Consider the following 52,538-nt stretch of genomic DNA (forward strand, 5'->3'; position numbering starts at 1 on the left):
TTAACTTATTTAACTGTTTTTTCTTGCACAAATATTTGCGCAGGTCTTAGAATTCTGCGTTTCAATAAAGATTTAAACTCTGTGGAACTCTGTGTTACTCTGTGGTGAAATACCGTATAGAAGTGAATAAAAAATTCCCCCTTTACTGGCCACGCCTGGTCAGAAGGGGGAAACACAAACAAACAATAATATTAAGAAACTGGCGTGATTCACATCAGACCAACTCCCTGTTTCCCTTTCGGGAAAATACAGTACTGAGATTGAATAACAGTACTATATGCCTTCAAAAAACTATTAATTCTGTTGTTGTGTCATTTTTATTCATAGTTACTTATTCGGTGATTTCACTCCACGGATAAGGATACTTTTCCAGATTTGCCAGTGTATCTACAATCTCTTGTTCTTCCGCTGTTAACTCTCTTTTCCCCCAACTGTCTATTATGTCATGAGCTTCTGCTGCCAGTTCGTCATCAAATACTTCACCATAACAATAGGTCAGTAGTTGACATTTCAAAAGAGAAGGAGAGAGTTTTTCCAATACTTTCCATGAGCGGTTCAGAATTGTTTGCTTTCGGGCTTCTATATCATTGGTATAGATAAGAGCGTTATATCCCATTAACAAAACGAGGCAAAGGAGTGCTTCTTCTTCGTCCGTAGAGGCTTGAGCTGTGAACAAAGCATTTGCTTTTTGCAGTACTTCTTTGCTCTGTTGGCAGAGTGAATCTGCATATATAAGTGAATCATCTACACCCAGATATAACAGTTCGTGGGCTAAATGTTTTAATTCCTGAATTTGAGTTGTTAGCATATGATTATTGAATTTAAATTAGTAGCATTTAAAAGAGTGATTTTGTTATTTATCTCTTATTGTAGAGTATTTACTTTATTGCATACGATGGTAATGCCTAATTTAGACAAGCCTGTTGTCCATTCATCTTCATTTGAATTGAAATACTCACTGTAGTGCATTATTTTGGTATCTTCTATTCCGGAAAAAGCATATGCGTACAGATCTCTTCTTAGTAACATTCTACTATAATTCAGGGCATCATCCCCGTTGTATCCAAAGAAAGAATAGAGATTCATCATGAGCTTACAACCTTTTTCTTTGAGCCGTACAAAGTCCTCTGTTCCCCAATAAATACATCGTTCCGGTTGCATGACTACAGGGATATAACCTGCATTTAAAATAGAGTCAAGCACTTCCCAGAACTTATCATTTTTTAGCAGGGGATGAACATCAATAAGCAATTCTTTGTGTCCGTCAATGGTTAATAGTTTTTCAGTATCCAGCATCTTTTCAAAAGCATTATCCAAGCGATATCTGGCAGAAAGTTTTAGTTCAATGCTTCCTTTATACTGATTTTTTAAACTATTGAATACTTTCTCGAGATTCTTTGTTGTGTTCTCAGGATTCTCTTTTTTCACAGGTGGAACACATGTCACCTGCTTTATTCCTATATCTTCCAGATAGTTCAACAGTTCCATTGATTTGTCCGGAGATAAGGCCCAGGCATCTGTACCTGGTAAGATGTAGGGCTGAAAGTCAGTATAAATCATTAATCTTTCTTTTAATGTAGGTACAGTTTCCTTTTTTATTCAAGAAGGTTATTGTTGTCTATTAATGTCTTTACTAATTGTTGCTGTGAGCGTGATAACCGTATTCGTGAAAGGGCATCCACATAAATTTCCAGATGGTGAAGATCAGAACCTGCAAAGTCGTAAAAACCTGCTTTTAATAATACTTGAGACCGTTGTAATACTCTTTTGCCATATGTACCTGCCAATGACATCAGATTTAACTGGAACTTACAACCATTTTTCTTTAGTGCAACCAGTTCCTCTTCGCGCATATACAAATATCGTTCCGGATGTGCTATAATGGGTTTATAGCCACTTACCTGTAACTCATAAAGCATGTGACGGAGGTCAGGAGGTGCCGATAAATAGGAGGTCTCCACTAATACATGGTGATCACCCAGAGTCAGCAATCCCTCTTCCGTCTGTTTCTTAAATCCTGTGTCCAGCATATACTCGCCGGCCAACCGGAGCTCAACAGGAGATTTACTCTTTTTACAAAACTCTTCGAAACGCTTTTGAAGAAAGTCGGGATGGTTTTCAATGATATCTTCCATAATATGAGGTGTGAGAAAGATTCTTCTGACACCTATTTCATGCAGGTATTCAATGGCAGCAAGGGATTCTTCTACAGAAGCCATCCCGTCATCTACTCCGGGAAGGAGATGGGCATGGACGTCTGTCATGCCCTTTAAGAGTCCCGATTTTAAAATATTTGTTTCTGATGAAAGCCAGGAAAACATAGAGTAGTTTTTGATTATTTATTAAAAAGATTGGAGATACGTTTTTTCAAACGCTTTGTCAAACTTTTGTTTTTGCTTTTTCGTCCTTCATCATTTCCATATCCATAGCCGTATCCATAACCGTACCCATATCCATAACCATAGCCTTTACGGTCATAATTGACTCCGTTAAGTACGATGGCTATATTACGTAATTTATCCAGTTCGTACATTCGTTCCAGATTCGGAAGCTGGCGATGATCCATCACTCCGGCACGTACTACATAGATGGTTAGGTCTACTACTCGATTGATAATTGAAGCATCGGCTACGATGTCTACCGGTACGTTGTCCAGAATTACATAGTCATAGTGTTTTTTTAACTCTGTAACCATACGGTCAAAACGTTCGCTCAGAAGAAGTTCGGCAGGATTGGGAGGGACAGGACCGGCAAAGATGATATCGAGATTTTTATATTTATCATTTGTGATGATAATATCTTCGATTTTATCTGTTTTTCCCGATAAATAATTGGTAAGTCCCATACGAGCCGGAATATCAGTGAAAATATTGCTCAAAGTACCTTTACGGATATCCACATCGACCAGGATAACCTTCTTATTCATTTGGGCGATACTCATAGCCAGATTACATGAGATAAATGTTTTCCCGGCTCCGGGATTAGAGGATGTCAGCATTACTACCTGAAGGTTTTCAGTTTTCACACGCATGAAGTCCATATTAGTCCGGATAATACGGAATGCCTCGGATATTGGGCTACGGCTATTCTCGTGAACAATGATAGGAGATTCTTTTCTGTCTTTCTCACTACATTGGGGAATATCACCCAGAATGGGTACACTTAGAGCATCTTCCAGATCTTTACGGGTACGCACTTTGGTATCCAATGTGCTTTGTAACCAGAAGAATACCAAAGGAATGGCACCCCCTATCAGAACAGTAGCAAATAAGATTATCATTGTTCTGGGAGCTACAGGTTTGCTACTACCCGATGCCGGATCGATAATACGTGCATTACTTTCTGTGATAGCCTGTGTTAAAGCATTCTCTTCACGTTTGTTCAGCAAATAGAGATAAAGCTCTTCTTTAATTTTTTGTTGGCGTTCTACCGTTAGTACATATTTTTGTTGAGCAGGCACAGCTTCAATACGTTTCTGGGTTTGCTCTTCATGTTCCCGGTTATTCTTTAATTTGATGTTCAATCCAACGATTAAGTTGTCCACAGAACGGATAATCGTCTGTTTCATTGCGGCCAGAGAATTGTTCAGGTCGATAACAATGGGGTTCTTGCTACTACTGCCTGAAACCAATTTATCACGTTTAAGCAACATTTCATTGTACTCACTGATTTGAGATTCCACACTGTTGTCAGAAATACCGGTATTGGCAGGGATTAGGTCTGCGTTTTTTTGAGGATCTACTAAATAATCTTTAATATATTTGGCAATACTTAGTTGATTTTCGAGGCTAAGTCCTTCCTGGCGATAAAGGCTTGTGTTTGCCAGATACATACCTGTTTCTGACGTGATATCGGTCAGTTGATTTTCACGTTTGAATGCTTCAATGTTGGCATCCACTCCACCGAGTTCACGTTCGATAATTATCAGACGTTCATTGATGAAATTTGAAGTGTTCACTGCTATCTGATTTTTATCATTAATAGCGTCTTCATTATAAATGGCAATTGCCATATTGATTACGTCTTCTGCACGTGCTATTGAGACATCTTTTAAAGTAAGATTAATGATTGTGGCAGTTTTGCTGGCAAGGGACACTTCCATACTACTTTGATAAGCATCTACAACCCTTTCCATGTTGGATTTAGTGACTGAGATGGGTTTCTCGTAAAAAATTTCTGAATAATATAAAGTTGGCATTACGACCATTGCACCAACTGGAGTTTGTATTGTATCATGTAAGTTTACTTCCAGTACTTCGTTTGAAGTGATTTCTCCATCTCCAACACTCATTTGTAGATCAGATAGCCTGATTTTGGTTGAATCTATGGGAGTTACTGTTACAAGGATTGATTGTCTCTCTTCTGCTTCAGGGAAAGAAAGTATTATTGGAGAGTGTGTATAAAGTTCTTTATTCCTTAATCCCTCCTTTATTTTATAGCTAATATCCAGATGCAAACGACGTGCAACTTCTTCCATTAAATGTCGGGATTGAAATATAAGTACCTCATTGTCAACATTTCGTTTTCCTCCGAAAAGTCCTAAATCTGCAAAGGCAGAAGATTCACTTATCCCACCTCCTTTTGAATCATCACGTATTAAAACGGTAGCTTTACGACTATATACTTTGGATGTCGATTGTATGTAGAAAAAGGCGATGCCAATACAAAGAATAATGGAAAGTGCAAACCAATATCGATTACTCCATATTAGTTGTAGAATATCGGCAATACTTATTTCTTCTTCCTGTTTGGAATTTTTGGAAGTCTTTGATTCTTTATTTATATTTTGTTCAGTACTCATCTTATGTATCTTTTTATTTAAACATGGTCACTAAAAGGGAGGTGATAGAGGCAAGTACAGATACGCCTGATAACCATACACCAACGGAATTATTGGAGTTGATGCGACTTTGACCGGTTTTTGCATTATTCGGTTCTACATATACAATGTCATTTTGTTGCAAGTAATAGCAAGGTGATTGAAAAATATCGGATGAACGTAAGTCATGATATAAAATACTGCGTTTGCCATCTTTTTCGCGGATAACAGCTACACGGTCGCGACGGCCATAAATAGTCAAATCACCAGCCATACTTAATGCTTCAAGTAGTGTTATTCTATCTCCGGAAATATCAAATGTTCCCGGACGTCCAACTTCACCTATAACAGAAACTTTAAAATTCAGGAACTGAACGGTTACGATAGGATCTTTTATTAATTCTTCTTCAATTAATTTCTTTTTTATCAGTTCAGTTACTTGCATACGGGTTAACCCTTCTACATGTATTTCTCCTAAAATAGGGAAGTCTATGTTGCCATCCTGATTGACAAGATAACCAACTAATCGCTGTTGACCAATATTCTGGTTGCCTATCTGATAACTTATTAATGGCATATTGAAAGGTAGGGCCAATTCAGGATCTTTACTATTCACTATAATAGCTAACAAGTCATCTTTGTGGATGATTACTTCATAACTTTTATTGATAGGCTCTTCTTTGATAAGAGAAATGTCTTGCAGATAGAGTACTTCTTTTGGTGCAGAACAGGCTACAAATAGGATAACCATACACGCCGATAAATAATTTAATATTTTAATTTTCATTTTAATAGAGGTTTATATATAAAAGAGCATAAGTTTATTTTCCAATGCAGTAATACTCAAATCCAAGTTCCTGCAAATCTTTCTTATCATAAATATTACGGCCATCTATAATGATGGGACGCTTCATTGTTTTTTTTAGGACTCCCCAACTGGGTAAGCGGAACTGTTTCCATTCTGTTAATAGCAATAGCGCATCGGCATTCAAGGCCGCATCGTACATATCAGTGGCGTATATTACTACATTTCCAATGCGACGACGGCACTCATCCATAGCGGCAGGATCATAAACCTGTACTTTACATCCGGCTTCTAATAGCAGATTGATGGTTAATAATGCTGTAGCTTCTCGCATATCGTCTGTTTCGGGTTTGAAGGCTAATCCCCAAATAGCAACCGTTTTACCTTCTAAATCACCGTTATAGTACTTATTTAGTTTTTTGAAAAGAATCTCTTTTTGTGCTTCATTTACTTCTTCTACAGCTTTCAATACTTGCATAGGATAATCATTTTTTTCAGCAGTCTTTATCAATGCTTTTACATCTTTTGGGAAACAAGAACCGCCATATCCACAGCCGGGGTAAAGAAATTTATTACCTATGCGACTATCAGCTCCAATACCTTTGCGTACCATATTTACGTCGGCACCTACCAGTTCGCATAAATTTGCAATATCGTTCATGAAACTGATGCGTGTAGCCAACATTGAGTTGGCTGCGTACTTTATCATTTCAGCACTGGGGATGTCTGTAAAGATTACACGGAAGTTATTTAAGAGAAAAGGCCTATACAATTTAGTCATCAATTCTTTGGCTTTGTCCGACTCTACTCCTACTACAACTCTATCTGGACTCATAAAATCCTTGATGGCAGCTCCTTCTTTTAGAAATTCGGGATTGGAAGCTACGTCAAAAGGTATATCTACACCACGTTTATCTAATTCTTCTTGAATAACTGCTTTCACTTTTTGAGCGGTACCTACCGGGACAGTTGATTTAGTGATCAATACAAGATATTTATTCATATTTCTTCCCACCGAACGTGCTACTTCCAGTACATAAGTTAAATCTGCACTACCATCTTCATCGGGAGGTGTACCTACTGCACTGAATACTAACTCTACATCATTCAGGCAGGTAGTAATATCTGTTGTAAACCGTAAACGTCCTTCCTGACAATTACGAAGAACCATTTTATCTAAACCGGGCTCATAAATAGGTATTTGCCCATGAAGTAAAGCATTTATTTTTTCTTTATTGACATCCACGCATGTCACATTTACCCCCATTTCAGCAAAGCACGTTCCTGACACAAGTCCCACATATCCGGTTCCTACAATTGCAATATTCATAATTTTATTGATGTTATAAGTTTATAATATATAGACGAATCTTTTTTAAAAAATAGCTTGGCAAAAAGCCGAATAGGAATGCAATATATGCTCGAATAGATGAATACTTTAATATTTGTTTGTAAATAGCTATATTATATTTTACGAGCGCAAATTTATTATGAGATATAGAATTTGAATGAATTCTGTAAATAGCCAATGGCTCTTTCATACCATATGCAATTTTACATTTTTTCATAATTTTCAACCAAAGTCCCCAGTCTTGCCTTTTCCGAATATCCGGTAAATATATTTTTCCGAATTCAAATGAATCATAAATAGCAGTTAGGCAACCTATCCCATCATCCCATTTTAATGATTTATAGTGAATTTTATGGTTGCAAACTACTATTCCGGTAGTTAAGTCGTTTTCGTCGCAAACCATATAAGAAGTATATGAAAGTGCGCATTGCTTTTCTATCATAAAAGCCAATTGCTTCTCTAATTTCTCCCCATACCACCTGTCATCACTATCACAAAAAGCGATAAAACGCCCTTGGGACATCTTGATTGAATGATTACGTGCTACACCTGCACCTGAATTTTTTTCCAATCGAAAAAATTTAATACGCTTGTCTTTTTGAGCATAGCTTTCAATGATTTTACAAGAATTATCAGTCGAACAATCATCTGTAATTAATAACTCCCAGTTAGTATAAGTCTGTAGTAATATAGACTCTATCGTCTTTGCTATAAATTTTGAAGAATTATACGATGGAGTTATTATGGATACTAATCCATAATCAGTCATAGATATTAATTTTAAAAAGTATTGTGATCACAATTTCATAAGGTAAATAGCTCTCTTACCTGTTCTTGGAGAATCCCAGCAAAGGTATTTTCCTGAATAAGAGACACGTGGATGTAAGTCACAGGCTATATGACATTTAAAATCTTTTGTTTGATATTTTTTAGGAGAATACAGACTTGCCAACAAGTCAACTTGCCCTGTTGGGATATCAACTTTTAGTAGGTTGGCCATTCTATACCTATTTGGATATGTATCTGTAACAAAAGTAGTATTTGTGATGAAACTTTGGTGCCCATCTGAATTTAAGATATTGGCTGAAACCGTTTGATAGTTATTGATATCATTCATATCAAATAATACATGACAGCTTTTACCATTAATGATGCATGATGCAATAATCTGGTTAGAAGTATTCCAAACATAATGAGAACCAGACATTTGTGAAGGAAGAATTATCAACTGATTGGTCTGAAAATCGTAAATCACAATACGTGTCCAGCGTTTCATTACGTCTCCTCCTTTGTCAATCCAGCGATGTAAGAATGAGACATATCGGCCATCAGGAGAGAACTCAGAATGGGTTACATAATGTAAAAAATCTGTCTTATATTCTTCAGAAACTGTTTCTGCCAATTTATTAATAGAGATTATTAATTGCTTTGTGTTTGTTTTTAAATCTACAATGAAAAGGCCTGTTTTATCGGGTATATCCTGTTCTATATATCCCTCGTCATTGTAAGGATAGCCATATCCGGGCATGCATCTTTCCAAACGTTCATAACTGAAAGAAGTGGCTTTCATGCTTTCTGTATGTACTGCATCAATAGGGAAGTTGATAATTTGTTCCTGCTTTGTAGTAATATTAATAATTTTCGATACAAGTTTATCACCTATTCCCGTATTAAAGATGATGTTATTATTGCCTAACCATTGTAACCTGCATCCCTTATGGTAATTCCAGGCGTAGGTTATACCCAACGGATGAAATTCTTCAATTCTTCCATCGCATAGATCAAAATAACCGACTTCTAACCCCTCATTAGATGCAGGCATTCTCAGATCGAACGAAATATGGTTAGCCAATAACATCGTATCGTCAATAGAAACTGGTGATATATCATGAAAGCCGAAAAAGTAATTCTCTTTATATTTATATGGATGTATTGTAAATTCTTTCTTTCGGGGTAACATATCAAAAGTAGTCTGATATATGTTCCGGACAAATTGCTTAACTCCCGGGTTTTTTCTTACTAAGTTATAAACAAATGATTCGATATTATTCATAGAATGTTTTTCTTATATAAGTTATTGCTTCATGGTTATAGCGATAATAAGCACGTTTCTTTATGCTTCCCGTAGAAGTGTGTTCTATATCCCAAATTTTGATTGAAGGTATATATAGAACTTTCAAATTTTGTTTTTGCATTAACTCTGCAAAGTATATTTCCTCTCCGAATAGAAAAATAGGATATTTTAATTGGCGATAATTAGAAAAGAATTTTTTAGTAAGTAATATAAACGACCCATGACCTGCATATATCGTTTTTCCCGCTGGTATAGTCGCTTGTATTTTTTTTCTTTTATAAAGTGTAGCTAAGTATATTTTATTAACAATTGGATATTTGTACATTATTTGAAGCATTTTTATGCGTTTCAATGAATATCTGTTCAATATTTTAGGATTTTTATCCCGTTTCTCTAATTTTGAATAGATTGAAGGAGCAATCCAGCCGGTATCATCAGGTAGTTTTTGTTCTAATAAACTACTGAAAAAGCATTTGTCTATTGCAAGATCAACATTGGATATGACAACAAAATCATATTGAGTTATGTCATCAATATGATTAATTATTGTGGCTGCTCCTCCCAAATATCCCAAATTATCCAATGGATATAATATTATGTTGATATCCTTATATCTGGAAAAATCAACTTTTTGTTTTTGTGTAGAATGATCTGCAACATGTATTTCAACCTGCAAATTTTGTATATTACAATGCAATAATGAATTTTCAATCGAATCTATAAACCTGATTAAATAATCATAGGTATTATAGTTTACACATGTAATTAAAATTTTTTTCATTGTTTTTTGTCTAAAACTTCTTTTATCGCTTCTAAATATTCGTATCCATGCTTTTCATCTGGCTCTAAATAAGTTCCTTCAGCCCATTCGTTCCATGCATTTATAAATAGATAATCTGTTTGATAAATTCGTTTTCCTATATCGATTTTTTCTATTAAATAATTTTTGAATTCCTGTTTAGTGGGTGAGGTAATATAAATGGCAGAAAGGCCTCTCCGTGCTGTATTATCCCATCCTATAAAAACTCCGGGATAGGTACCTTTCGGTGATAAATTTTGGAGAGATTTCTTTACTTCATCTTTAAAGAGTATTTTTTTGTTTTCAGGAAGTTGCAATTTGAAGAGAGAATTAATGCCTCTGATTAAATATCGTCTTATTCTATGATAATACAATTGTGAAATATTTTTTGCTCCGGTAGGCTCAAATTCTACTTTGGCAGCAAAAGGCAATTCTCTTTTTTCAGGTAACCATTTCTTTAATGTTTCAACAAAATGGATTCCTTGGAATCCATTTTGTTTTGCCAACTCCTGCCAATATTCCATCATTTCTTGACATTGATCAATTGAGGCACTTTTATAAATCAGAAACATGGGTTTACCTTCTTCTTTAATATACCTGTTATCCTTGAAAAAAGGTAATAAATAGTCAAAATGTAGTTTCCAGTCTTCTTTACCTCCATATGATTGAGGCATAAGTACCTGCTTGTTTTTTCCATCCCATGTTCTGGCCCATGGTTCATTGGCCCATGAAAAACAATAGTTTAATCCTATTTCAGGATGTGCTAATAAATTTTTGGCAGGTTTTTCTAACAACAGCTTTCCTCCAAACCAATAGTGATAAAGGCAGAAACCATATACACCATATTTATTAGCTAAGTCTGCTTGCCATTTTAGTGTTTCTATATCACTGAGGTCATAGTAGTTATTATTTAATGGAACTCTTGGCTGATATTGTCCCTTGTGGTGGGGCACTGCTTTTCTCACATTAGTCCATTCTGTAAATCCTTTTCCCCACCATTCATCATTTTCGGGAATTGCGTGGAATTGTGGCAAATAAAATGCTAATATTTTTGTCTTTCTATTCATTATTCAATGTGTGCTTATTATTTTGAGGTTTTGTATATTGATGATTCTTTTCGGATGAGAGTACAAATTTTTATATGCTTGATATTGGAAGTAAATATTAATGTTCGGTATTCTTCACTATTTCCCTGTAATAATCATATACTGTTTTTGTATAATCCTCTATGGTATATAGAGCTAATACTGTTTCTTTTGCTAAATCTATAATGGGAAAATAAGATTCGATTCCATTTGTTGCTATATCTTTCATGTGATTTTCTAATTCTTTTTGCGTGTTGAATCGCAATGCTATTTCTTTTTTATGGCGGTCAAGACCATTATCAAATTGTTCCTTTGTACCACTTGTGTTTCGCCCTATAACTAAGCAACCATTAAACATGGCTTCTGCAGTGATAAAACCAAAACCTTCCCAGTATGAGGGAACAATTAATGCCATAGCATCTTTCATCAAACTGTAGATATCTTTACGCATTCCTAAAAAAACAACTTGTGATGCAATATTCATTTTTTCAACTAACCCTATTGTTTCATTATAATATGCAGTATTTTTAGTATCTCCTGCAATCCATAATTGAATATTTGTGCCTGATTGTTGTTGGCTAAATTTTCCATAGGCGGTTATTACATCTTTGATTCCTTTATTTTCTTCTATACGTCCTGCAAATAAAAAATATTTTTTTTTCTCTTTTTTATACTGTTCTGTACTACGTGACAATACTCCATCATAAATTACCGTACTATGTGTGGTTAGATTGTAGAAATCTTGGATTCCTTTGGTTATGCAAATGAGATGATTGATGTTAGAGTTTAATTCTTTTTTAAAGGTCTTTTTATTTGGAAAAACGTGGAGATTCAAACCTGTATCTATATATTCACGTATATGCCAAACATGAGGGATATTCATTCTTTTTGCTGTTTTGTAACCAATGTTTATGACACTTACGTTTGTGTGAATAATGTCGGGACGATATGCCGTGGCGATTTTATAAAGATCTTGGCATGATTTCCAATTAGCTAATAGGAGTCTTACTAAGCGGGGGATATATAAAACTATATTTTTTAAACTGTTTAAAGAAGGATAGGCGTTCAATTTATACATTAATGCCTTTACTGGAATTTTTCTTTTTACCAATTCTTGATATATTCCCTGTTTGTTGGGACAAATAACCATGAAATCTGTATTCACTTCTTTCAGGTATAATATAAGATTCATAAAAGATTTGGTACTTCCCGAATAAATAGAAGTATCGTGTAGTATATACAAAATTTTCATTCTTCTTTATTTTGGTATTTATTCTTGAGTCTTGTATTTAGATTGTAGATAAGAAGTTCCTAAAATAACAGATAGAAAGACACACCACCACGTTGGATATGCATTCTGATACAGTAATGAATATAGTATAAGTGTCAATCCGGCAGTCTCTCTTTCTCTTATATTTAAAATAGTGAAAGTATAGAATAGTAATACCAGGCATACACCGATGATTCCATGGCTGACAATATATTTTTTGTAACCGGAGTTTCCACCATAGGCGTATTGATTCCATTCAATTCCTGTCCATTTATCCGGAGAGTCAATGACTTGATTATATATGTTATCAAAATGAGAGTTAGTACGGTTATCGCCGGCAATCACTCCATTTGTATATTCGAGACGATTGAGGATAGCTGTTTCAATCACATTATTTGAGAAGATAGAATTGACTAAGAATATACTTCCTGCTACGATTGTTGTGATAAATACAAAACGTTGTATTTTCTCCTTATTGATGGAGAGTGATGAAAAGGTAAAAAATAGAAAACCAAGGCACAATAATACATATCCAGCTAAAGAAAGAGTGAAGAGTTGCACCAGAATAAGTATTAATACATATTTGTTTTTTATATTATACCTGTTGATAAATGATAGGATAGCCAACCCCATTGTAAGATGTCCTGGCTCTAAAAATATACTTTGAAAACGCGTATAAGAGAAAAAACGAATTGTAGGTACAACAAATGTATAGTAATTATCAAAAATGTAACCTTCATGTAGTGCTTCTTTATAAGCGTAGATTTCGTGATATTGCGGTATATTAAACAAAAACATAACGTAACAAAGAAATGATATACCTAATAAGATGGCAAACCATTTGGTTATGTAATTAACGAGCTCAATTTTATAGTTACCTTTTAGGCATATGATTGAGGACATAGCTATAAATGTTAGTCCACTATTCATTTTTCCAAAAAAATTAGAATTGAGAGATTCCCATGCTATCATCAGAAACAAGAAAAACAGAGAAACCAGATATTTACTTTTTAGGATGTAATATTTGTTATGAAAAACAGTGTGTATTACGATAACGGCGAAAGTTACACTTGTAATAATTATAGGTTTTATGCTCCATGTAAACCACGGATACATGGAGTATATATATAGAAAAAATATTGTAAACTTGTATATATTGTGTGTTTGTGATTTCATGAAAGCCCTACCTTTAAATATTTTTTTGAGTCACTAATTGCAAGCTGCAGTCTTTCTCTTATTGAGGAATAGTCAAGATAGGAGTTATCTAAATTGGAGCTATCTTTTAATAATCTATTTTCTATTCCGAGTATTTCTAACAATGATTTTACTCTTCCCGAATTATTACCCATTCCTAATGCGTAAAACTGTTTTTCAAATATGATAGAAAAGGCTGTTCCGTGAAATGAAGTTGTTACTACAAAATCAGCGTTCTTTATCAGTGAGATAAACTCAATTGCGTCAGCTGTTTGAATGTATCGCTTACCCATTTTGAGTGGATACACTTTTCCTGTGATTTCTACTATATCACAGTGTAATTCTTGTTTTAATTTATTGACTAATTTATCAGCATCTGTCGATTTTAGCAGATTGTAATACAGTATATATTTTTTTCTGTGTATAGGAGTACAAATTTTATCCCATTGTTCTTTTGATAATAAAAAAACTGGATCTAAGACTACTGCTATCTCTTTTTCAGTTAATGAAGTGATTGCATTTTTTAAATTTGATTCACGTACCGATATGTATTTGAAATTTTTTAAAAAAGACTTTATTGTTTGTTCTTCTTTATTATTGATATCTATGACACCCATACTGGGAGCATAAGTTATCTTTTTTATTGAATGATCTACAAATTCTCCCCAATAAACAGGGTCAAACCCTTTATAATTAGGTAACTTGGAATTCCACCAAATTTGATCACTACCATAAATTATACAATCTAAGTATAGTGTTTTTAAACTTTCGGGTGATTCATAACGTGGCAGAATAGAAATATTAAAGTAATAATAGAATAATGAATTCATTTTCTTCTTCCGCTTACTTGCTCTATAATACCCTAACAGGCATAAGAAAGGATATATAATATTTCTTTTAAAGGAATGATTTCGCCAATTTGGAGTAAATAATTTATATATGTTTTCATGAGCACGTGGCCAATAATCAATGATACTTACATCATATCCTTGTGATATTAGATGTGTCTTTAATGCGTATGCTTGCAGGAAAGCACCATAATTGATAGCTCGATGAAAAGTTAATATTCCTATCTTTTCTTTATTGGTCATTTTATATAAAGTGTTATTTAGATATCTTATTTTGATTTACTTTTAATTCTATTTCTAAATTGTCATCCTCCATGTGATATACTTTTTTCATAAGAGCTATATAACTGTTGAAATGTATATCTGCATTATCATCTTTCCAAATGAAACAATTCATATTATAGTCGGAAATGTATTTGCTTAACTTTTTACGTCTGTATATTGTGAGAATGAGCTTTTTAGTGAATTTGTGTTTCTGATAATCTGAAGGATGATTAATTATAGTATAGATTTTTAGTATAGATCGTACGATTAAGTTTTTAGTTGATTTTCTATAGCCGGAGATTGTTCCGCAAATACTGCCTAAATTATTAAGGGGGCCTTCTTGAGTTGTATTTCTTATTTTTTTATTTTCTATAGCTTTGTCTATTAGCTGTTGTGGATGTTCTGTTTGATTACGTTTAAGAAACACTTTCAAAATCACTCCCCTTAGTTCTTTTCTCTTTAATGCAGAAGAACGTTGAGTATATTTCAAATCATTTAAAAAAATATCCTTTATATGGCCGTCTTCTTGCAAGAATGTAGCTTTAATGAAGATATCAGATATATAACTACCGAAACAACTACTATTGTTGTATACAGCTGACGCGATTGTACCTGGTAAACCAATGAATCCTTCATATCCAATGAATCCTTGTTTTATACACTGATTGGCTAATTTTGCAACAGGAGTTCCGGGTTCACATTCTATTTCTGTGTTATGTACGATGTAATTCGTAAGATGAACCGTTGTAATTACAATAAAGGGATGATAGTCATTATAGAAATATAGGTTGGATGTATGCCCAACAATCTCAAAATGGATTTGATGTTTATAGCAGTAAATGCAAATCGAAGATAGCTTGTTTTCTGTATTAGGGAGAATCCAAAAATTAGTAACTCCTCCACGTTTAATCCAAGTTTTCTTTTTTAAAGAAACAGATTCCTCAAAGTCTATTTGTTGCTCTAAGAGGTAATCTTTAAAATTTTGCAAATTATTCATTTGGGAGAAAATTGGGATTTTATCTTTTTTAAAAGAACACTCTGTATCATTTTTTGCTCTATTTGTGTAATTCCAACAAAATATATCGAAAGAATACAAGTGATAATAGATGTGATAATGATAATAATTAAACGTAAAAGCCCTGGTGGCAATAAAAATGATTCTGTTATTGGTATGAGAAAAGATAGAACTGTTACTTTAGAAATTAAGGAAATAACATTTCTCAAATAACCTTTGATTGACATATGAAATAGTTCTCTGCTGAAAAAAACTCTGAATATTTGAGAGAAAACGGCTATAATAATTGAAATAATCATAGTGATTTGAGGAGGATATGATAGTTTTAAAAATAAATAAGAGATTGGTAAATTTAACAGCAGTAAACCTCCTGTACAGATTTGATACCATTTCATTTTTCCGGTAGCCTGGATAGCGCTCATTAATGGATAACTAACAGATTCGATAATAGCAGTAATGATGACTAAACGAGTGAATAAAATAGTATATTCAGGAATTTCTTTTAGCCATAATTTTAGTATATAAGGGGTTTCTAATAATAATGGAATTGCAAAAAATAATATTAAGTAATAACAGAATCTGGACGAACGAAAAATTAATATCATAAAGTTTTCTTTTTCTCCGGTCGCATATTGTTTTGTGATTTGTGGGCGTACTGCCTGAAAAAAGTTATTTATGAATTGATTAATTGCGTTATTGACTTGAAATGCAATAGCTCGCGCTGCGTTTATTGTGGGATTGAAAAATAAATTTAATAGGAGGTTGATTCCTTGGCTTCTTAATACAGCAGATAAAGCTCCAAATAAATTCCAGCCACAATAACTGATTAGCTCATAGAACATATTTTTATTCCAGTAAAAAGTAATTTTTGTTTCACTGAATTTTCTATTACAATAAAGAATATAAAACGAAGATATAAAAAAACTAACAGAGCAGGTTAGTACAGAATATAATTTCAGTTTGTCAAAGGTGAATACAGTTAGTATGTAAACTATCGCTAACTTTAATAGGACTTCCACAATGCTGGCATATGCATAGATATTCATTTGCTCTCGTGCTATTATTACAGAATTGTATGGGATTACAACCATTTGAATCATAAATGATAGGACTGAGAACTGGAAGACCCACTCGGCGGCAGACATTCGATTTAATGGGATAATCATTTTGGAATGTAAAAACCATAAACCGATTGTTTCCGCTAAAAATAATACAACAATTGCAATAATTAAATAGCACCAAAGAGTAAGGTTGAAATAATTATTTAATTTTGTAAAGTCTTTCTTCCCTAACTCAAAAGCAAAAAAACGTTGCGAAGCACTTACCATAACTCCTGTGAGAAATGAAAACATAGTAACTACTCCTCCTACTACGTTATTTATTCCATAATCTTCTACTCCTAAAATATTTAATACGGCCCGGACAGTGTAAAGATTCACAGCCATCACAAGTAGCATTCGTATGTATAGGAATAACGTGTTTTTAGCTATTCTTATATTGGCTGTGGAAGGCATGGTATGTTTGTTGGTATATGGATATTTTTTAATTAATGAATTCCTGCTTTCTGTTCATAATTGAATTTATCCAATCCTGGTTTTCTAAATACCATTTTACCGTTTTTTCAATTCCCTCTTCAAATTGTAAACTTGGTTCCCAACCCAGCTCATTTTTTAATTTGGTAGAATCGATGGCATAACGAAGGTCATGTCCTTTGCGATCGGTAACATACGTAATCAGGTCAAGTGAATGTCCTTTGGGATTTCCCAGTAAGCGATCTACGGTTTCGATGATAACCTTGATGATGTCTATGTTTTTCCACTCATTAAATCCGCCAATATTATAAGTTTCGGCAATTTCTCCTTGATGGAAAATGATATCGATAGCACGTGCATGATCTACCACATACAGCCAGTCGCGTACATTTTCACCTTTACCATATACTGGCAATGGTTTTCTGCAACGAATGTTATTGATGAATAGTGGAATTAGTTTTTCCGGAAATTGATACGGACCGTAATTGTTACTACAGTTGGTTACAATTGTCGGCATACCATATGTGTCGTGAAAAGCACGTACGAAATGATCCGATGAAGCTTTTGACGCTGAATAGGGTGAATGTGGATCGTATTTTGTTGTTTCGGTAAAGAATGTACCGTCAAACTCTAATGTTCCATATACCTCATCGGTTGATATGTGGTAAAAACGTTTGCTCTGGTAGCCATTTTCAGAATTTTCCCATAATAACTTGGCAGCTTGTAGTAAGGAGAGGGTTCCCATTACGTTGGTTCTTGCGAAAGTAAACGGGTCTTTAATACTTCTGTCTACATGGCTTTCGGCTGCCAAATGAATAACTCCGTCTATCTGGTATTGGTTGAACAATTCCATTATCCTGTCGAAGTCGCAGATATCTGCTTTCACGAATGTATAGTTTGGAGCGTTTTCGATGTCCTTCAAATTCGCTAAATTGCCGGCATAGGTCAGTTTGTCGAGGTTGATGATATGATAATCAGGATACTTATTTACGAACAAACGTACTACATGGCTACCAATAAATCCGGCTCCGCCGGTAATCATTATATTTCTTTTGAATGTCATGGTGTTATGCTTCTAATTCGTTAATACATTTGATAAATAGATTGGATATCGCATGTCTGGCTTTTAATGGAACTATTCTTTTAGTAAAGTCATGTTTAATACAGTTCTTCGTCGTAGTTAAAGAGCCATTCGCTATCTTTCAAGCAGGAATGGGCTTTGTCTTTTTCTGAGAGAACCACATCGTTTGCCGGTATTCTCCAATTGATTCCCAAAGCGGGATCATTCCATGCCAGAGCACCTTCGCTTTGTGGTGAGTAAAAGTTGTCACACTTATACTGGAAAATAACCTCTTCGCTTAATACACTAAACCCATGTGCAAACCCACGGGGTATAAAAAACTGGCGATGGTTTTCTTCCGTCAGTTCCACAGCCACATGCTGTCCGAAAGTAGGGGAACCTTTGCGGATATCTACGGCAACATCCAGTACTGCACCTTTTATCACACGCACCAGTTTGCTCTGTGCAAAAGGAGGTTTCTGATAATGCAACCCACGGATCACACCATAACCGGATTTGGATTCATTATCCTGAACAAACGTCGTTTTACAGACCTTTTCTTCAAATTCTCTCTGATTGAAAGATTCGAAAAAGTAACCACGCTCATCTTTAAAAAGACGTGGCTCGATAATGATTACGCCTTCTATGGAAGTCTTTATTATATTCATAATTTGATAGGAAAAGTATATGCTTTAAAAGAGAAATATAAAGGTGTACATTTTTGTGTGACAGGAGTGTACATTATTACACTGCAAAAGTGTACACTCTTGTTATACAAAAATGTATACTTTTATATCGGCTGATAATCAGTGCTTTAACTCGTCTATTACTTTCTGTAAATATTGTCCGTACTGATTCTTCAGCATCGGCTTTGCCAGTTCCTGCATTTTATCTGCCGTTATCCAGCCTTGACGTAGTGCAATACCTTCCAGGCAGGCAACCTTTAAACCCTGACGCTTCTCTATCACTTCGATAAAGGTACTGGCTTCCGAAAGGGAATCATGTGTACCTGTATCCAGCCATGCAAAACCTCGGCCCAGCAACTGGACTTTCAGCTCTTCGTCATTCAGAAATTCCTGATTCACGGTGGTTATTTCTAACTCCCCACGGGCAGATGGTTTGATATTTTTGGCCACCTCAACCACTTTATTTGGATAAAAATAGAGTCCGACTACGGCATAGTTACTTTTGGGATGAACCGGTTTTTCTTCAATGCTCAGTACATTCCCCTCCTTATCGAACTCGGCAACTCCGTAACGCTCCGGATCACTGACCCAGTAACCAAACACAGTTGCTTTCTGTTCTTCTTCGGCCAGACGAACAGACTCTTTCAACATCCGGGTAAAGCTTTGCCCATAGAAAATATTATCTCCCAATACCAGACATACAGAATCATTACCGATGAATTTCTCGCCGATGATAAATGCTTGTGCCAATCCATCGGGTGAAGGTTGCTCTGCATATTCAAAACGAACGCCAAAGTCGGAACCGTCTCCTAATAAACGCTGGAAACCCGGCAGATCATAAGGCGTGGAGATGATTAATATTTCGCGGATACCGGCAAGCATTAATACGGATATCGGATAGTAAATCATGGGTTTGTCGAAGATAGGCAACAACTGTTTACTTACCCCTTTGGTGATAGGATACAGACGGGTGCCTGAACCGCCGGCTAATACAATTCCTTTCATATTATTATAATGATGGTTGGTTCGTTGATAACTTCATTCTTTTCTTATGGCACCTGCTGGTTATTTTTTCTACAAATCCAGCTGGCATATCTACCTGTGCACATCCAAGCATATCTAATCGGATAGCAACTTTACTTTTTCCGTCTACCATTACCAGTTCTCCTTCCAGACCTGTTAATGGCCCTTTGATCACCTTTACCAATTCTCCCGGAGCAAGTGGGGTAGTAGATAATTCCACGGCATCTTTGGAGTAGTCCAACATGAATTTGAATTTCTCCATTTGTTTATCCGGGATAATAGCAGGAGTTGATTCTCCGCGTAACACCATATACCTGCTAACGGACGATAAGGTTAGAGGTAAAGAGCGTTCTTCGGGGGATACACGAACGAAGAGTATCATTGGAATCACCACGCGTTCCACCTTTTTCCGGCGGTCACTCCATTGATGAATTTCCTCTTGAATGGGGAGGAAACATTCGATACCCATAGCATTGATGCGATCACGAGTTTTCTTTTCGTGATGGAGGCGAACGTAAGCTGCAAGCCAGTACTTCATAAAGTTATATTCTGAGATTTCTGATATCGAAATGGAGGGGGATACCGGTGCTTTGTTACGAAGCGCTTGAGCACGCTACGCTGTTACCTGTCACAACTCTGTGAGGTAATCTTTGATGCAATAGACCAAATCCGATGCAAAGATATATATTATTTACGAAAAAAAATAATTTGTAGATAAAAAATAATATAATAAATGAGTTTTGTCTTTTTAATTTTTTATTTGAATTCTGTCTTTTTACTTATAGTGGCTTCTCGTTTGTTTCTTGAAAATATATTACTAATATTTCAATCGTAGTCTTTTTTGTAAAAAGGGTTTGGATGTTTTTTAGAATTCATTAATGCGAATGTTATCTTTTTTAAAGAAGGTATGATGGTATCTGTGAAATGAATGATATAATTCTTTGAATAGATTTTATGTAAATGAATATTTTATACTTATTTTTAGATTTTATATTTTGTAGTATTGCTTTTGTTGTTTATATATGAAACCTTTATAGGCCTTTTGTTGATGTAATATACTGATTATGTGATTGTTTATTGCGTGAGATACTATGCGTAATTATAAAATGGATGAATTTCTTTTATTTCTTGTTTGTTTTCTTGAATTTTGATTTTATTCAATGCCTCTTGTTTCCATTTTCAGTTTTGTTAATGGATTGTTTGGGGGCAAGTAGTATTTCTTTCCTTCGTGTAGTAGAGTATGGATAAGAATGTCCGAAGATTATTTTTTTTAAATTATCTTATATAATTACATTTATATAAAGTGAATAGTGCTTGCATTTCTTGAATATGTTAATTTACTAACTTTTTCAAGAATGCTCGTGTTTGAGATTTATGTAATTAATTATTTAATAATATATGTATCTGTATTATTTACATTGTTCTTTGCTGATATTTTTTAATTAGTTTCGTATTCGGTGGTTGTTTTTATCGATTTCTTTCTATTCTTTATTTGTAAAGCGGTGATTAAGATTTTAATGGCAGATAGAGACTGCTGTTTTCTCCATTGAGGAGGATAAGAAGTAGTGCCACCATAAAAACCAAACACAGCTCCTATTCCGGATATAAGATGGGTGTGAAGGAGATGCCGGTTAGTGGCAATCCATTTTTCTTGTTTGGATACTGACATTCCGATAAATAGTACATCAGGTTTGAATTCGTTTATAGCTGTTATCATTTCGTTTGTTTCTTCTTCAGAGAAACTGTCGCGATAAGGAGGGCTATATGTTTTTACTCGGATATTTGGATATTCTGTGAGAATACGTTCGGTAATAAGAGCAAGAGTCCGGTCAGAAGCTCCAAGATAGAATACTGATCCCGCTACTTTATCAAGGTGTTGAAGTATAGACAGATGTAGGTCATCACGCGATATATTGTGAATCTGCTTTCCTGTGAGCCAACGGGCAGCAAGCGTTATGCCCGCTCCGTTTGGAACTAATATATCACTTTGGAGGAGTGCTTGCTTGAGTTCTTTATCCTCATTGGCCATGAGCCAGATGCGTGAGTCTATGGCATGTATCACCATTTGCTGGTCGGGGATAGAGTCAAACTGGTAGTTATTGGTGATTACGAAGTCTCCCATTGGGATTGATTCGGTTTGTTTTAATAGTTTCTTATTTAAGCTTTGAGCCCTTCTTCTTCTCCGTTTGTTGAGGTATACATCACATAAAATACCTGCTATAAGATCAATGGCCAATATCAGATTGATATTGAGTAACTCATGCAAAAGGATATTGCACGCTGTAATGAAGAGCGTAGTTATGGTGAGGGTCAAAGTGATTCTGCGGTGACTAAATCCCAAGTCGAGCAATTTGTGATGGATATGATTGCGATCCGGATGGAAAAGTGATTTTCCCTGGCTGGCCCGCGTATACATAACCCGGGCAGTATCAAACAGTGGAATAAACAAAACCGACCATGCTATAATAATAGGTGGTATGCCTGTTGAAATTGCTTCGGAAGAATCCCTCATGCTATAATACACCGCAAGAAAGGCAAGTATGTAACCCAGAGTGAGCGATCCTGTGTCGCCCATGAATAGTTTTCTTCGGGCTATAATATTATAATATAGAAAAGGAATGAGTGTACCTACTACAGAGAAAGTAAGAATAGGCATTGTGTAATTGCCTGCAATAATGAAGCCGATACCCAGGATGGCTGCAGCTGAGATACTGAGACTCGCTGCAAGTCCGTCTACTCCGTCAATAAGATTAATAGAATTAATGATATATACAATCAGCAGGGCTGTGAAGGGTATTCCGATATAGGGTGATAATTCGTATATGCCAAAAAGCCCATATAGGTTGTTGATGTAAGTTCCGGATGCTATCAGCAAAAGGGCAGATAAGGTTTGAATAATGAATTTATGTGAATAGCGTGCGCCAATCAAGTCGTCTTTGACTCCCATTAATACCAGAGGAAGAACGCCGCATATCATAAAAGAAAGGCGAATGAAAGACTCGGATGAATGACTGATATTAAATGCTCCCATCCATATAGCCTGTAGTCCTGCTATGGGTAGAAAGCTAAGAAGAATAACGGGACAGAAGGTAATGCCGGCCAATCTTGGTATAGGGTTGACGTGGGATTTACGCTTGTCAGGCATATCATATAAACGTTTTCTCCTGGAGATGAGAAGAACGCGTGGTAGCGTGATGAATTCTATAAAGATAGCTACAACAAGTGCTGCTATGCAGCATACAATTACACTAAATATAGGATTAATTAAAATATTCATTGTCTGTTTAATATTTGTTCCATTACTTATTAGGTAAGGGAATCTCAAATATCAAAAAGTTCAAAGAAAGTCGTTTTAGTGTTAATATAGTCTAACGAAAAAGGCGGTTTAGAAAGGAAAAACTGTCTGTTTTATTGAATTCTGTTTGATGTAACATTTGTAATTACATCAAACAGAATTTTCATATCAAATCTTCGTTTATTGAACAATAGGTTTAAACTGGTGTATTTATTATGTTAAATTGGTTTTTTTTGAAAAAAATATCAAGCTTTATTGTGTTAGATAGAAATTTTATCCCTAATTTTGCAGCGACAAGAAAAAATAATAGTCGTTCTCTTACCTAATAAGTAAGGGAACTCTTTTTGAGTATCATTTTTTTCTTAGAAGTCACTGCTGAGATAATTTTTTTGTTTGCTTCACTCATCGTTTTGTTATCCAGCGATTCCAGATATACATATGTTACTTTTTCCGATGAATGTCCCATTCCTGTACTAATGATCGAGACAGGAATTCCTTTTTCCCTTGCTGTACTTGCCCAGGTGTGCCTTGCTACGTATGAAGTGAGGTGTGGCGTTATCTGTATCATTTCCGATATCTGATGCAAATGCTTGTTATACAGCCGCAATGCGCTTTTGTATTGCTTGTATCCTTGTTCTCCTACAGCATTTAGTATCGGTAGCAAGTAAGCCGAGTTTTTGCATTCACGTGCATAGCGTTTAATGATCTTGTGCGCGCAGTTTTCAACGGTAATATACAGCTGTTGCCGGGTTTTATGGCGGCGGTAAACCAGTATGTTTCCATTGACATTACTTTTACGCAGATAAGCCAGGTCTACGAATGGGATTCCCTGTAAGTAGAAACTTAGCAGAAACAGGTCACGACTAAATTCCAATTGCGGGTACCGACTAAAATCTGCTTCCCGTAATTGGTTGATTATAATCGGTTTGATAGCCCTTTTGGCGGTCGTGTCGCAGCCTACAAATACATTCTCAAAGATGTCTTTGGTGTTTATTGTAGCTACTCCGGCAGCCACTGCCTGGTTAAAGATAGAGCGCAACATGCGCATGTACAAAGAGATCGTGTTTTCATACAACCCCTTCAGAAAGAGATGCTGCTCAAACCCTTTAATAAGTTGAGGAGTAATCTCGTCAAAACGAGTAGATGGAGTACCTGTAAACAATTGTAAACTGTGCAGCGTACTTAGATAACTATCTGCGGTACTATACCTTCCAGACAGTTTTGCTTTTTCAATCAATGATTTTGTGAAGATTTGTATTTCCATTTCTATGCTTCCTTTTAGGTTTGTTCAATAAACAAAGAATAAGATCGAAATGATTTTGGTTGTTTAGATAATGAGTTGGTAAAGATAGGATAAAGATATGGTAAAAAAAAGAGCGATTTGCATATTTTTTGCTATGATTTTATTTTGAATACCTGGAAAATAGAGAAATAAAAGAATCTCTAACGAAGATGATATATTATAATATTTACTGTTTTTTCGCGGTGTATTAATCATTTTAATCGAGAAAATTATGGTAATAGCTTATTTGAGAGTAAGTACAGAAAAGCAGTTTTTAGCCAATCAGAAAGAAGAGATTTTAAGATTCGCAGAGAAGAATGGGTTGGCTATTGATAAATGGTACACCGAGACGGTGAGTGGGAGTGTAAGTACGAAAGAGCGAAAACTGGCACCGCTATTGCGACAGATGAAGCCGGGAGACACGCTGATTGTTACAGAGATTTCAAGATTAAGCAGGACCCTATTGGAGATTATGACTATTTTAAATTCATGCATTAAGAAGCAGGTAGTACTGTATAGTACTAAAGAGGGATATGTCTTTCAGAATGATATAAACAGTAAAGTGTTAGGGTTTGCATTCGGCTTAATGGCAGAAATAGAACGTAATCTTATTTCCATGCGTACAAAAGAGGCCTTGGCAAGACGCAAGCAGGAAGGAGTTGCATTAGGGAGGAGAAAAGGAGATAATCCTAAATTGCAATTATTGCATGATAACAGAAAATATATTTTAAAACAAGCACGAGGTGGTGCTAAACATGCGAAACTGGCACGTGAGTTTGGAGTGTCCAGAACGACCATGTTCCGGTTTCTCAAAGCAGAAGGAATGACGGCAAATACCTGATGAACTTAAAAAATGTGAATTGAGAATTTGGATGTGCTTGACATCGCATGATAAATCTCAATTCACAAATTTTGAATTTAACAATTTGTTCTATAAGGTTTTAGTTGTTCACTCTTTTATGAAGGTTCTTAAGCTCAAACGCAAGCATGAACCTGAAAAGACCGATGATGAGGAAGGTGAACGAAATCATATACACGGCATATAATGCACCTATTGCTGGTTGCCACAGAATGAGCAGAGAGCATAAAATAGCCAGAATTCCGAATGCCATATACCAGCCCCAGTCGCGGGTTCCATAACGTTTCAGATCCATGGAGTAGCCTGTGGCAGAGAACCCCCGGAACATGAGCCAGAAAGCAATCAAGAAAGGTATAACTTCCATGCTTACCATTGGATAAACCACAAGATAAATACCGATAATAAGGTCAATAATACCTCCGGCGAGGTACCAGCCCCAGCTTGACACATGTTTATTGCTTATAGCAAAAAGAATTTCCAGAATACCACTGACTAACATGGAGATACTGAAGATAATGCTTAGAGCTACATAACTACTTAACGGAGCAAACATAAGGCATAACGCTACGCCGATATACAAAATACCTAAAATAAGAGACATCCACCAATTTTTCACTGAATGTTGAATCTCATCAAATACTGTTTTCATACGAATGTGATTTTATTAATTGATACTATAAGTTTGTTAGGGGAGTAACAAATAGAGGGAAAAAAGGTTTGGCATGGCGACTTGATATACAAATCGGTTGTATGCTGGATAATATATCATATGAGGCTTGATGTATGATTCTGTTATTTCTTTGTGAACCTATTGCAAACTTTAATTGTTGTATACACAAAGGAGCGAAACTTAAGACTCTTTTTTAAAATACTAAATAACTAATAATAATATATCTTATGGCAACAACAAATTTCAAAGGACAACCGGTAAAGCTGATCGGTGAATTTATACAGGTAGGAAAAGTAGCTCCTGATTTTGAACTTGTAAAAACAGATTTATCTTCTTTTTCTCTGAAAGATCTCAAAGGGAAAAATGTAATTCTTAATATTTTTCCAAGTCTTGATACAAGTGTTTGTGCAACCTCTGTACGTAAATTTAATAAAATGGCAGCTGGTTTGAAAGATACAATCGTATTGGCTATCTCCAAAGATCTTCCTTTTGCTCATGCGCGTTTCTGTACTACTGAAGGTATTGAAAACGTAATTCCATTGTCGGATTTCCGTTATTCGGATTTTGATGAGAGTTATGGTGTGCGTATGGCAGATGGTCCGCTTGCCGGCTTGTTAGCACGTTCGGTGGTAGTGATTGGTAAAGATGGTAAGATTGCTTATACAGAGTTGGTACCGGAAGTTACGCAAGAACCTGATTATGATAAAGCACTGGCTGCTGTGAAAGAATAAATTATTAAAGAGAGAGAGGCCTGTGCCTTTTAAAGGCACAGGTATTAAAGATTTTGACCTAATAGGGACTGGTTTATAGATATGGTAATATCGCCATCTCTTCAGTTCTTGTTAGGTTGTGTTTTTTTCAGAAATAAATAAAACCTAAACAGAATGAACAGAATGCAATTAGTGCCTATCGCCTTTTTATTTATGGGCGTAGGAGTGTTGTCGGCTCAAACGGAACCGGCAAAAGAAGCTTCCCCCTGGACAAGGGAAGGATATGCCGGGGTGAAATTGACCCAGGTAAGTTTAACAAACTGGGCTGCCGGTGGTGACAACTCTGTTGCCTTTGATTTACAGGGTGCTTATCAGGCCAATTATAAAAAAGGAAAACATCTTTGGAACAATCGTCTCGAATTGGCCTATGGATTAAATAAAACGGGCGAAGACGGTGTAAGGAAAGCGAATGATAAGATCTACCTGAATTCTAATTACGGATATTCTATAGCGAAGAGCTGGTATGCCAGTGCTTTTACTACTTTTCAGACGCAATTTTCTCCCGGATATGATTATAAGGTAAATAAAGATATCTCTGTTTCGGAGTTCATGTCTCCTGCCTATCTGACCACCGGACTCGGTTTTACTTACGAACCCAATAAGATTTTTACGGTAGTACTGTCTCCGGCTTCCTGGCGTGGTACGTTCGTGCTCAATGATCGTTTATCTGACGAAGGAGCTTACGGTGTAGATCCGGGCAAGCATTTATTATCGAGCTTCGGAGCAAATCTGAAAGGAGAGGTGCGATATGAGTTTATGAAGAATATGACAGTTTATTCCCGTCTGGATCTCTATTCTGATTATTTGGATAAACCGCAGAATGTGGATGTGAATTGGGAGGTACAGATAAATATGGCAATTAATAAATGGTTCTCAACTACATTAACTACCAATCTGATGTATGATGACGATGTGAAAATAGCCCAGAAAGACGGAACAAAAGGACCACGGGTGCAGTTTAAGGAAATATTGGGAGTAGGATTGCAAATTAATTTCTGAGTTTTATTTCACCACAGAGGACACGGAGGACACAGAGATACTGAATAATTATCTAATTGATTTTAAATAATTAAAACTCTGTGTGATTCTGTGTCCTCTGTGGTGAAATAAACTCAAAACAATACGAAGTCCTTATTTCTTCTTCAGTGCTTTGTAAACCAGGAAACCTACAATAAATACCCCTACAGCGATAAAGAAGTAACCCAGTTCGTGACTGTATTCACCAACACGTGCCAACAATTGTTCTTCGCTCTCGATACCCGGAACGGAAGCCAGATGGTATCCGATAGCTGCCAGTATACCATTCCATAAACCGGCTCCAAGAGTAGTGTATAACAGGAAGGTGGAAAGCTTCATACGGGCAAGACCGGCAGGGATAGAGATTAACTGACGTACAGCAGGGATCAGACGCCCTACAAAAGTAGACAATGCACCGTGCTTATCGAAGTATTCTTCTGCATGTTGTACTTTAGCTTCGTCGATGAGGCACATGTGGCCAAAACGACTGTTGGCAAACTTATAAATGATAGGGCGTCCCAGCCAGTAAGCCAGATAATAATTGATGATTGCTCCGAGGTTTGCTCCAATTGTGGCAAACAATACTACCAGATATACATTCATTTCATCATTTACAGCTGCTTTGTAGGCGGCAGGAGGTATAACTACCTCGGACGGAAAGGGTATAAACGAACTCTCGATGGTCATTAACAGGGTAATAGTCCAGTAGTTAAGGTGATCGAGACACCATTGAATGAAGGCTACAGATTCCATTTGTTTAAATTCTGAATGCTAATTTATAATTTAAGTATTTTGATTTAGTAGTCAGTAGATAGAATCTATGCATGTGATAACTCTTATGCCAAATGGATTCCAGTTACCAGCTATTATCTACTAACTTCTAATTTTAGTTATCTTCTTTATCTTTCTCAGTCTCTCCGTTATTTACATCGTCGAGTTCATTCATGAATGTTTCCAGATTCTGCAAGATATCTTTGTCGGTATTTTGTGACAACATTTCCTGAATCGTCTCTATGCTTAGCGGAGTTTCTGACATTTGATTGTATTTTTGGAATCCTTTGTGATCCCTAAGAATCATGCAGATAGAAGCCAGACGACCATTGATCCCCGGATAATCAGGATCTTGTTTCTTGGCTTCTTCAAAACAAAGGCGGGCATTTTCTACCATGCCATAGTCCAGGCTATAGTTGCCTATCTGCACTAATGTTTCGGCTTCGGGTGCATATTGCAACGCTACAGCCCAGCACTTTTTAGCTTCCTCGAACTTATCCTCTTCCAGATAGAGGCGTCCTTCCTGCAGATAAATTTCCACACTCTCAGGTATCTGTTTTTTGGCCTTTTCGCAGAGTTGATGTGCTTCTTCATATTTGCTTAACTTGGAAAGACAGAAAATTTCATTGCTGTATATATCCGAAAGGATGGGAGAGTTATCGTCTCCGATAATTTCCATTGCAAGTTCATAACTTCTGTAAGCCAGTTCCCATTTTTCCTGATTGGCATATGCCAGCCCGATAAACATATGAGCAAAGTCGGGAGGTAGGCTTTTGTTCTGTAGAGCCAGTTGATATTCCTGGATAGCTTCAGTTTCATTCTCTAAATGGAAGAGGCTGTGTGCTCTTATGATGTGTGCCTCTCCGAAATTATCATCGGCCGCAAGGGCAAAGTCGCAGGCTTCAATAGCCTTGTCAAACTCCTGCTGGCTGAAATGGCATTTGGCAAGTCCGGTCCAGTAAGAGGGATTGTACGGATTCTTATCAATCAGCTTGTTGTAGAAACATATTGCCTTTGTGTTATGCTCTCCGCTACGATAGCAATCGGCGATGGCTGCAAGGAATTCTTCGTTCTCCTTATATTCTTCCAGTCCGAGAGTGAGCCATGGCAATGCTTTCTCCGGATAGCCCATATCCATATAAAGATACGCTACATCAATGATCGTTTCCAGTGATTTTTCTTCTTCAATAGAGTTGAGCAGGATTTCTGCTTCGTCCAACTTACCTTCGTTCAACAGGATTTCGGCTTTTAGCAGTTTGACTTCCGGATCGTAACCTTCTGCGATACTGTCAACCACGGTTATGGCCTTTTGAAGTTGCATCGTATCCAGATATAGATAAGCCTGCTCTACCAAGAGGTCTGTGTGCCCCGGATGAAGTTCAAGACCGTAGCTGATTACTTCTTGTGCTTCCTCAAAACGACGGTCTGTGGCATATTTGTCTGCGATATCTGCAAGTTGGTCACCGTCCAGATAAAGTTGCCTATTCTCTGCTTTTGCTGTTTCGTAACTTGCAATGAGTTCGTTCAATTCTTGTTCTTTATCCGTAGATGGATTTTTTCTAGCCATTTGATTAATTAAAAATGAGAATTAAAAATTAAAAACGAAATTGAGGGAGAAAGAAACGGACTGTACTTTTGTGTATGTGCAGTCCGCTTTTTATTTCCAACTTTTAATTTTTAATTTTGAATGTATCTTTCAACCCCACGGTGCGGTTGAATATAAGTTTGTCGGGAGCCGACTCTTTGTCTATATTGAAGTAGCCTATGCGCTGGAATTGCAGGTACGAGAGTGTAGGCAATGTTGCTACATACTTTTCCACATAGCAATTATTGAGTATTTGTAAAGAGTCAGGATTGATAATCTCTTTCATGGCCTCCAATGCTTCGCAGTTTTTAGCTTCACGGATGGCAGCCAGTTCGTCACGCGGGTTCTCTACTTTCCAAAGACGGTCATAGAGGCGTACTTCTGCAGATAGGCAGTGTGCACAACTCAACCAGTGCAAAGTACCTTTCACTTTACGGTTAGCATCGGGCATACCACTTTTTGTATGTGGATCATATTCGCAATATACTTCAGTAATATTACCGTTTTCATCCTTCTTACAGCCGGTACACTTTACGATATATGCATTTTTGAGACGTACTTCCTGTCCCGGAGTCATGCGGAAATATTTTTTCGGAGCATCTTCCATAAAGTCTTCACGTTCAATCCACAGTTCGCGGCTGAACTCGATTGTATGGCTTCCTGCTTCCGGATCTTCCGGATTGTTAATTGCATCCAGTTCTTCTACTTCTCCTTCGGGATAGTTGGTAATAATCAGTTTCACCGGATTCAATACCGCAGAAACACGGGTAGCACGGGCGTTGAGGTCTTCACGTACAGCACTTTCCAGCAAAGCAAATTCATTGAGAGCATCATAAGTAGTGTAGCCAATTTTGTCAACGAACTTACGGATAGACTCAGGTGAATAGCCACGACGACGGAAACCGCAGATAGTCGGCATGCGTGGATCATCCCAGCCATTTACCAGACCTTCTTTTACGAGTGTTAGCAGATTGCGTTTACTCATCAGCGTATAGCTGAGGTTCAGCTTATTGAATTCATACTGACGGGGACGATTGTCATTCAAGTCATTCCCTTCTTTCAACCAGTCGATAAAAAGATCGTATAACGGACGGTGTACGACGAATTCCAATGTACAGAGTGAATGAGTCACTCCTTCAAAGAAGTCACTTTGTCCGTGCGCAAAGTCATACATCGGATAGGCTTTCCAGGTAGTACCTGTACGGTGATGCGGATGTTTCACTACACGGTAGATAATCGGGTCACGAAAATGCATGTTAGGATTCGCCATGTCTATTTTAGCACGGAGTACCATAGCACCTTCTTCTATTTCGCCACTATTCATTTTTTCAAATAAGGCAAGATTCTCCTCAATGGGGCGGTTACGATAAGGGCTTTCAGTTCCCGGTTGAGTCGGAGTACCTTTTTGTGCGGCAATCTGTTCGGAAGTCTGTTCGTCAATGTAGGCTTTACCTTCTTTGATAAGACGCACGGCAAAGTCCCAAAGTTGCTGGAAGTAATCCGAAGCATAATATACATTTCCCCACTCAAAGCCGAGCCATTTGATATCTTCTTCGATAGCTTCTACATACTCCACATCTTCTTTGGTTGGATTGGTGTCATCAAAACGAAGATTACATACACCGCCATGACGGGCCGCAAGGCCGAAATCGAGGCAAATAGCTTTGGCATGACCTATGTGAAGATAACCATTGGGTTCAGGCGGAAAACGCGTCTGTACCTTTCCTCCGTTTTTGCCCTCTTTTAAATCATTTTCTACAATTTGCTCAATAAAGTTGAGGCTTTTTTTTTCGCTTGTCACCTCTTCGTTTCTAATATCTGTCATAGCGTTTAATGAGTTACGAGTTATGAGCTACAAAAGTATGACATTTTTTTTGCATAACCTTATTTCACCGGAATATATCCACTCTTTTTTATAATATCCTGCCCTTCCTGAGAAAGAATGAAGTCAATAAGAGGCGTTACCGCTTCTTTGTTCTCTGTATTGTAGTAATAATAAAGAGGACGTACGATGGGATAAATTTTACGAGTTGCATTTTCTACATTGGGCTGGGCATAATGCTTGTTGTCATAAGATACTGACAACGTTTTGATACGTGGTGATACATAGGCCAACCCGACATAGCCGATAGCTCCCTTTGTCTGGCTCACCGATTGTATGATGGCACCGGTGGCAGGCATAGAGAGGCTATTGGACATGTAATTCTTATTTTTAAGTACACTTTCTTTAAAGAATTCGTAGGTTCCTGAAGAGGTTTCCCGGGAGTATACAACGATCTTACGGTCTTCGCCACCCACTTGTTTCCAGTTAGTGATTTTACCCCGGAAGATATCCTCCAACTGTTGACGGGTAAGTTGCTTCACCGGGTTTGTAGGGTGTACTACTACGGCAAGGGCATCATATGCAACGATAACCTCCTCTATATTTTTTTGAGCAGCCTTGGCCTTCATCTTTTCACTAAACTTGATAGGGCGGGAAGCCATAGCAATGTCAGTGGTATTATCCATTAAGGCGGAGATACCTACTCCGGTTCCACCACCTGTAACGGTGACACGGCTATCTGCGTTTCTATTTATAAAGCGTTCGGCTGTTTGCTGGGCAACTGGAAGTACCGTGTCACTACCTTTGATCCGTTGAGCCTGAATGCCTGTGGTTATAAGAATCAGACTCAGAAATAATATGCTTTTTGCATTCATAAATTCATTTATAATTGGTATTTCACTCGCAAATTAAAAAAGAAGATGTTACATTCTTGTTATAAAGTCTACAATGTTTTCTCTTGTAACACAAATGTAACACTTTTGAAACACTTCCTTCAAGCGGAATTCACACCTCCTTAACATGATACTCTTTCCTTTGCATTCAGAAATCAAACAATAGGTATGAAGAAGATTTTCGAAAAGATTGTAGAGGGAATGCTTACTTGTAGTGGCTTTGTTACAAGTATAACCATCCTGCTTATCGTACTATTCCTGTTTACTGAAGCTTTTGGGTTATTCAGCAGCAGAGTAATAGAACAAGGATATGTATTAGCTTTAAATAAAGATAACAAGGTCAGCCAGCTAAGTCCGGCTCAGATAAAAGATGTTTTTGACGAAGAGATAACGAATTGGAAAGAACTCGGTGGGGAGAATCTCCCTATCCGGGTTTTTCGTTTAGAAGATATCACACAATATTATACGGAAGAAGAGTTGGGAGATGCTTATCAGTATGCCGGGGCACGTATTATGGAACTGATTGAGAAGACTCCGGGGATTGTTGCTTTCGTCCCGCAACAGTTTATTACAACACCTGATAAGGTACATTTTATCAAGGATAATACCATTTCCGTAAAAGATGTATTTGCCGGTGCGGAATGGTTCCCGACGGCTACTCCCGCTCCGTTGTTTGGCTTTCTGCCTCTTATTACCGGTACCCTTTGGGTAAGCCTTTTCGCTATACTTATCGCTTTGCCGTTCGGGCTTTCCGTATCTATTTATATGTCCGAAGTAGCCAATCCGAAAGTACGTGGCTGGCTGAAGCCTATCATCGAATTATTGAGTGGAATCCCGTCGGTAGTCTATGGCTTTTTCGGGTTGATAGTGATTGTACCACTTATACAAAAAGTATTCGATTTGCCGGTAGGAGAGAGCGGGCTGGCAGGAAGTATCGTATTGGCCATCATGGCACTGCCTACCATTATTACTGTGACGGAAGATGCAATGCGCAATTGTCCGCGTGCCATGCGTGAAGCCAGTTTAGCGTTGGGAGCCTCACAATGGCAGACTATATATAAGGTAGTTATTCCTTTTTCCATCTCCGGAATCACTTCAGGAGTTGTGCTTGGTATCGGTCGTGCTATTGGTGAAACGATGGCTGTACTCATGGTAACCGGAAATGCAGCGGTAATTCCTACTACAATCCTTGAACCGTTGCGTACCATCCCGGCCACTATTGCTGCCGAACTGGGCGAAGCACCTGCCGGTGGGCCTCATTATCAAGCGCTGTTCCTGTTAGGTGTAGTATTGTTTTTTATCACATTAATTATAAACTTTAGCGTAGAGTACATCTCGTCTAAAGGCGTAAAACGAAGCAAATAAAATGGAAATAGCAAGTAATAATAAGGCGAAACGTCGTTCACAAGGCATTGCTTTCGGGATCTTCCGGGCGTTAAGCTTGTGTATCGTACTGATCTTGTTTGCCATATTGGGGTTTATTATATATAAAGGTATAGGAGCTATAAATTGGGATTTTATTACTTCTGCGCCTACCAATGGTATGACGGGAGGAGGTATCTGGCCCGCTATTGTAGGAACATTCTACCTGATGATAGGAAGTGCGCTTTTTGCCTTTCCGGTAGGAGTGATGAGCGGTATCTATATGAATGAGTATGCTCCCAAAGGAAAGCTGGTTCGCTTTATTCGAGTGATGACCAATAATCTGAGTGGTATTCCATCCATTGTTTTCGGATTGTTCGGTATGGCTCTGTTTGTCAATTATCTTGGGTTCGGTGACAGCATTCTGGCTGGTTCGTTAACGTTGGGATTGCTTTGTGTTCCTTTGGTGATTCGTACCACAGAAGAGGCGTTGAAGGCGATTCCTGACAGCTTGCGTGAGGGTAGCAGAGCGTTGGGAGCAACCAAGTTACAAACGATCTGGCATGTGATTTTACCAATGGGTATGCCCAATATCATTACCGGACTGATCCTTGCCTTAGGGCGTGTTTCCGGTGAGACGGCTCCAATCCTTTTCACGTGTGCAGCCTATTTCCTGCCGCAGTTGCCTACCAGTATTTTTGATCAGTGTATGGCATTACCTTATCACCTTTATGTGATTTCTACCAGCGGTACGAATATGGAAGCTCAATTGCCGTTGGCTTATGGCACTGCATTGGTGTTGATCCTGATTATTCTGTTGGTAAACTTGTTGGCGAATGCCTTGAGAAAGTATTTTGAGAAAAAAGTAAAAACAAACTAAGTAAGATTTACGATTAGACAATTTACGATTTACGATTGATGTTGCAATTCGTTTCAAGTTGCATCGCATTTTGTAAAATCATAAATAGAAGTAATTTCAATCGTAAATTGTAAATCGTCAAATCGTAAATAAAGAATATGGAAACAATGGTAAGTGCTCGTGATGTGAATTTCTGGTATGGTAACTTTCATGCATTGAAGGGTATCGGTATGGAGATCGAAGAAAAAACGGTAGTAGCGTTTATTGGTCCTTCAGGCTGTGGTAAGTCTACCTTTCTTCGTTTATTTAACCGTATGAACGATTTGATTCCTGACACTCGCCTGACAGGAGAGATTCGAATCGATGGTGAGAATATTTATGATAAAGGCGTACAGGTCGATGAACTCCGTAAGAATGTAGGAATGGTTTTCCAGCGTCCCAATCCGTTTCCTAAAAGCATTTTTGAAAATGTGGCGTATGGTTTGCGGGTGAATGGAGTTAAAGACAATGCTTTTATTCGTCAGCGTGTCGAAGAGACATTGAAAGGAGCAGCACTTTGGGACGAAGTCAAAGACAAGCTCAAAGAGTCTGCTTATGCTCTTTCGGGCGGGCAGCAACAGCGTCTTTGCATCGCACGCGCTATGGCCGTATCTCCTTCTGTATTGCTGATGGATGAACCTGCTTCCGCCCTCGATCCTATTTCTACGGCAAAGGTAGAAGAATTGATTCATGAGTTGAAGAAGCAATATACGATTGTCATAGTAACACACAATATGCAGCAGGCTGCTCGCGTTAGTGATAAAACGGCCTTCTTCTATCTGGGAGAGATGGTAGAATATGACAATACAAAGAAAATCTTTACGAATCCGGAGAAAGAAGCAACGCAGAACTACATAACCGGAAGATTCGGATAAAAAAATAATTATTCAATGTGCCAATTGAATAATGTGCCAATGTGTCAATATGCCAATGTGCCAATTGCCATGCGGCATGTTGTTGTATTACGGTTAATTGGCATATTGGCACATTTTTCAAATTAGCACATTATTATATTATTATATTATTATATTATTATATTATTATATTATGGTGAAGTTTATAGAATCGGAGCTCATCCTGCTGCACAAAGAAGTTGATGAGATGTGGACATTAGTTTATAACCAGTTGGATAGAGCTGGAGAGGCCGTATTGACACTTGATAAAGAACTTGCCCGGCAAGTGATTGTTCGTGAACGGAGAGTGAATGCTTCCGAACTGAAAATAGACAGTGATGTGGAGGATGTGATTGCCTTGTATAATCCTGTGGCTATCGATTTGCGTTTTGTGCTTGCCATGCTTAAGATTAATACCAATCTGGAACGTCTGGGTGACTTTGCCGAAGGGATTGCCCGTTTTGTGCTGAAGTGTGAGGAGCCTGTTTTGGATGCCGAATTGTTGAAACGTCTTCGTCTGGAAGAGATGTTGGGAGAAGTGCTCTCTATGCTTGAATTGGCAAAACGTGCTTTGAATGAAGAGAGTATTGAACTGGCTACCGCCGTTTTTTCCAAAGACAACCTGCTAGATGAAATCAATGCTGAAGCCACTACGGTTCTTGCCGGTTATATAAAAGAACATCCCGAAAGTGTACTTTCCTGCCTGAATCTCGTAAGTGTGTTTCGTAAGTTAGAGCGTTCAGGTGACCATATCACTAATATTGCCGAAGAGATAGTGTTCTTTATTGATGCAAAAGTGTTAAAACATAGCGGAAAAACGGATGAACACTATCCGGAAAAGTCATAATATGCAACTTTTTATACAAAAATTAGTAGTACTTAAAAAAAAGTTCTATATTTGTCTGCTGTAACGGGTAGGTAGTGAGGCGGCTATCTTGAAATGATAATAAATCCAAAGAAAATTCAAAAAGATGTTATAAGACATGTTTTAATATTTGGTTCATAACGAGAAAAGCGCCTATATTTGCACCGTTATCCTGAAAACAATCTTTTTACCTTAAAAAAAAACTAATACCTATTGAAAACTGAGAAATGGAGCTTTGTGAAAAGCCCCATTTTTTTATACCTATGTCCTATTAACAATTAACACAGATTATTTGTTTCCTCTACTCTAATCAGTTTCAATTTTGTATCTTTGACCCCATGATCGGAGAGGGTATCTCCAACCGTAAATCGTAAATAGTTAAATCATAAATAGTAAATATCTTTATGTTTTCCGGAATAGTAGAAGAATATGCTACTCTCGTAGCACTGGTAAAAGACCAGGAAAATATACACTTTACTTTTAAGTGTTCGTTTGTAAATGAGTTGAAAATAGACCAGAGTATTGCACACAACGGTGTATGTCTGACAGTTGTTAGCATGACCGATGATACCTATACTGTGACTGCCATGAAGGAGACGCTTGACCGTTCCAACCTTGGCTTGCTTAAAATAGGGGATAAGGTGAACGTGGAACGTAGCATGATGATGAACGGACGTCTGGACGGACATATCGTGCAAGGACACGTTGATCAGACTGCTACTTGTGTGGATATCAAAGATGCAGACGGAAGCTGGTATTTCACATTCAAATATGCATTTGATACAGAGATGGCAAAGCGTGGATATATCACTGTAGACAAAGGTTCGGTAACGGTGAACGGCGTCAGCCTCACTGTATGTAACCCTACGGATGATACCTTCCAGGTAGCCATTATACCTTATACTTATGAACATACCAACTTCCATACTTTTGTGATCGGTAGTGTGGTAAACATTGAATTCGATATCATCGGCAAGTATATCAGCCGTATGATTCAGTATAAGTTTTAAAGTTATAGAGTTATAACTCTAAAATCCTATAACCCTTTTTATGGATTTTCTGCAATTAGTTATGTCACGGCAAAGTGACCGTGCTTATGATAAGGAACACTCTGTTGAACCGGAAAAGCTGGAACGGATACTGGAAGCTGCTCGTTTGGCACCTTCAGCTTGCAATGCACAGCCGTGGAGGTTTGTGGTGGTTACGGACAGAGAACTTTCCCGCAAAGTAGGGAAGGCTGCTGCCGGACTTGGCATGAATAAGTTTGCGAAGGATGCACCTGTACATATCCTGGTAGTGGAGGAATCTGCCAATATTACTTCTCTTTTGGGAGGTAAAGTGAAAGACAAGCATTTCCCCCTGATTGATGTAGGCATTGCAGCTGCCCATATTGTTCTTGCTGCCGAAGGTGAAGGCTTGGGGTCGTGTATCCTTGGTTGGTTCGATGAAAAAGAAATTAAACAACTGACGGGTATTCCTGCTTCTAAACGACTGTTGCTGGATATTATTGTCGGCTATCCATTGAAAGAGAAGAGGAAGAAAATTCGTAAGGTGAAAGAAAAAGTGATATTTTACAATGGCTATAAGTGAAATAGCAGAGTCCTTCATTTCCCGCATACAAACTTAGTATTTTAACGGTGACTTAAAATGCATATTAATAGTGTGTTAAGTACGTACTTTGGTATTCCAAAAGTACGTACTTTTTTATTGCTTGATTTCCAGGTTTTTAAACCTGTTTTTTACTGTGAAGTCCTGAGTATTTTTAGGATATATTTTCCCGGTGCCTCAATCCTGCCCCAGTTTGTTTTTGCCAGTATTCTCCATATTTCCGTCCCCTTCCTGCCATAGTCCGACAATCTCAGTATCGCCTTAATCTCGGCTTTGTCCTTCACATTGTGCAGCCTCAGGCTCTCCAGTAGCCCGCTGTAATTGTGTGTTTTCTCATTGAGTGCGTATTCGGGTGGGGGGGATTAGAGGGGGGAAGTTCTTTACTCTTCTCTGCTTTACTTTACTTTGTCTGAAATTGTCTGCATTTTCGAGGTTCAACTCCATTTGAGTCGGTAACTTGTCTACATTTTCTGTAGTTGAACTACCTGTTTTGCATACATTTTTTGAGTTCGCCCCCTCTGTCAGCATGTAGGGCAGTTTGGTTAAGTCCTTCTTTCTGCAGCTTGTAGCCTCCAACCATACCTTTTGTATTTCCACAGAAGTCAGTACTCCGTGTGTTTCGTAGCTTTCTTTATCGAAAAATTCTTTTTCAATGCTGTAAGTGTTTTATATCCATTCTATCGTTTGCTTCCTAAATTGAAACAATACTTCCAATAATTATTTTTCATGAAACTACTTTTTACAGGAGCTTCTGGCTTCTTAGGTAATCATATTTATCCTTTATTGAAAGAGAAATACTCTATTTCTACTATCGGTTTAACTTCACTGGATAATTACTTCGTTAATTTGGCTATAGCGGTTCCTTTCCTAACAGAAAAGTATGATATTGTTCTTCATGCTGCCGGTAAAGCCCATTCTACACCTAAAACAGAAGAGGAAAAGCAATTATTTTTTGATGTGAACTTGCAAGGAACAAAGAATCTATGTGTAGCATTAGAGCGCACAAGTATTCCTATGGCCTTCATTTTTATTAGTACTGTTGCTGTTTATGGTTGTGATTGTGGCGAGAATATAACAGAAGATCATCCCTTAAATGGAATGACACCTTATGCCTTAAGTAAAATACAAGCAGAGCAATATTTACAGGAATGGTGTAATAAACATCATGTGACTTTAGGAATTATTCGTCCTTCATTGATTGCAGGGCCTAATCCTCCGGGAAATTTAGGTGCTATGATCAATGGGATACGTCATAGTAAATATTTCAGCATAGCTGGTGGTAAAGCCCGGAAAAGTGTTTTAATGGTGCAAGATATTTCGAATTTGATCCCATTATTAGCAGAGAAAGGTGGAACCTATAATGTTTGTGATGCCTATCAGCCTACATTCCGGGAATTAGAATCCGTGATATGTAGGCAACTTGGTGAGTCAATGCCGCTTTCCATTCCGTGTTGGTTGGCAAAAAGTATGGCTGTTGTTGGTGACTGTTTTGGAAGCAAAGCACCTGTTAACTCTTTAAAACTGAATAAAATAACCAAATCTTTTACTTTTAGTAATGAGAAAGCAATGCGTGAATTGGGGTGGAAACCTATGAATGTATTGGAGAATTTTAAAATTGAATAGCTATGCTTTGGGGAGTTATAGGAGGTTTACTTGCTCTTGTTATTTTAATCTTTAGTGGCCTCCAACTGTGGTTTTATCTGATTAATAAAAACGAATAATGTATTATTTAATAGTCTTAGTTCTGCTTTTCCTGGCAGAACTTTTTTATTTCCGTATTGCTGATAAATGCAATATCATCGACAAACCCAATGAACGCAGTTCGCATACCCGGATCACTTTACGGGGTGGGGGGATCATCTTTTATTTCGGCGTATTAGCCTATTTCCTTACGAATCATTTTGAATATCCCTGGTTCATGCTTGCCCTGACACTGATCACTTTAATCAGCTTTATTGATGACATCCGTTCTACTTCTCAAGCACTGCGATTGGTGTTTCATTTCTCCGCCATGGCTTTGATGTTCTATCAATGGGGGCTGTTTTCTCTTCCCTGGTGGACAATCCTTGTTGCGTTAATAGTACCGGTATCATTAATGCTTATAACTTTATGGATGGAATCAATGGGATCACCGGAGGTTACTCCCTGGTCGTTCTGGGAGCATTGGCATATATTAATACAAAAATAACCGCTTTTGTTGAAGCAGATTTTATCTATACCTCACTTTGTGCTGTAGTAGTCTTTAATTTCTTCAATTTCCGGAAACGGGCGAAGTGCTTTGCAGGTGATGTAGGTTCGGTGAGTATTGCATTTATCGTTTTATTCCTTATCGGTAAGCTGATAATCAAGACGGAGGATTTCAGTTGGATTATACTGTTAGTAGTGTATGGGGTAGATAGTATACTTACCATTATTCATCGTCTGATGCTTCATGAGAATATAGGATTACCTCATCGTAAACATCTGTATCAGATTATGGCAAATGAACTGAAGGTACCTCATGTGGTAGTCTCTTTTGTATATATGGTGATACAAGCATTGGTAATAGTGGGTTATTTCTATTTCCAGGTGTATGGTTACTGGTATTTATTGAGCAGTATTTTAGTATTAAGTATTCTATATGTCTTGTTTATGTATAAATACTTTGATCTGCATTTTTCTTTCAACTAACTGATAATTATCTCTCTACAAACTTTCTGAGAGAAACAGCTTTACCTCTCTCTTTTTCGTTTGCCATCCGATAATAAACCCTCATCTTTGCAATGTTGATCAACGAAACGTGTGAATGAAAAAAACGATTAGTAACATTTAAAAAGAGGAGGTAATTATGCCTTTATTTTACAGAGCGGTGCAATCACCGATGGCCAACAAAGCGGGAACTAAGTTATGGCATCTTAATCTGGTTAAAACCGGAGCAACAGTAACTACTCAGCAATTGGCTGAGGTAATAGCGGAGAAATCATCCCTTACGCCGGGTGATGTACAGAATGTGGTACGTAATCTGATGTCGGCAATGCGGGAACAACTTCTGAACAGCCGTACGGTACGTTTGGATGGCTTGGGAACATTTACAATGAAAGCCCGTACGCAGGGCAGGGGAGTAGAGAGTGCCGATAAGGTAAACCCGAATCAGATAACAGCTTTGAAGTGCCAGTTTACGGCTGAGTATACTCGCCCGGCAGCTATTGATACCACACGTGCCCTGTTGCAAGGTGTACAGTTTGTACATGCTGATTTGCTGAAGAGCATGACCGAGGGAGGAAACCCTGGTGGTGAGGGGGAAGATCCTTCTATTTAGTTGAAAGCTTAGAGAGTTGAAAGTTGAAAATTGAGAGTTGAAAGTTGGCTGCGCGGCACTTGATACGTTATTAAAATGGGAGGAAAATGAAAAAGACGATTTGGAATACGATTTTAAAAGTGGTTATAGCTGTGGCAAGTGCCTTGGCTGGTGTATTTGGCGGACAGGCTATGATGGCTTAGCGGACAAATAAATATAAATAAGAGATCGCCCGGTTCATTCTTAGGAGTGAATCGGGCGATTTTTGTTTATTATAAGTCTTTCAGTAATACTTTACTTGCTTTTTTGTAGTACTCTTCTCTTGATTCTACCAGTACCCGCCACTCATCACTGAACTCTTCTTCTTTGTCTATCTTGAAGTTCTCAGAACCATAAGTATCAAGGCGCTCGAGTAGTACAGCTACGTTTAATTTATTGATATCCATGGAAGGCTGATAAGCAATGTTTTCGCTTTTTTGGTCAGTCACAACTTCGTGTATCAGATTGATTTCCTGCAACTGATACAATGTCTGATTGGTGAGTCGTATCGGGATCTGATGTTCGTCTGCCAGCTGTTCGGAGGTATATGGGGGCTCGTTTTGTTCAAAGCGTTTGGCTATAAGAGACATAATGAGGATAGAGATAAAGTCCCGGTAACGGCGGCTGATATTCTGGGTGTCTTTATCGAAACTAAAATTCCTTATGTTTTGTCCTGCAAAAGTCAGTTCTGCTCCAAACAAACAGATGGTCCAGGAGATTTGCAACCACAACAGGAACATCGGTAAGGCAGCAAAGCTGCCGTAGATGGCATTATAGCGCGATACCCATAACTGACTGCTGATGTATAGAAACTGGAATGCCTGGTAAGCAGAACCGGCAAGGATTCCTGATATCAGAGCATGTTTGAACTTCACTTTTGTGTTGGGCATAAATATATAAAGCCCTGTAAACATAAACCAGGTGAGCACAAAGGGGATAAGCCGTATCAGAAACTTCATAATAGGAGCCAGCAAAACGAAATCTTCTATCTGCTTCAACATTGTACTCATGAAGATGGAAAGACCACCGGAAACAACAATAAGGATAGGCATCAGAAGAAACATAGAGAAATAGTCGGTGATTTTGCGATACATATTTCTCGCTTTCTTTACTCCCCAAATGCGGTTGAAGGTAATTTCGATGTTACTTACCAGATTGATTACCGTCCACAATAACATGATTAAACCCACTCCGATGAAAACTCCACCTTTGGTTTGCGACAAGTAAGAGTTTACAAACTCAAGAATGGTATCAGAGGTTTCGGTTGCACCTCCAAAACCGTTGCGGAACTGATGTTCCATTATGGTGGAGACCCCAAATCCCCGGGCAATGGCAAATACAATGGCAAGTATAGGTACAATGGCGAGCAATGTGCTATATGTCAGTGCAGAAGCTTTATTGACAATACGGTCTTTGGTGAAACGGTTGATGCAGAGATAAATGGTTTTGATGATATTGTAAACCGAGAATTTAGTTTTGGTTACCTCATCTTCCGTGATACGCCAGATGTCATAGGTGATAAATTTCCATATATCTGCTATTCTTTTATTCATGGCATTCAGTAGATTATAATTTAAAAAAAAAAGCAGTCGGCCTGTAAGCCGAGTTCTGTCCTTGTATAATTTTTAATTTATAATTATTAATTAAACAAGTGCCTGTCATTTATCTGAGTGACATGTTACCATGCCACTTTAGCGGTCTACCCTCCGACATGGAGCGAGCAACTCTCATAACGCCGGTATACATGACCTTACAACTCCCAAGACGTACAGCCCGACACGTCACCATGCGGCTGGTGGGCTCTTACTCCACCTTCTCACCCTTACCTTGTCTTTCCGAAAAAAGAGAGGCGGTTATTTTCTTCTACGTTACTCTACCCTCGCGGACAGCTTTCTGTTAGGAAGTGGGATGCTCTGTGTTGCCCGGACTTTCCTCCTGTGCCGAAACACACGCGACAGACCAGCCAACTGCTTTAGGGGGGCAAAAGTACGTCATTTATTTCTTTTATGCTAAAAAATAAACACAAACTTCTTCTTTATTGTTCGTGCAATCCCTATCTTTGCTTTTAGAATGGAGTCAGTAGTTAGAAGTTAGTAGTTAGAATCCTTTCGGCATGACAACGCTAATATGCTGCACAGATTCTAACTGCCAACTACTATCTACCAACTACTAATTTCAATTATGCTTCAATGAAAATGCGTATCTTTTTTTTCAGCCTGTTATGGTTTATAGTGACAGGCATAAAAGCTCAGGACATTCCGTCCGTACCTGCCGATTCGGCATATGGTGTTGTTAGTGTATCTGTTTGTAATATGCGTGCTGAGGGCAAATTTACCTCTGGTATGACTACGCAGGCTTTGCTGGGGATGCCGGTGAAGGTATTGCAATATACAGGCTGGTATGAGATACAAACACCTGACGATTATACCGGATGGGTGCATCGGATGGTTATCAGCCCAATGTCCAAAGAGAAGTACGATGAATGGAACCGGACAGAGAAGATAGTAGTAACGGCACATTATGGATTTACGTATGAAAAGCCTAATGAACATTCTCAGACAGTTTCGGATGTTGTGGCAGGCAATCGTCTGAAGTGGGAGGGGAGTAAAGGACATTTTTATAAGGTCTCTTATCCAGATGGCAGACAGGCCTATATTTCAAAGTCGATAGCAAAGCCCGAAAAAGAATGGCGTTCAGAGTTGAAGCAAGATGCAGGGAGTATTATTCGTACAGCTTATACGATGATGGGAGTTCCGTATTTATGGGCGGGTACTTCTTCTAAAGGGGTGGACTGTAGTGGTTTGGTGCGTACTGTACTTTTTATGCATGATATTATTATTCCCCGGGATGCTTCGCAACAAGCATATATAGGGCAACATATTGACATAGCACCTGATTTTAGTAATGTGGAGCTGGGTGATCTTGTTTTCTTTGGACGGCAGGCTACGGCTGAGAAAAAAGAGTCTGTTTCGCACGTCGGTATATATATAGGTGATAAAAGGTTTATCCATGCTTTGGGGGATGTGCATATCAGTAGTTTTAATCAGGCAGATAAGGAGTATGATGCATTTAATGCCGGGCGATTGCTTTTCGCTGTCCGTTTTCTACCTTTTATAAATAAGGGGGCGGAATTGAATACAACACTTACAAACCCCTACTATAAAAAGAATTAGCATGCAAAATAGAAGAGATTTTCTGAAGACTGCCGCCCTGGCGGCTATAGGTTCCGGTCTGATTGTGAACAATACTTTTGCGGAAGCTTCTCATCCTGCTTCTTTTTCTATAAACAGGTTGGGAAAGGGTGGAAAGATGAAAATGAAGTTTTTTCCTTATGAATTAAAACTGAAGCATGTGTTTACGGTAGCTTCCTTTTCGCGTACTACGACTCCTGATGTGCAAGTGGAGATAGAATATGAAGGGGTGACCGGATATGGTGAAGCTTCCATGCCTCCCTATTTGGGGCAAACAGTGGATAGTGTGATGAAGTTTCTGAGTAAGGTTAATCTGGAACAGTTTGATGATCCGTTTGAACTGGAAGATATTCTGGCTTATGTTGATAGTTTGAGTCCGGGCGATACGGCAGCAAAAGCGGCGGTAGATATTGCTTTGCATGATCTGGTAGGAAAACTGTTGGGAGCTCCCTGGTATAAGATATGGGGGCTGAACAAAGAAAAGACACCTTCTACCACGTTTACTATTGGTATTGATACACCGGATGTAGTACGTGAAAAGACACTTGAGGTGGCTGGGCAATTTAATATACTAAAGGTGAAACTGGGACGTGAAAACGATAAGGAGATGATTCGGACAATTCGCTCGGTCAGTACGCTCCCGATAGCTGTAGATGCCAATCAGGGCTGGAAAGATAAATACTATGCGCTCGATATGGTTCATTGGTTGAAAGAACAGGGGATTGTGATGATTGAGCAACCTATGCCTAAAGAACAGTTGGAAGACATTGCCTGGGTCACTCAGCAGAGTCCGTTACCGGTGTTTGCTGATGAATCTTTACAGCGTCTTAGTGATGTGGCTGCTTTAAAAGGTGCTTTTACCGGAATCAATATAAAGCTGATGAAATGTACCGGAATGCGTGAGGCATGGAAAATGGTGACTTTAGCGCGTGCACTGGATATGAAAGTAATGGTAGGGTGTATGACCGAGACATCTTGTGCCATATCTGCTGCTGCGCAATTTTCTCCGGCCGTTGATTTTGCTGATTTGGATGGTAATTTACTTATCTCCAATGATCGTTTTAAGGGAGTGGAGGTATTAAAAGGCAAAATTACGCTCAATAACTTACCAGGAATTGGAGTCACACTGTCAGTCTGACAGGTACTAATGTGGCAATAAAATAATGTGCTAATTGAATAATATGCCAATGTGCCAATTGCCATGCGGTATGCCACAGCGCAGCCAATTGGTATATTGGCATATTGGCACATTATTTAGCATATTATCCAAATTGTTTTTCTGCCATGTTAAAAGCCTTGTCATGTAACGAATGCAAATTTGTCAGTGTCCGTCGTTAAGCGCTGTTAATCAGTAAATATTCTCTGTTAAAAGAGGACAAAAAAGAGTGACAAGTGGAATAAGTGAATGATTTTTGTCGTTATTTTAACGTCATAAAGTTAAAACGAATTAGAATATTAACATTTTAAAGAATAAACAAAGAGTAGTATGAAACAGACAACAAAAAACATTCTTGGAGTAGGAGCCATCGTTCTTCTGAGTTCAGGAGTTGCAGGTTTAACAACCTATAAAATGATGCAGACAGGAGATAGCGACAAGCAGGCGTCATTTAATGAGGTGTTCCAACAGAATCCTGATGTGAAACTGGCTGCTTTTGATGCAATCAATGCGCAACCGGTAGACTTGACACAGGCGGCAGAGAATTCGCTTCATGCTGTAGTACATATAAAGTCCACTCAACAATCAAAAACTCAGACTGTTCAGGGAGCACCTGATATTTTTGACTTCTTCTTTGGTGATGGCGGCGGACGTCAGCGCCGGGTACAGACACCGGAGCGTGTAGGTTTTGGTTCGGGAGTTATCATCTCTAAGGATGGATATATTGTAACCAACAACCACGTGATTGATGGTGCGGATGAAATAGCAGTGAAGTTGAATGACAATCGCGAATTTAAAGGCCGTATCATTGGTACAGACCCGAGTACTGACCTTGCATTGGTGAAAATAGAAGCAGACGATGATCTGCCTACTATTCCGGTAGGTGATTCAGAAGCACTGAAAGTAGGTGAGTGGGTACTCGCGGTAGGTAATCCGTTCAATTTGAACTCTACTGTAACGGCAGGTATTGTAAGTGCAAAAGCCCGTACGCTGGGTGTTTACAATGGTGGCATTGAATCTTTTATTCAGACGGATGCCGCTATCAACCAGGGTAACAGCGGTGGTGCACTGGTAAATGCAAAGGGAGAATTGGTAGGTATCAATTCTGTGCTTTCGTCACCTACAGGTGCGTATGCCGGATATGGTTTTGCTATACCAACCAGTATTATGAAAAAGGTGGTTGCCGACCTGAAAGAGTTTGGAACCGTACAGCGTGCTATGTTGGGTATCGCAGGAGCTTCATTGGGCAGCAGCATAATGGAAGACCAGCAACCTATAGACAAGTCGGGCACTACGCTTCGTGATAAAGCGAAAGAGTTTGGTGTAGTAGACGGAGTTTGGGTACGTGAAATTACTGAAGGTGGTTCGGCATCCGGCGCGGATATCAAAGTAGACGATGTGATCATAGGTATTGATGGTAAGAAGGTTCACAACTTTGCCGACTTGCAGGAAGCGCTTGCAAAACATCGTCCGGGTGATAAGATTACTGTGAAGTTGATTCGCGATAAGAAAGAAAAGAGTGTGGAAGTGACTTTGAAGAATGAGCAAGGTACTACAAAAGTAATAAAGAATGCCGGAATGGAAATTCTGGGTGCAGCTTTCAGAGAACTCCCTGCCGACTTGAAGAAGCAACTCAACTTGGGATATGGTATAGAGGTAACAGGTGTTTCCAATGGTAAGATGAAAGATGCAGGTATCCGTAAGGGATTCATCATTCTGAAAGCTAACGGACAGCAGATACGTAAAGTGGGCGATCTGGAAGAGGTGCTGAAAGCAGCAACCAAATCACCGGATCAGGTATTATTCCTCACAGGAATGTTCCCATCAGGAAAACGTGCTAATTATGCTGTTGACCTGACTCAGGAATAGTTTATTAATTGAAAATTGAAAGTTACTATGCAGTATATAGCGCAGCCAACTTTCAATTTTCAATTTTCAACTTTCAATTAAAAAAAGGGTGCCGGTATACAACTTGTCGGCATCTCTTTTTGTTTATACAGATAATAATAATGGTGAAAAAGTTTCGTTAAGATAGTTAGTTAACAAATTATTTGTCGTAACTTTGCACTCCAAATCTGTTTTATAAGAATGAGACAACTAAAGATTACCAAAAGTATCACTAACAGAGAGAGCGCTTCTCTTGATAAGTATTTGCAGGAAATCGGTCGCGAAGACCTCATCACTGTAGAGGAAGAGGTAGAGCTTGCTCAGCGTATTCGTAAGGGTGACCGTGTAGCGTTAGAAAAACTGACACGTGCCAATCTGCGTTTCGTCGTGTCTGTAGCCAAACAGTACCAAAACCAGGGTTTGAGTTTGCCTGACTTGATTAATGAAGGCAATTTAGGACTGATTAAGGCTGCCGAAAAGTTTGATGAAACACGTGGGTTCAAGTTTATCAGTTATGCTGTATGGTGGATTCGTCAGTCTATTTTGCAAGCATTGGCAGAACAGTCACGTATCGTTCGCCTTCCCTTGAATCAGGTTGGTTCACTGAATAAAATCAGTAAAGCCTTCTCAAAATTCGAGCAGGAAAATGAGCGCCGTCCATCTCCGGAAGAGTTGGCAGACGAATTGGAAATCCCGGTTGATAAAATCTCTGATACGTTAAAAGTGTCCGGCCGTCATATTTCGGTAGATGCACCTTTCGTTGAAGGAGAAGATAACAGCTTGCTGGATGTGCTGGTGAATGATGACTCGCCTATGGCGGATCGCGCTCTGGTTAATGAGTCTCTTGCGAGGGAAATTGATAGAGCTCTTTCTACGTTAACCGATAGAGAAAAAGAAATCATACAGATGTTTTTCGGTATCGGACAACAGGAAATGACATTAGAAGAAATCGGCGATAAGTTTGGTCTCACACGTGAGCGCGTTCGTCAGATAAAAGAAAAAGCAATCAGAAGATTAAGACAAAGTAATCGTAGCAAATTGCTCAAATCGTACTTGGGATAAGGCGATATATCAGTTTTCGACAATTAAGGTATTAGTCGTGTAAGTTGAAGTGTTTAGGGTAACTATCTTAAAAAACAGACTTGCACGACTTTTTTTATCCCCCTTTTTTGTTACCTTTGCCGCAATAAAACAGTTTAGATATGAAATACGTAAAAATACTATTTGCAATAGCACTGGTGTTCACTTTGTGCTCAGCGTTCTCAATTAAGAAAGGTTCTCATAAGCCTGTGTATGCTTTTGGCGTTTCTGCCTCATTTACAGATACTGTGGTGTACTATACGGATATTCAGTTGATTGATAGTGTTCATCTTGATAAGAATGGTTTTTTGCCACATCGTGAATTGTACAGCTATCAGTTTAAAAACTTTTTAGAACTGGATATGAATCAGCCTAACAGGACTTGTATGATTTATTTTTCGGATAGTAAGAAGAAGATTGATAAAGAAGCTTTGAAAATATTGGGGAAGTACAAGAAGAACAAAGCGGTGGCTTTGCAAAAGGTTGATCCTGAAAAATTCAGGTTCACTAAACCGGAAGAGTAGTTAAGATGTTAAATATAAGAGATGCAGTGTTTGTGTCTCTTATTTTTTTATCTTTGTGGGTAATATATTAAGAAACAGAGCATACTATAATTATGAGAATTACCATATTATCTTTATTGGTTTCATTTTTTATTTTGACTTTTACGGCATGTCGTGATGACAACGAAGTTTCGGGACCAGAGAAGCGATCACGTACAGTATTGGTATATATGGTAGCGCAAAACAACTTGAGCTCTTTTGCCGAAGCAGACTTTAATGAAATGCTTGAAGGAATGAAGTCTGTGGATGATCAGAATAATAACTTGATTATTTATAGGGATGATAATTCAAAACCGCGTTTAATCCGCCTATACAAGGATAAGAATGGTACGGTAAAACAAGAGAGGCTTCAGGATTATGCGGAACAGAATTCTGTAGATACTGAAATAATGAAAAGTATTTTAAATCAGGTCTATTCGGAATATCCGGCTGATAGTTATGGATTGGTGCTATGGTCACATGCTGATGGCTGGGCTCCTTATCCGGGAGTTAAATCCAGGTCATTTGGAGATGATGGCGGGAATTCAATGAATATTGCAGACCTTCGTAAAGTGCTTGAGGGTACCCGGCACCTGAATTTTGTCTTTTTTGATGCTTGCTTTATGCAAGCGGCAGAAGTTGCTTATGAGTTGCGTCAATATACAGATTATATAGTGGGTTCTCCTACTGAAATTCCGGCTCCGGGAGCTCCTTATCAGGTTGTAGTGCCTGCTATGTTTGAAGATGAAGATGCGGCGGCAAAAAAGATTGCTGAAACATATTATACAAACTATGCAAATACGTATAATGCGGAGATACGGGAAGGGGAGTATAGCCCATGGAAAGACCGTAATTATCTTACTAATATTTGGGTTGCAGGGGTTTCGTCTGCAGTGGTAGATTGTAGTAAGCTTGAAGCGCTTGCCGCTGTCACGGGAGAGCTTGTCTCAAAATATGTGGATGCATCGACCACTTCCGATAATGTATATTGCTATGATAAGAGAAAAGGGTATTCATATAATTACAATAACTCTAAGCTCTATTATGATTTTGCTGATTTTATGAAAAAGATCACGGGTGACAATGATGAATATAGAGTTTGGGAACAGGCTTTTAAGGAAGCTGTTCCCTACTATTATACTACTCCAAAAAACTTTTCAGATTGGGTAGGGGCCTTTGATATGACTGGAACGTGTGGTTTGTCTGTCTTTATACCTCGTAGTGCAAGTCCGAAGTTAAATGATTTTTATCGTGATTATCAGTGGTATTACGATGCGGGTTGGGTGAATACTGGCTGGTAAGGTAGTATTGCATCTTGGTTGATTTTTAGACAATGCATAATTATTGTTTTTTGGTTATTATATTTGTTTTAAATCCGCTATACAAGAAGTGTTTTCGTCTTAATATGTGTAGAATCGCTAAAACTCCCGTTGCAATACCGATTTTGTAATGTAATAGTCCTGTTGACGAACTGGCTCCATTGACGAATAGTAGCAATAGTATGCCCGTAATAATAACCAGTGCAAAGGTTATAGACAAAAGCAGTACAACTTTTCTTTTACCTTTACAGCCTATTGTTTTTAATCCTTTATACCAGTTCCAATGGCTTTTGATGTGCGCAATTCCGAATATAGTAAATAACAGGCTGACGATTGTGTGAAACACAGCCCAATTGTGCCATATTTCATGGTTGGTATGGTGTCCGGCGATGTGTAGCTTTATTCCTGTGTATAATGACAAAATAAATAGGGGAATCAATATTAAATCCGTAAAGTAAATAAATCTTTTTTTATTCATTGTTCCTTTTTGGTTGCAAAGTTACAATGCGTTGTTAAATGGAAAAATAGACAATATAAGGTAAAGATTGCACTATTCAAGGTATTTCTTTCTATATGAGGTAGGATTTAGGCCTGTTGCTTTCGTAAATAAACGCGTGAAATAAGCATAATCATCAAAACCTAAATTAATAGCGATCTCTTTTATATTTAGAGAGGTATATATTAGCATTCGTTTTGCTCTCAACATAAGTTCAATTTGAATATATTTGCTTACGCTGATTCCGGTAATACTTTTAATAGCTTCGTTTAAATATACCGGAGATATATGTAACGATTTTGCATAGTGAGATATTCTCTTTTCTGTGTGTAGCTTTCTTGAAAGTAGTTCTTTGAAAGCTAATGTGATATCTATATGTCTTTTATTTTTAGACTGTTGTCGGATAATTCCTTGTATGGCTTCTGTTATTATCCCTACGGCAGCACGTGATAGATTTTGTATAATATGTTTTGATTTATTGTTTCCCGAATCGTTTATTCTGTGGAGAATGATGGCGAATAATTGTTCCAATTCAAAGCGTTGTTGATCGCTTATTTTGAATGGCGTCAGAGATAGAGCATATTCGGCAAGTATTTGTTTGGTCTCTGAGTCTATGAATACACTGTCAATAAACAAAAGAAATGTTTTTGCGTCGCCTGCATTGGTAACATGATGCACTTGATGGGGCTGGGTACATATTATTTCACTTTCTGATAAATGATAGTTCTTAAAATCTATACTGACACTGCACTTTCCGCTAGCCACCATACCGAATATATAATAATCATCCTGATGAATATAGTTAATAGGCGATTTTGATGAAAAAGGGGAGACCTCTTTCAAATATATTCCGAAATCAGATTGTTGAACGACTTTGTGTATTGGGATAGTTGGCATTTGATCTTTTTTTGCAAAGTTAATAAAAGCAACTGATAACTCTCCAAAACAATGTTAAGTATAACAGTAGATGAGTGAGAAAGAATAATCAACTACTTTTTATCTGTGGGAATCTATACTTCAATTTATAGATTTTCTCGCACGCGTATACGCATGCGCTTATATATTATAATGTGTTCCTTTTTTTCTCTTTCTTTCCCTGTTTCTTTTTTTATGTTTTACAACACCTTTGCAAATCA

47 protein-coding genes, 1 other RNA gene and 1 pseudogene are annotated in these 52,538 nt (G+C 37.9%); 19 read left to right on the top strand and 30 right to left on the bottom strand.

Going from position 1 to position 52,538, the window contains the following annotated elements; genetic code table 11:
* Window positions 1-331: 331 nt before the first annotated feature.
* From HCG69_RS18690 to HCG69_RS18790, 21 genes are all read right to left on the bottom strand, one after another.
* Window positions 332-808 (bottom strand): UpxZ family transcription anti-terminator antagonist, encoded by a 477-nt coding sequence (locus tag HCG69_RS18690; protein ID WP_221651284.1) that lies wholly within the window; start codon window positions 806-808, stop codon window positions 332-334.
* A 56-nt stretch (window positions 809-864) separates the two neighbouring features.
* Window positions 865-1,560, bottom strand: coding sequence for a CpsB/CapC family capsule biosynthesis tyrosine phosphatase (locus HCG69_RS18695; protein ID WP_221651285.1), 696 nt, complete (start codon window positions 1,558-1,560; stop codon window positions 865-867).
* Window positions 1,561-1,595: 35 nt separating this feature from the next.
* On the bottom strand, window positions 1,596-2,264 hold the full coding sequence (locus tag HCG69_RS18700; RefSeq protein WP_255586265.1) for a tyrosine-protein phosphatase: 669 nt from the start codon (window positions 2,262-2,264) through the stop codon (window positions 1,596-1,598).
* 71 nt (window positions 2,265-2,335) lie between these two features.
* Window positions 2,336-4,801, bottom strand: a complete 2,466-nt coding sequence (locus HCG69_RS18705; protein ID WP_221651287.1) for a tyrosine-protein kinase — start codon at window positions 4,799-4,801, stop codon at window positions 2,336-2,338.
* Window positions 4,802-4,814: 13 nt separating this feature from the next.
* Entirely contained in the window at window positions 4,815-5,606 is a 792-nt protein-coding gene (locus HCG69_RS18710; RefSeq protein ID WP_221651288.1) for a polysaccharide biosynthesis/export family protein, read from the bottom strand.
* 34 nt (window positions 5,607-5,640) lie between these two features.
* Window positions 5,641-6,954, bottom strand: a complete 1,314-nt coding sequence (locus HCG69_RS18715) for a UDP-glucose/GDP-mannose dehydrogenase family protein (protein WP_221651289.1) — start codon at window positions 6,952-6,954, stop codon at window positions 5,641-5,643.
* A gap of 13 nt (window positions 6,955-6,967) precedes the next feature.
* Window positions 6,968-7,744, bottom strand: a complete 777-nt coding sequence (locus HCG69_RS18720) for a glycosyltransferase family 2 protein (RefSeq protein ID WP_221651290.1) — start codon at window positions 7,742-7,744, stop codon at window positions 6,968-6,970.
* A gap of 27 nt (window positions 7,745-7,771) precedes the next feature.
* Window positions 7,772-9,028, bottom strand: a complete 1,257-nt coding sequence (locus HCG69_RS18725; RefSeq protein ID WP_221651291.1) for a hypothetical protein — start codon at window positions 9,026-9,028, stop codon at window positions 7,772-7,774.
* Complete coding sequence (locus HCG69_RS18730) at window positions 9,021-9,830, bottom strand: glycosyltransferase family 2 protein (RefSeq protein WP_221651292.1); 810 nt, start codon at window positions 9,828-9,830, stop codon at window positions 9,021-9,023. Before HCG69_RS18730 ends, HCG69_RS18725 begins: the two co-directional genes overlap by 8 nt.
* Entirely contained in the window at window positions 9,827-10,915 is a 1,089-nt protein-coding gene (locus HCG69_RS18735) for a glycoside hydrolase family 99-like domain-containing protein (RefSeq protein WP_221651293.1), read from the bottom strand. The genes HCG69_RS18730 and HCG69_RS18735 overlap by 4 nt, the downstream gene beginning before the upstream one ends.
* Window positions 10,916-11,012: 97 nt before the next feature.
* Window positions 11,013-12,125 (bottom strand): glycosyltransferase, encoded by a 1,113-nt coding sequence (locus HCG69_RS18740; RefSeq protein WP_221651294.1) that lies wholly within the window; start codon window positions 12,123-12,125, stop codon window positions 11,013-11,015.
* Between the two features lie 78 nt (window positions 12,126-12,203).
* A complete protein-coding gene (locus tag HCG69_RS18745; RefSeq protein ID WP_221651295.1) occupies window positions 12,204-13,001 on the bottom strand; it encodes a hypothetical protein in 798 nt (265 codons plus the stop codon).
* Window positions 13,002-13,375: 374 nt separating this feature from the next.
* Window positions 13,376-14,488, bottom strand: coding sequence for a polysaccharide pyruvyl transferase family protein (locus tag HCG69_RS18750; RefSeq protein ID WP_221651296.1), 1,113 nt, complete (start codon window positions 14,486-14,488; stop codon window positions 13,376-13,378).
* A gap of 13 nt (window positions 14,489-14,501) precedes the next feature.
* A complete protein-coding gene (locus tag HCG69_RS18755) occupies window positions 14,502-15,506 on the bottom strand; it encodes an FAD-binding protein (RefSeq protein ID WP_221651297.1) in 1,005 nt (334 codons plus the stop codon).
* Window positions 15,503-17,038, bottom strand: a complete 1,536-nt coding sequence (locus HCG69_RS18760; protein ID WP_221651298.1) for a lipopolysaccharide biosynthesis protein — start codon at window positions 17,036-17,038, stop codon at window positions 15,503-15,505. Before HCG69_RS18760 ends, HCG69_RS18755 begins: the two co-directional genes overlap by 4 nt.
* A gap of 28 nt (window positions 17,039-17,066) precedes the next feature.
* Complete coding sequence (gene rfbB, locus HCG69_RS18765; protein ID WP_221651299.1) at window positions 17,067-18,119, bottom strand: dTDP-glucose 4,6-dehydratase; 1,053 nt, start codon at window positions 18,117-18,119, stop codon at window positions 17,067-17,069.
* Window positions 18,120-18,214: 95 nt separating this feature from the next.
* A complete protein-coding gene (gene rfbC, locus HCG69_RS18770) occupies window positions 18,215-18,784 on the bottom strand; it encodes a dTDP-4-dehydrorhamnose 3,5-epimerase (protein WP_221651300.1) in 570 nt (189 codons plus the stop codon).
* Window positions 18,785-18,922: 138 nt separating this feature from the next.
* Entirely contained in the window at window positions 18,923-19,807 is an 885-nt protein-coding gene (gene rfbA, locus HCG69_RS18775; RefSeq protein WP_221651301.1) for a glucose-1-phosphate thymidylyltransferase RfbA, read from the bottom strand.
* 4 nt (window positions 19,808-19,811) lie between these two features.
* The gene (locus HCG69_RS18780; protein WP_221651302.1) at window positions 19,812-20,363 is read right to left on the bottom strand and encodes a UpxY family transcription antiterminator; all 552 of its coding nucleotides are present in this window, start codon (window positions 20,361-20,363) and stop codon (window positions 19,812-19,814) included.
* A gap of 900 nt (window positions 20,364-21,263) precedes the next feature.
* On the bottom strand, window positions 21,264-23,102 hold the full coding sequence (locus tag HCG69_RS18785) for a WecB/TagA/CpsF family glycosyltransferase (RefSeq protein ID WP_221651303.1): 1,839 nt from the start codon (window positions 23,100-23,102) through the stop codon (window positions 21,264-21,266).
* A gap of 340 nt (window positions 23,103-23,442) precedes the next feature.
* Complete coding sequence (locus tag HCG69_RS18790) at window positions 23,443-24,384, bottom strand: site-specific integrase (protein ID WP_221651304.1); 942 nt, start codon at window positions 24,382-24,384, stop codon at window positions 23,443-23,445.
* 250 nt (window positions 24,385-24,634) lie between these two features.
* On the opposite strand from HCG69_RS18790, the gene HCG69_RS18795 reads away from it, so the two are divergent.
* A complete protein-coding gene (locus HCG69_RS18795) occupies window positions 24,635-25,243 on the top strand; it encodes a master DNA invertase Mpi family serine-type recombinase (RefSeq protein WP_221651305.1) in 609 nt (202 codons plus the stop codon).
* A 100-nt stretch (window positions 25,244-25,343) separates the two neighbouring features.
* Here HCG69_RS18795 and HCG69_RS18800 read toward each other — a convergent pair whose 3' ends face one another.
* The gene (locus tag HCG69_RS18800) at window positions 25,344-25,910 is read right to left on the bottom strand and encodes an HdeD family acid-resistance protein (RefSeq protein WP_221651306.1); all 567 of its coding nucleotides are present in this window, start codon (window positions 25,908-25,910) and stop codon (window positions 25,344-25,346) included.
* Between the two features lie 248 nt (window positions 25,911-26,158).
* On the opposite strand from HCG69_RS18800, the gene tpx reads away from it, so the two are divergent.
* Both tpx and HCG69_RS18810 read left to right on the top strand, forming a co-directional pair.
* Window positions 26,159-26,662: a thiol peroxidase gene (gene tpx / locus HCG69_RS18805; RefSeq protein WP_002561552.1), complete on the top strand. Its 504-nt coding sequence runs from the start codon at window positions 26,159-26,161 to the stop codon at window positions 26,660-26,662.
* Between the two features lie 153 nt (window positions 26,663-26,815).
* The gene (locus HCG69_RS18810) at window positions 26,816-27,700 is read left to right on the top strand and encodes a DUF3078 domain-containing protein (protein WP_221651307.1); all 885 of its coding nucleotides are present in this window, start codon (window positions 26,816-26,818) and stop codon (window positions 27,698-27,700) included.
* Window positions 27,701-27,832: 132 nt separating this feature from the next.
* Here HCG69_RS18810 and HCG69_RS18815 read toward each other — a convergent pair whose 3' ends face one another.
* The 4 genes from HCG69_RS18815 to HCG69_RS18830 form a co-directional block, all read right to left on the bottom strand.
* Window positions 27,833-28,471 (bottom strand): DedA family protein, encoded by a 639-nt coding sequence (locus HCG69_RS18815; RefSeq protein WP_221651308.1) that lies wholly within the window; start codon window positions 28,469-28,471, stop codon window positions 27,833-27,835.
* A gap of 133 nt (window positions 28,472-28,604) precedes the next feature.
* Complete coding sequence (locus HCG69_RS18820; RefSeq protein ID WP_221651309.1) at window positions 28,605-30,056, bottom strand: tetratricopeptide repeat protein; 1,452 nt, start codon at window positions 30,054-30,056, stop codon at window positions 28,605-28,607.
* A 103-nt stretch (window positions 30,057-30,159) separates the two neighbouring features.
* On the bottom strand, window positions 30,160-31,899 hold the full coding sequence (locus tag HCG69_RS18825) for a glutamine--tRNA ligase/YqeY domain fusion protein (RefSeq protein ID WP_002561556.1): 1,740 nt from the start codon (window positions 31,897-31,899) through the stop codon (window positions 30,160-30,162).
* A gap of 59 nt (window positions 31,900-31,958) precedes the next feature.
* Window positions 31,959-32,771 carry a PstS family phosphate ABC transporter substrate-binding protein gene (locus HCG69_RS18830; protein ID WP_221651310.1) on the bottom strand — a complete coding sequence of 271 codons (813 nt, stop codon included), beginning with the start codon at window positions 32,769-32,771 and terminating at the stop codon, window positions 31,959-31,961.
* A gap of 186 nt (window positions 32,772-32,957) precedes the next feature.
* On the opposite strand from HCG69_RS18830, the gene pstC reads away from it, so the two are divergent.
* The 10 genes and pseudogenes from pstC to HCG69_RS18880 all read left to right on the top strand — a co-directional run bounded on the left by pstC (window position 32,958) and on the right by HCG69_RS18880 (window position 41,895).
* Entirely contained in the window at window positions 32,958-34,154 is a 1,197-nt protein-coding gene (pstC, locus tag HCG69_RS18835) for a phosphate ABC transporter permease subunit PstC (RefSeq protein ID WP_221651311.1), read from the top strand.
* Window position 34,155: 1 nt separating this feature from the next.
* Complete coding sequence (gene pstA, locus HCG69_RS18840) at window positions 34,156-35,031, top strand: phosphate ABC transporter permease PstA (protein WP_122200588.1); 876 nt, start codon at window positions 34,156-34,158, stop codon at window positions 35,029-35,031.
* A 137-nt stretch (window positions 35,032-35,168) separates the two neighbouring features.
* The gene (gene pstB, locus HCG69_RS18845) at window positions 35,169-35,924 is read left to right on the top strand and encodes a phosphate ABC transporter ATP-binding protein PstB (protein ID WP_221651312.1); all 756 of its coding nucleotides are present in this window, start codon (window positions 35,169-35,171) and stop codon (window positions 35,922-35,924) included.
* Window positions 35,925-36,096: 172 nt separating this feature from the next.
* Entirely contained in the window at window positions 36,097-36,789 is a 693-nt protein-coding gene (phoU, locus tag HCG69_RS18850; protein WP_195351137.1) for a phosphate signaling complex protein PhoU, read from the top strand.
* Between the two features lie 422 nt (window positions 36,790-37,211).
* Window positions 37,212-37,817: a riboflavin synthase gene (locus tag HCG69_RS18855; protein WP_221651313.1), complete on the top strand. Its 606-nt coding sequence runs from the start codon at window positions 37,212-37,214 to the stop codon at window positions 37,815-37,817.
* A gap of 40 nt (window positions 37,818-37,857) precedes the next feature.
* Window positions 37,858-38,397: a nitroreductase family protein gene (locus HCG69_RS18860; protein WP_221651314.1), complete on the top strand. Its 540-nt coding sequence runs from the start codon at window positions 37,858-37,860 to the stop codon at window positions 38,395-38,397.
* A gap of 744 nt (window positions 38,398-39,141) precedes the next feature.
* Complete coding sequence (locus HCG69_RS18865; protein ID WP_221651315.1) at window positions 39,142-40,038, top strand: NAD(P)-dependent oxidoreductase; 897 nt, start codon at window positions 39,142-39,144, stop codon at window positions 40,036-40,038.
* 97 nt (window positions 40,039-40,135) lie between these two features.
* Window positions 40,136-41,085 (top strand): annotated as a pseudogene (locus HCG69_RS18870) (glycosyltransferase family 4 protein).
* A gap of 157 nt (window positions 41,086-41,242) precedes the next feature.
* A complete protein-coding gene (locus HCG69_RS18875) occupies window positions 41,243-41,713 on the top strand; it encodes an HU family DNA-binding protein (RefSeq protein ID WP_221651316.1) in 471 nt (156 codons plus the stop codon).
* 86 nt (window positions 41,714-41,799) lie between these two features.
* The gene (locus tag HCG69_RS18880) at window positions 41,800-41,895 is read left to right on the top strand and encodes a smalltalk protein (protein WP_002560793.1); all 96 of its coding nucleotides are present in this window, start codon (window positions 41,800-41,802) and stop codon (window positions 41,893-41,895) included.
* Between the two features lie 69 nt (window positions 41,896-41,964).
* Here the strand turns inward: HCG69_RS18880 and HCG69_RS18885 are convergent, their stop codons facing one another.
* Together HCG69_RS18885 and rnpB are read right to left on the bottom strand one after the other, a co-directional pair.
* Entirely contained in the window at window positions 41,965-43,284 is a 1,320-nt protein-coding gene (locus HCG69_RS18885) for a YihY/virulence factor BrkB family protein (protein ID WP_221651317.1), read from the bottom strand.
* Window positions 43,285-43,312: 28 nt separating this feature from the next.
* An RNA gene (rnpB, locus tag HCG69_RS18890) (RNase P RNA component class A) lies at window positions 43,313-43,702 on the bottom strand.
* 218 nt (window positions 43,703-43,920) lie between these two features.
* On the opposite strand from rnpB, the gene HCG69_RS18895 reads away from it, so the two are divergent.
* The 6 genes from HCG69_RS18895 to HCG69_RS18920 all read left to right on the top strand — a co-directional run bounded on the left by HCG69_RS18895 (window position 43,921) and on the right by HCG69_RS18920 (window position 50,888).
* Window positions 43,921-44,904: a C40 family peptidase gene (locus tag HCG69_RS18895; protein ID WP_221651318.1), complete on the top strand. Its 984-nt coding sequence runs from the start codon at window positions 43,921-43,923 to the stop codon at window positions 44,902-44,904.
* Window position 44,905: 1 nt separating this feature from the next.
* A complete protein-coding gene (locus HCG69_RS18900; RefSeq protein WP_221651319.1) occupies window positions 44,906-46,060 on the top strand; it encodes a dipeptide epimerase in 1,155 nt (384 codons plus the stop codon).
* Between the two features lie 348 nt (window positions 46,061-46,408).
* Window positions 46,409-47,947: a Do family serine endopeptidase gene (locus HCG69_RS18905; RefSeq protein ID WP_221651320.1), complete on the top strand. Its 1,539-nt coding sequence runs from the start codon at window positions 46,409-46,411 to the stop codon at window positions 47,945-47,947.
* 219 nt (window positions 47,948-48,166) lie between these two features.
* Window positions 48,167-49,027 (top strand): RNA polymerase sigma factor RpoD/SigA, encoded by an 861-nt coding sequence (locus HCG69_RS18910; RefSeq protein ID WP_221651321.1) that lies wholly within the window; start codon window positions 48,167-48,169, stop codon window positions 49,025-49,027.
* Window positions 49,028-49,167: 140 nt separating this feature from the next.
* Entirely contained in the window at window positions 49,168-49,569 is a 402-nt protein-coding gene (locus HCG69_RS18915) for a hypothetical protein (RefSeq protein WP_221651322.1), read from the top strand.
* A gap of 92 nt (window positions 49,570-49,661) precedes the next feature.
* Window positions 49,662-50,888 (top strand): clostripain-related cysteine peptidase, encoded by a 1,227-nt coding sequence (locus tag HCG69_RS18920; RefSeq protein WP_221651323.1) that lies wholly within the window; start codon window positions 49,662-49,664, stop codon window positions 50,886-50,888.
* 40 nt (window positions 50,889-50,928) lie between these two features.
* Here the strand turns inward: HCG69_RS18920 and HCG69_RS18925 are convergent, their stop codons facing one another.
* Together HCG69_RS18925 and HCG69_RS18930 are read right to left on the bottom strand one after the other, a co-directional pair.
* Complete coding sequence (locus tag HCG69_RS18925; RefSeq protein ID WP_221651324.1) at window positions 50,929-51,384, bottom strand: DUF4405 domain-containing protein; 456 nt, start codon at window positions 51,382-51,384, stop codon at window positions 50,929-50,931.
* A 72-nt stretch (window positions 51,385-51,456) separates the two neighbouring features.
* Window positions 51,457-52,299 (bottom strand): helix-turn-helix transcriptional regulator, encoded by an 843-nt coding sequence (locus tag HCG69_RS18930; RefSeq protein WP_221651325.1) that lies wholly within the window; start codon window positions 52,297-52,299, stop codon window positions 51,457-51,459.
* Between the last annotated feature and the right edge of the window lie 239 nt (window positions 52,300-52,538).

The organism is Bacteroides sp. K03, assembly GCF_019734355.1.
GTDB lineage: Bacteria > Bacteroidota > Bacteroidia > Bacteroidales > Bacteroidaceae > Bacteroides > Bacteroides nordii.

What these genes read in the sequence shown, in the direction of transcription:
- HCG69_RS18690 (WP_221651284.1), bottom strand. Translation starts at nt 808, where the DNA reads ATGCTAACAACTCAAATTCAGGAATTAAAACATTTAGCCCACGAACTG.
- HCG69_RS18695 (WP_221651285.1), bottom strand. Translation starts at nt 1,560, where the DNA reads ATGATTTATACTGACTTTCAGCCCTACATCTTACCAGGTACAGATGCC.
- HCG69_RS18700 (WP_255586265.1), bottom strand. Translation starts at nt 2,264, where the DNA reads ATGACAGACGTCCATGCCCATCTCCTTCCCGGAGTAGATGACGGGATG.
- HCG69_RS18705 (WP_221651287.1), bottom strand. Translation starts at nt 4,801, where the DNA reads ATGAGTACTGAACAAAATATAAATAAAGAATCAAAGACTTCCAAAAAT.
- HCG69_RS18710 (WP_221651288.1), bottom strand. Translation starts at nt 5,606, where the DNA reads ATGAAAATTAAAATATTAAATTATTTATCGGCGTGTATGGTTATCCTA.
- HCG69_RS18715 (WP_221651289.1), bottom strand. Translation starts at nt 6,954, where the DNA reads ATGAATATTGCAATTGTAGGAACCGGATATGTGGGACTTGTGTCAGGA.
- HCG69_RS18720 (WP_221651290.1), bottom strand. Translation starts at nt 7,744, where the DNA reads ATGACTGATTATGGATTAGTATCCATAATAACTCCATCGTATAATTCT.
- HCG69_RS18725 (WP_221651291.1), bottom strand. Translation starts at nt 9,028, where the DNA reads ATGAATAATATCGAATCATTTGTTTATAACTTAGTAAGAAAAAACCCG.
- HCG69_RS18730 (WP_221651292.1), bottom strand. Translation starts at nt 9,830, where the DNA reads ATGAAAAAAATTTTAATTACATGTGTAAACTATAATACCTATGATTAT.
- HCG69_RS18735 (WP_221651293.1), bottom strand. Translation starts at nt 10,915, where the DNA reads ATGAATAGAAAGACAAAAATATTAGCATTTTATTTGCCACAATTCCAC.
- HCG69_RS18740 (WP_221651294.1), bottom strand. Translation starts at nt 12,125, where the DNA reads ATGAATCTTATATTATACCTGAAAGAAGTGAATACAGATTTCATGGTT.
- HCG69_RS18745 (WP_221651295.1), bottom strand. Translation starts at nt 13,001, where the DNA reads ATGTTTTTGTTTAATATACCGCAATATCACGAAATCTACGCTTATAAA.
- HCG69_RS18750 (WP_221651296.1), bottom strand. Translation starts at nt 14,488, where the DNA reads ATGACCAATAAAGAAAAGATAGGAATATTAACTTTTCATCGAGCTATC.
- HCG69_RS18755 (WP_221651297.1), bottom strand. Translation starts at nt 15,506, where the DNA reads ATGAATAATTTGCAAAATTTTAAAGATTACCTCTTAGAGCAACAAATA.
- HCG69_RS18760 (WP_221651298.1), bottom strand. Translation starts at nt 17,038, where the DNA reads ATGCCTTCCACAGCCAATATAAGAATAGCTAAAAACACGTTATTCCTA.
- rfbB (WP_221651299.1), bottom strand. Translation starts at nt 18,119, where the DNA reads ATGACATTCAAAAGAAATATAATGATTACCGGCGGAGCCGGATTTATT.
- rfbC (WP_221651300.1), bottom strand. Translation starts at nt 18,784, where the DNA reads ATGAATATAATAAAGACTTCCATAGAAGGCGTAATCATTATCGAGCCA.
- rfbA (WP_221651301.1), bottom strand. Translation starts at nt 19,807, where the DNA reads ATGAAAGGAATTGTATTAGCCGGCGGTTCAGGCACCCGTCTGTATCCT.
- HCG69_RS18780 (WP_221651302.1), bottom strand. Translation starts at nt 20,363, where the DNA reads ATGAAGTACTGGCTTGCAGCTTACGTTCGCCTCCATCACGAAAAGAAA.
- HCG69_RS18785 (WP_221651303.1), bottom strand. Translation starts at nt 23,102, where the DNA reads ATGAATATTTTAATTAATCCTATATTTAGTGTAATTGTATGCTGCATA.
- HCG69_RS18790 (WP_221651304.1), bottom strand. Translation starts at nt 24,384, where the DNA reads ATGGAAATACAAATCTTCACAAAATCATTGATTGAAAAAGCAAAACTG.
- HCG69_RS18795 (WP_221651305.1), top strand. Translation starts at nt 24,635, where the DNA reads ATGGTAATAGCTTATTTGAGAGTAAGTACAGAAAAGCAGTTTTTAGCC.
- HCG69_RS18800 (WP_221651306.1), bottom strand. Translation starts at nt 25,910, where the DNA reads ATGAAAACAGTATTTGATGAGATTCAACATTCAGTGAAAAATTGGTGG.
- tpx (WP_002561552.1), top strand. Translation starts at nt 26,159, where the DNA reads ATGGCAACAACAAATTTCAAAGGACAACCGGTAAAGCTGATCGGTGAA.
- HCG69_RS18810 (WP_221651307.1), top strand. Translation starts at nt 26,816, where the DNA reads ATGAACAGAATGCAATTAGTGCCTATCGCCTTTTTATTTATGGGCGTA.
- HCG69_RS18815 (WP_221651308.1), bottom strand. Translation starts at nt 28,471, where the DNA reads ATGGAATCTGTAGCCTTCATTCAATGGTGTCTCGATCACCTTAACTAC.
- HCG69_RS18820 (WP_221651309.1), bottom strand. Translation starts at nt 30,056, where the DNA reads ATGGCTAGAAAAAATCCATCTACGGATAAAGAACAAGAATTGAACGAA.
- HCG69_RS18825 (WP_002561556.1), bottom strand. Translation starts at nt 31,899, where the DNA reads ATGACAGATATTAGAAACGAAGAGGTGACAAGCGAAAAAAAAAGCCTC.
- HCG69_RS18830 (WP_221651310.1), bottom strand. Translation starts at nt 32,771, where the DNA reads ATGAATGCAAAAAGCATATTATTTCTGAGTCTGATTCTTATAACCACA.
- pstC (WP_221651311.1), top strand. Translation starts at nt 32,958, where the DNA reads ATGAAGAAGATTTTCGAAAAGATTGTAGAGGGAATGCTTACTTGTAGT.
- pstA (WP_122200588.1), top strand. Translation starts at nt 34,156, where the DNA reads ATGGAAATAGCAAGTAATAATAAGGCGAAACGTCGTTCACAAGGCATT.
- pstB (WP_221651312.1), top strand. Translation starts at nt 35,169, where the DNA reads ATGGAAACAATGGTAAGTGCTCGTGATGTGAATTTCTGGTATGGTAAC.
- phoU (WP_195351137.1), top strand. Translation starts at nt 36,097, where the DNA reads ATGGTGAAGTTTATAGAATCGGAGCTCATCCTGCTGCACAAAGAAGTT.
- HCG69_RS18855 (WP_221651313.1), top strand. Translation starts at nt 37,212, where the DNA reads ATGTTTTCCGGAATAGTAGAAGAATATGCTACTCTCGTAGCACTGGTA.
- HCG69_RS18860 (WP_221651314.1), top strand. Translation starts at nt 37,858, where the DNA reads ATGGATTTTCTGCAATTAGTTATGTCACGGCAAAGTGACCGTGCTTAT.
- HCG69_RS18865 (WP_221651315.1), top strand. Translation starts at nt 39,142, where the DNA reads ATGAAACTACTTTTTACAGGAGCTTCTGGCTTCTTAGGTAATCATATT.
- HCG69_RS18875 (WP_221651316.1), top strand. Translation starts at nt 41,243, where the DNA reads ATGCCTTTATTTTACAGAGCGGTGCAATCACCGATGGCCAACAAAGCG.
- HCG69_RS18880 (WP_002560793.1), top strand. Translation starts at nt 41,800, where the DNA reads ATGAAAAAGACGATTTGGAATACGATTTTAAAAGTGGTTATAGCTGTG.
- HCG69_RS18885 (WP_221651317.1), bottom strand. Translation starts at nt 43,284, where the DNA reads ATGAATAAAAGAATAGCAGATATATGGAAATTTATCACCTATGACATC.
- HCG69_RS18895 (WP_221651318.1), top strand. Translation starts at nt 43,921, where the DNA reads ATGAAAATGCGTATCTTTTTTTTCAGCCTGTTATGGTTTATAGTGACA.
- HCG69_RS18900 (WP_221651319.1), top strand. Translation starts at nt 44,906, where the DNA reads ATGCAAAATAGAAGAGATTTTCTGAAGACTGCCGCCCTGGCGGCTATA.
- HCG69_RS18905 (WP_221651320.1), top strand. Translation starts at nt 46,409, where the DNA reads ATGAAACAGACAACAAAAAACATTCTTGGAGTAGGAGCCATCGTTCTT.
- HCG69_RS18910 (WP_221651321.1), top strand. Translation starts at nt 48,167, where the DNA reads ATGAGACAACTAAAGATTACCAAAAGTATCACTAACAGAGAGAGCGCT.
- HCG69_RS18915 (WP_221651322.1), top strand. Translation starts at nt 49,168, where the DNA reads ATGAAATACGTAAAAATACTATTTGCAATAGCACTGGTGTTCACTTTG.
- HCG69_RS18920 (WP_221651323.1), top strand. Translation starts at nt 49,662, where the DNA reads ATGAGAATTACCATATTATCTTTATTGGTTTCATTTTTTATTTTGACT.
- HCG69_RS18925 (WP_221651324.1), bottom strand. Translation starts at nt 51,384, where the DNA reads ATGAATAAAAAAAGATTTATTTACTTTACGGATTTAATATTGATTCCC.
- HCG69_RS18930 (WP_221651325.1), bottom strand. Translation starts at nt 52,299, where the DNA reads ATGCCAACTATCCCAATACACAAAGTCGTTCAACAATCTGATTTCGGA.